This is a genomic window from Marvinbryantia sp. (assembly GCF_047017445.1).
GTDB lineage: Bacteria > Bacillota > Clostridia > Lachnospirales > Lachnospiraceae > Marvinbryantia.
Map to the genome: position 1 here is coordinate 273749 of NZ_JBKXTT010000001.1, position 57671 is coordinate 331419.

Genomic DNA, 57671 nt, shown 5'->3' on the forward strand with positions numbered 1-57671 from the left:
CAAGGGCCGGCTTTTTATTGATAATATCAGGCGCCTCAAATTTCTGGTCTGCCGGATTTTCGCAGTATCCAAGCAAAAAGATACAGGATGCCGTCTCTTCCGGTTTCAGCACAAGCTTTAGATGATGTGCTCCCACCGGCTGCCATCCGTGGACAATACTGTTGCTGCACTTGCCCGAAAGAACGGCGCGGGGATTGGAAAATCCATTATAAAGTCCGATGAAAGCATCTCTGGATGTGTCAAACCCCTCTGTTTTCCGGTTAACGGAATAGACTGCATAATGATTTCTTCGTTCCCTGTATTCTGTTTTGTGGTAGATGGTACTTCCCACCACCTCCACTTCTCCCGTAGAATAATTGCGCTGGAAATTGGATGAATCATCCTGCGCATTCCAAAGACAAAATTCCACAAAGCCAAACAGGTCGATCTCTTTTGTGCAGTTTCCCGTATTTTTCAATATAATACGGTTAATCTCGCAGGCATCGTTTACCGGCACAAAAGCTTCCAGTGTTGCCTCAAGTTGATTTTTAATGCTGCGGATAATGGTATATCCCAATCCATGCCGGCAGGAATAAAAATCAAGCTCTGTCTGGGTCGGCTGCCAACCCGGATTCCATACCGTGTCCTGATCCTTAATATAGTAATAGCGCCCGCCCTGATCCAGCGGGCAGTTATTATAGCGGTAGCGGGTCAGCCGAAGCAGTTTTGCATCCTTATAGAAGGAATATCCGCCTGCCGTATTGGAAATCAGACTAAAAAAATCTTTGCTCCCAAGATAGTTAATCCACGGAAGCGGTGTTCTTGGTTCTGTAATCACATACTCTTTTGCCGAATCATCAAAATAACCGAATTTCATATATGTTTCTCCCTCCAGATGTCTTAATTGCGGGCAGGCACAAGCTCTATCGTAATCTTATGAATGCCCTCTCTCATGCATTTCACTGTTTGTGCCGGTATAACCGCCTGCACCCCGCCAAAAATCTGCAATTGCAAGCCTTCGCATTCTGCCCGGCCAATTTCATACTCGCCAAATTCCAGTTTCTCTGCATTAGAAATGACAACCTCGAACGCTTTACCTGCAAAACAGCACCAGATCTTTGCAATGCCGTTTTCATCAAACTGCTCCTTTACCAACCCCGGACGAATCGCAAGATCGCCCGCCACACCGCGGACACCAAACATTTCCGTAATAACCGTCATCATATACCAGCTCGCGGCACCCGTCAGATAATGGTACATTCCACGGCCTTCACCGTTAAAGTACTCAGGAATTCCCGGATATATTTTGCTTGTTTCAAAATCAAGCGCCGTATTGGCCAGGGTTTTCAGCGCTTTAAAGCCTTCTCTGACAAATCCCCTTTTATAAAGGGCGTTTGCATACATGACAGTCATATGGGAAAATACCGCCCCATTTTCCTTTTCTCCATAGGCGAAGCCAAACATTCTCCCCAGATCAAATTTAAGCTCTTTAAAGTCTGTATTCAGACGGTAGCCGCCGATCGATTCATCATACAGATAATGGTCCGCGCTTCTGCATATCTGACTTACCTGCTGGTCTGTCGCCGTGCGGCTCATTATGGCAAATACCTGCCCCGTCAGCATCATACGGACGTTATGATCTGAAATTCCCTCCACCGGATTCTGGTGATTGTCATAATAGCTGTTAAACCAGCCCTCACCCTTTTCTCCCGCAATCCATTCCGTATTGCGGATATGCTTCATCATCCACTCTGCCTTTTGCTCCAGATTTTCAATCAGATTATCGACAGGCATATGTATGGTCTTTCCGCTTATCTCGTGTCTGCATAAATCCATATACTTCTTCAGGATTTTCTGTTTTTCCTCTACACTCCCGTAAACTCTCACGTCAGCGTCCAGCAAAGTGCTGATCTCTTCCAGGATTTCTACTTTTGTATAGCCCAGTCTGTCTCTTATAAGACGCAGGCAGTCAGCGAGCTGCGTCAGATTGCCCGCGTAGGCACAGGTAAATGCAACACTTTCTCCATTTTCCTCTGCCATATCCAGCGCATCATTCCAGTCTGCTCCCCGGAGACGGATTTCATTGTGTACTCCGACTTCGTAAAAAGCACTCAGATGCTCAATCAGAAGATGTTCCAGAATCGTTCCCTCGTATACCTCTCCTCCGGAGGTCTTCTGCCGCATACCATATTCTTCATTCCACTGCCGATCTGTGCCTGTTCCGCGCGCAGACTGCAAATCTTTAAAATACGATGCCTTCTCCAATAAAATTTCAAGGTCGCCGGTCTGGTCAATGTAAAGCTTTGTGGTCATAAACGGCCAGACACCGTGATCCATCCAGACACGGCTGATGCCATTTCTGTCTGCAATGAATTCTCCCTGCTTATGACCGATAATAGTTGCATTCGTCCCATCAATCCGGACGCCGCCGAAATTATCGAGAATCATCCGGCGCACATCCCCCGGGTCCATCAGGAGAAGCGAAAGGCAATCCTGCCACAGATCACGCCAGCCTCTGCCGCCTCTCCCATAATCATGATGCGGCAGGAAGGAACAGCCATAGAGCCTTCTTAAAAACGGCTGAAAGCTTACCCACCGCATAAAAGAATCAAATTCCCGGTTTCCCGTGTAGTACCTGACATTTACTTTCTTCTGCCAATACTCCCTGACAGTTTCCAAAGCCTGAACCACCGCGTCGCCGGAATGATATTTACAGGTAATTCTATCTGCCTCCGTTTCATTCTCTGTGATTCCCATAAGAATACTATACTCTGCCGTATCATCAGGTCCTAACTCTGCAGTTTTAAAGCGTATACCGCCCATCGCTTCTTTGCCGTCAATCTTTATATCACAGGGCATCCCCGGTCTCTTCTCATATACGGCTTTCGGATGGGTAAAAGTGCCGCCTTCTCCGATAAAGGAATCTACTGTGGGATAAAAAGAAACCGGACTTTCCCCATTTCCCTGCACGCCCATTACAAAATATATCAGGTCATTTTTCCGGTGTCCTCTTTCATCAAAAGACATTGTGGGCTTTACCGTCACACCGTATTCTTTTGTCCGGATTCTGTGCAGCATGGAAGTAACATTTCTGTGATCTCTGATATTATCTGCGCTTCTTCCATATATGGGTATTGCGGCAATCGGGGTAACCCTTTGTCTTTTCCCGGATGTATTGCGTATTCTCACATGCATAATTTCTACATTTTCATCCACCGGGACAAAGGATGTAATCTCTGCCTGAAGCTGATACTTTGCAGAAGTCCTTTTCATCCTGTGCCACATAAATCCTGCCGTCAGTTCACTTGCATCCTGCTCTCCGGTAAATTTTTTGCTCTCTTCCTCCGCTGACGCTCCTGTGGCAGACCAGCATCCGGCTCCCTCTGCCACACACCAGAAATTACGTGTTGACCGGTTATTATGCAGATTTTCTGAACTTACCGGTTCCAGTAAGAATGACTCCTGAGAAATTTTACTGTCGCCGCCCAAATTAGGGGTCAGCGAACTTTTTAAGCCCTTTTCCCCTGCAACCGGAAAATAAAGATAGCTATAGTTTTCCGGATTTTCCATAAAAAACGTGCCATCATTATCCACAAAAGATACATTTCCCATCCGACTTTCCTCCTTCAAAATAAAAAGCTACAGTGCAAAGCACTGTAGCTTAAATTTTACTTGAATCACAAGTAAAGGAAAATCATATTCATTCTAAAAATATCATATTCATGACATAATCTGTAAGCCTACTCTTCTGTTACGGCATCAGACTCTTCATCTGCATCGGCATCCGGTTCCTCTTCCGGTTCGCCGCACTCCTCCACGCGAATTTTCTTCAGCATCTGGCGCACAATAACTTCGATATGCTTATCGTTGATTTCCACACCCTGCAGGCGGTATACACGCTGTACCTCGTGCAGCATGTAATCCTGTACGGCGCGCACACCCTTAATCTTCAGGATATCGTGCGGGTTGACGCTTCCTTCGGTCAGCACGTCGCCTGCCTCCAGAACAGCGCCTCCTGCACCTTGATGCGGGAACACCATACGGAATCAGATATTAGCGGCGACCTTCAGATTCTGCGGATACTTACCGGGCTTATCGCACAAAAACGACGCCGCATTTTAAACGGCGTCACAACTCTGATATTTGATTGTTACATTATAAGGCTCCGGTGCCTCCTGATCCAACATTTCATAAGCAGGCCGGAGGATCAGATCAAGCCTTGCTGCGATATAACTCTTATAAAATTGCCTCTGCAAATCCGTCAGATACGGGACTTCGTCAATAAATGCTCCGATCTGTTCCATGTCCACTCTCTCATAAATGCGTTTAACAGCCTGACTGCAATCCTCGTCCTCTGCCTGGAGCAGGAAGTCATAATAATTGATTTTTCTTCCCCTCTGCTTGAGTGCGGAGGTGGGAAAACGGAAGATCCTCATATCCCGCTCTGCAGGATCAGTCAATACCTTACGCATCACTTCCTCATTTGCCTGGGGCAGCAGACAGCTTCCGCAGTCAAAGACCGGAGCTATACTACTCTTTTTCTCTGCCGGGTCATAAAGGAATCCCCAATTTCCATTATGGCGGTCAAAATTGCCAAGCAGTGCATCTGCCGCAAACATATCCCAAAAATGATCCTTTAGTCGGACAGGATCAACGAATTGCTGCTTGTCGATGGTTTCCAGAACATCCTCCAGTTCTGTCCCACTTCCATTGGAGTCAGAATCGAGAATGGTATTCTTAATTGAACAGAAATCAAAAAGCTGCTTTCCTTCTGCCGTAAAGTCCAGGCAGGCACACACCACCTTCGTCTTTCCGGCGATGGTAAATGTGCCCAGCATCGTTTTCTGGGCCTCTATACCGAGAAGATTAAAAATACTGCTGGCAATGTGTTCGCTGAAGCAACTGTTTGTATAGGATAACTCTGTAGGCTTTCCTTCTCCAGAAGGAGGGAATTTCAGCATATACTGCTCTCCCTCAAATTCCACTGCGATCTTTTTGCCATTTGCTCCGTTATAAGCACGCCCAGGCAGCCGCCTGCAATTTGTGAAATCAATGGTTTTATTCATATCTTCGTTCCCTCCACAAATATTTCTGACGCAAATATTCTGCGTGTTCCGGCGTGATTACACCATCATTGATCTGCGCAATATTGATGCTGCCATACAGCTCTCCCCACAGACAGTCCAGGTAGGATACGCCTTTTTTCAGACCGTCCTTGTACGCATCCAGATCATGCTGCAGGTATTCCGGCAATCCCTGCTCATAGGTTTGTTCTCTTTCTGTCGCCCGGATTCCGTCCTCTGTCAGAAGCTCCATGGAAACGCCAAGCGCTCTTGCAATCTTATAGATGGTTTCCGCCGAACACTTTTCCAACCGGGTCTTGCCGCTGCAGATATCGCTCAGCGTTGCATGTGGAATGCCTGCCTCCACTGCAAGACGGTATTTTGTCATGTTTTGCTTTTTCAACAGTGTATCCAGGATCATCGTCCTCACTCCTCTCAATACCATTATATCGGCATACCGAAATAATAGCAAGAGGGAGCGGGCGATTTGCAGAAAAATTTTTGCATAGGATCAGTGCCTGGATACCCTCGCCACCGAACGTGCAGAAGAAAGAAAATTGACCTTTCATCATTATTGTAGTAACAAAAAAACAGCGCCGGATAACTTTAAACGTTATCCGGGCGCCGTTTTTCTTATCGTTTTTGTATAATGACGCTGAGCAAAAGCTACTCTTCCGGTTTCTCTTCCATTTCTTCTTCCGGTTCGCCGTCCTCGTCCTCAGCCTCTTCGAGACCGTCAATTTCTTCCAGATCCTCGTCCATGGTATCCTCTTCCAGATCCAGAAGCTCGTCATCATCTTCCTCTTCGGTCAGATCCAGCTCTTCTTCGTCCTGCTGGAATTCCGTATCAAGATGGACATTGCGGTAACGCTTCATGCCGGTACCTGCCGGGATCAGCTTACCGATGATAACATTTTCCTTCAGGCCGACAAGCGGATCGATCTTGCCCTTGATCGCCGCCTCCGTGAGTACCTTGGTGGTCTCCTGGAAGGACGCAGCTGACAGGAAGGAATTGGTGGCGAGGGCCGCCTTGGTGATGCCGAGCATAATCTCCTTACCCACTGCCGGCTCAAGACCTTCCTCCACTGCTTTTTCGTTTGCCTCCTCGAATTCAAGAATATCAACTGTTGTTCCCGGAAGAAGCTCGGTGCCGCCGCACTCCTCCACGCGGATTTTCTTCAGCATCTGGCGCACAATAACTTCGATATGCTTATCGTTGATTTCCACACCCTGCAGACGGTATACACGCTGTACCTCGTGCAGCATGTAATCCTGTACGGCGCGCACGCCCTTGATCTTTAAAATATCGTGCGGGTTGACGCTTCCTTCGGTCAGCACATCGCCCGCCTCCAGAACAGCGCCGTCCTGCACCTTGATGCGGGAACCATACGGGATCAGATAGGTCTTCGCCTCACCTGTCTCCTCATTTGTCACCACAATTTCACGTTTCTTCTTCGTATCGCGGATCTCCACCTTGCCGGCGATCTCCGTGATGATCGCAAGACCCTTCGGCTTTCTCGCCTCAAAAAGCTCCTCGACACGCGGAAGACCCTGTGTGATGTCGCCGCCGGCAACGCCGCCGGTATGGAAGGTACGCATCGTAAGCTGTGTACCCGGCTCACCGATGGACTGTGCCGCGATGATTCCTACGGCTTCTCCCACCTGCACCGCTTCGCCGGTCGCCATGTTCGCACCATAGCACTTTGCGCAGATGCCGACATGAGACTTACAGGTAAGAATGGTGCGGATCTTCACCTGCTCATACGGCTTGCCGTCCGGTGTCACGCCCTCATTGATGATACGCGCCGCGCGCTTCGGCGTAATCATATGATTTGCCTTTACGATCACTTCGCCGTTCTTGTCGCAGATCGTCTCACAGGAAACACGTCCTGTAATACGGTCCTGCAGACCCTCGATCTCTTCCTTGCCGTCCATGAATGCGCTCACATACATGCCCGGGATCTCGTCTTTACCCTCGCAGCAGTCCACCTCACGGATGATCAGCTCCTGGGAAACGTCAACAAGACGTCTCGTCAGATAACCGGAGTCCGCGGTACGCAGCGCCGTATCGGACAGACCCTTACGCGCGCCGTGCGCCGACATGAAGTATTCCAGTACGTCCAGACCTTCACGGAAGTTCGACTTAATCGGAAGCTCGATGGTGTGTCCGGTCGTATCCGCCATCAGACCGCGCATACCGGCAAGCTGTTTGATCTGCTTGTCAGAACCACGCGCACCGGAGTCCGCCATCATGTAAATATTGTTGTATTTGTCCAGACCATCCAGCAGCGCTTTTGTGAGGATATCGTCGGTCGTCTTCCAGGTTTCCACAACCTCTTTATAACGCTCCTCCTCTGTGATCAGACCACGCTTATAGTTGCGTGTAATCTTATCCACCGTATCCTGCGCCTTCGCGATCAGCTCCGGCTTCTCCGGCGGCACTGTCATATCGGAAATGGATACCGTCATAGCAGCCTTCGTCGAATATTTGTAGCCCATGGACTTGATATCATCCAGCGCTTCCGCCGTCTTTGTCGCTCCGTGAGTGTTGATGATCTTTTCCAGAATCTGTTTCAGTCCTTTTTTGCCGACGTGGAAATCCACCTCCAGCTTCAGCTCGTTCTCCGGAATACTGCGGTCTACAAAGCCCAGATCCTGCGGCAGGATCTCGTTGAAAATAAATCTTCCCAGCGTCGACTCAATCACGCCCGTCTTATCCGTGCCGTTCACATTCTTCGTCACACGGACCTTAATCTTGCTCTGCAGCGTGATAACGCCGTTTTCATAAGCAAGGATCGCCTCATTTACGCTCTTGAAGAACTTGCCCTCCCCCTTCGCGCCCGGTCTCTCCTGCGTGAGGTAGTAGATACCAAGGACCATATCCTGTGACGGCACCGCCACCGGACCGCCATCGGACGGCTTCAGCAGGTTATTCGGGGAAAGCAGAAGGAATCTGCACTCCGCCTGCGCTTCCACGGAAAGCGGCACATGGACAGCCATCTGGTCGCCGTCGAAGTCGGCGTTGAACGCCGTACAAACAAGCGGATGCAGCTTGATCGCCTTACCCTGTACCAGAATCGGCTCAAACGCCTGAATACCAAGTCTGTGCAATGTGGGGGCGCGGTTTAACATAACCGGATGCTCCTTGATAACCTTTTCGAGAACATCCCACACCTGCGGCTCCAGACGCTCTACCATCTTCTTCGCGTTTTTGATATTGTGCGACGTGCCGTTTGCCACCAGCTCCTTCATGACGAACGGCTTGAACAGCTCGATCGCCATCTCCTGAGGCAGACCGCACTGATAAATCTTCAGCTCCGGTCCTACTACGATAACGGAACGTCCCGAATAGTCGACACGTTTTCCGAGCAGGTTCTGACGGAAACGTCCGGATTTACCCTTCAGCATATCGGAAAGAGATTTAAGCGGACGGTTGCCCGGTCCGGTAACAGGGCGTCCGCGGCGTCCGTTGTCGATGAGGGCGTCCACAGACTCCTGCAGCATTCTCTTTTCGTTTCTTACAATGATATCCGGAGCGCCGAGCTCCAGCAGTCTTTTCAGACGGTTGTTGCGGTTGATGATGCGGCGGTACTGGTCATTTAAGTCAGACGTCGCAAAACGTCCGCCGTCGAGCTGTACCATCGGGCGGATATCCGGCGGGATGACCGGGATAACCGTGAGGATCATCCACTCCGGGCGGTTGCCGGACTCCCGGAACGCCTCCATAACCTCCAGACGCTTGATGATGCGGGCGCGCTTCTGTCCGGTAGAATCCTTCAGAGCCGCCTGCAGCTCCATTGCCTCTTTCTCCACATCGATCTCTTCCAGAAGCTCCTTGATCGCCTCCGCGCCCATGCCGACGCGGAAACCATCTCCATAGGTCTCTCTCGCTTCCTGGTATTCCTTCTCGGTGAGCACCTGCTTCTTCAGCAGATTGGTGTTTCCCGAATCCAGAACGATATAGTTTGCAAAATACAGCACCTTCTCCAGCGTGCGCGGGGAAAGGTCGAGCACCAGTCCCATGCGGGACGGAATGCCCTTGAAGTACCAGATATGGGATACCGGAGCCGCCAGCTCAATGTGTCCCATACGCTCTCTGCGGACGCTGGATTTTGTAACTTCCACACCGCAGCGGTCGCAGACTACGCCTTTATAGCGGATTTTTTTATACTTACCGCAGTGGCACTCCCAGTCCTTGCTCGGGCCAAAAATGCGTTCACAGAACAGACCGTCTTTCTCCGGCTTTAAGGTTCTGTAGTTAATGGTTTCCGGCTTTTTTACTTCGCCGTGGGACCATTCTCTGATTTTATCAGGAGATGCCAGTCCGATCTTGATCGCATCGAACGTCATCGGCTGATATACTTCATTGTTTGTTGTTTCCGGCATAAAACGGTTCCCTCCTTACTCGTTCTCGTCTACATAACTGTCGTCGAAATCTCCGTAGAACTCATCGTCGTCCGGCTCTTCCTCCACGTCTACCAGCTCGTCGCCGTCCAATTCCTGCTCACTGTAGCCGTAGTCTCCAAGCGGAGCGTCTTCTTCACGCCGATAGCCTCTGTCTCCTTCTATCACAGAACGGATGTCTGTTTCCCCGTATTCCACGGTTTCCTTTATCTCTACTTCCTTCTGGTTCTCGCCGAGCACACGCACGTCCAGACCGAGGGACTGCAGCTCCTTTAAAAGCACCTTGAAGGATTCCGGAATACCGGATTCCGGGATATTCTCGCCTTTGATGATCGCCTCATAGGTCTTTACACGTCCGATGATATCGTCGGATTTCACCGTCAGGATCTCCTGCAGCGTGTAGGACGCGCCGTACGCCTCAAGAGCCCATACCTCCATCTCACCGAAACGCTGTCCGCCGAACTGTGCTTTACCGCCCAGCGGCTGCTGCGTGATCAGAGAGTACGGACCAGTAGAACGCGCATGGATCTTATCGTCTACCAGATGATGCAGCTTCAGATAATGCATATGACCGATCGTAACCGGACTGTCAAAATACTCGCCGGTTCTTCCGTCGCGCAGTCTTACCTTACCATCACGGGAGATCGGAACACCCTTCCAGAGCTTGCGGTGATCTCTGTTTTCGTAGAGATAATCCAGTACCTCCGGCAGAAGCTCATCGCCGTGCTTCTCCTTAAATTCTTCCCATTCCAGATTGACATAATCATTTGCCAGATCCAGAGTGTCCATAATATCATTCTCGTTCGCACCGTCGAAAATCGGGGTGGAAACGTTAAAGCCAAGTGCCTTTGCAGCAAGGCTCAGGTGAATCTCAAGTACCTGTCCAATATTCATACGGGACGGCACGCCCAGCGGGTTCAGCACGATATCCAGCGGACGTCCGTTCGGAAGAAACGGCATATCCTCCACCGGAAGCACGCGGGAAACAACACCCTTGTTTCCGTGACGGCCTGCCATCTTGTCGCCGACGGAGATCTTTCTCTTCTGCGCAATATAGATGCGCACTGCCTGGTTTACACCCGGAGCCAGCTCATCGCCGGCTTCTCTCGTAAATACCTTCGCATCCACGACAATACCGTACTCGCCGTGCGGTACTTTCAGAGAAGTATCACGCACCTCGCGCGCCTTTTCGCCGAAGATCGCACGCAGCAGACGCTCCTCAGCCGTCAGCTCAGTCTCGCCCTTCGGCGTTACCTTACCGACCAGGATATCGCCCGCACGCACCTCTGCACCGACACGGATAATACCCCGCTCGTCGAGATCCTTCAGCGCATCGTCGCCGACGCCCGGAACGTCTCTGGTGATCTCCTCCGGACCAAGCTTTGTATCTCTTGCCTCCGCCTCATATTCTTCAATATGAACGGAAGTATAAACATCATCCATAACCAGACGCTCGCTTAAAAGTACGGCATCCTCGTAGTTGTAGCCCTCCCAGGTCATAAAACCGATCAGCGGGTTTTTGCCGAGCGCGATCTCTCCGTTTGAGGTGGACGGACCATCTGCGATAACCTGCCCTTCCTGCACACGGTTGCCCTTGAAGACGATCGGCTTCTGGTTGTAGCAGTTGCTCTGGTTGCTTCGCAGGAACTTGGTGAGATGGTACTCATCGCGCTTTCCGTCGTCCGTCTTAATGACGATTTCTTTGGAAGTAACGCGTTCTACCGTTCCGGCATGCTTTGCAACAACACACACACCGGAGTCCACCGCAGTCTTTGTCTCCATACCGGTACCAACTACCGGAGCCTCGGTCGTCAGAAGCGGCACGGCCTGACGCTGCATGTTCGATCCCATCAGCGCGCGGTTTGCGTCGTCATTCTGCAGGAACGGAATCAGCGCCGTAGCGACGGAGAACACCATCTTCGGAGATACGTCCATGTAGTCGAACATTGCACGGTCGTACTCCTGCGTCTCCTCACGGTAACGGCCGGATACGGTCTTGCGGACAAAATGCCCTTCTTCGTCCAGGGCCTCGTTCGCCTGCGCTACATGGTAATTATCCTCTTCATCCGCTGTCATGTATACAACCTCATCGGTAACACGCGGATTCTTCGGATCGGATTTATCGATCACACGGTACGGTGCTTCGATGAAGCCGTACTGGTTGATTCTTGCATAGGATGCCAGCGAGTTGATCAGACCGATGTTCGGACCCTCAGGGGTCTCGATCGGGCACATTCTTCCGTAATGGGAGTAATGTACGTCACGCACCTCAAATCCGGCTCTGTCACGGGACAGACCGCCCGGACCGAGCGCGGACAGACGTCTCTTGTGCGTCAGCTCGCCCAGCGGGTTGTTCTGGTCCATGAACTGCGACAGCTGGGAGGAACCGAAGAACTCCTTCACCGCTGCCGTCACCGGTTTGATGTTGATCAGCGACTGCGGAGAGATTCCCTCAAGATCCTGCGTGGTCATACGCTCACGGACAACTCGCTCCAGTCTGGAAAGACCGATGCGGTACTGGTTCTGCAGAAGCTCGCCGACCGAACGGATACGACGGTTTCCGAGATGGTCGATATCGTCGTCAGTACCGATCCCATATTCCAGATGGATATTATAGTTAATGGAAGCAAGAATATCTTCCTTTGTAATATGCTTCGGGATCAGATCGTGGATATCGCGGCGGATCGCCTCTTTGATATCCTCGAGGTCACTATTTTCTTCCAGTATAGATTGCAGCGCCGGATAATATACTAATTCCGTAACGCCGACCTCCTGCGGATCAATGTCCACATAGCTTGTGAGATCCACCATCATACTGGAGAGCACCTTTACATTGCGCTCCTCCGTCTGGATCCACACAAACGGAACGGCTGCATTCTGGATCGTATCCGCCAGCTCGCGCGTCACCTTCGTGCCTGCCTCCACCAGAATTTCACCAGTGGACGGATCCATTACATCCTCCGCCAGCACATGCCCGGCAATGCGGTTGCGAAGCAGCAGCTTTTTGTTGAATTTGTAGCGTCCGACCTTTGCCAGATCGTATCTGCGCGGGTCGAAGAACATCGCCATGATAAGGCTCTCCGCGCTCTCCACGGCAAGCGGTTCGCCCGGACGGATCTTTTTATACAGCTCCAGCAGACCTTCCTGATAATTGGTCGACGTATCCTTGGCAAGCGTCGCCACGATCTTCGGCTCCTCGCCGAACAGCTCCAGGATCTCCGCATTGGTGCTGATGCCAAGCGCGCGCACCAATACAGTAATGGGAACCTTTCGCGTTCTGTCCACACGCACGTAGAAAATGTCATTGGAGTCTGTCTCGTATTCCAGCCATGCACCGCGGTTCGGAATCACTGTACAGGAAAACAGTCTTTTTCCGATCTTATCATGAGCGATTCCATAGTAGATACCTGGTGAACGAACGAGCTGGCTGACGATAACACGCTCTGCACCGTTGATGACAAAGGTGCCTGTCGCCGTCATCAAGGGCAGATCCCCCATAAAGATCTCATGCTCGTTAATCTCATCTGTCTCTTTGTTGTGAAGCCGTACCTTTACCTTCAGCGGCGCAGCGTAGGTTGCGTCTCTTTCCTTGCACTCTTCGATCGAATACTTCACGTCATCTTCACAAAGCTTGAAATCCACAAACTCCAGACTCAGCTTTTCACCGTAGTCGCGGATCGGCGAGATGTCATCGAAAACTTCCTTCAGCCCCTCGTCCAGAAACCACTGATAGGAGTCCTTCTGAACCTCGATGAGGTTCGGCATCTCCAATACCTCTTTCTGCCTGGAGTAGCTCATCCGGAAACTGTTGCCGTTTTTGATAGGACGTATCCTGTTTTTCTCCATTGACGTTTCACCCCTGTCTTTTTATATAAAAGCGTACACATTTTTCCCGGTTTTCTGCCAGAAATCACCAATTTAATTTTGGGCATAAATGCCCCTTGGGGTACACTCCTGCACAATAATGCAACCTATACTATAACACAAGCCAGAAAGGGTGTCAACAAAAAAATCCGGGAGATTTTAAAAAAAAATCCGGGAGATTTTAAAAAAAAATCCGGGAGATTTTAAAAAAAATCTGGGGATTTTAAAGCGCATAAAACGGCTGCATTTTTCTGCAGCCGCTCTTGCAAAGCACTTATATTATTTACAGATCCAGTTTCATATCGCCCGGTTTGATCCAGCCCCATTTGCGCATCGCTTCGGAAATAGCAAGCGTTACCAGCGCCGGAAGGATGATCTGGATCGCCAGAATCTTAATCAGAACGATTTCCGGCGCTTCCGTCGCCGTCATCACCTGCCAGGTCATGATCTGACCGACAAGACCGGCCGTTCCCATGCCGGAACCGGTTGCATTGCTCGTCATTTTCAGAAGCATTGTGCCGACCGGACCGAGAATCGCGCTCGATAAGATCGCCGGCAGCCAGATAATCGGCTTCCGTACAATGTTCGGCACCTGGAGCATGGAGGTACCAATGCCCTGCGCCAGCAGACCGCCTACTTTATTTTCGCGGTAGCTCGCCACGGCAAAGCCGACCATGTTGCAGCAGCAGCCGATGGTCGCCGCGCCTGCCGCCAGCCCGGAAAGGTTTAAGATAACGCCAAGCGCCGCCGAGCTGATTGGAAGCGTCAGGATCATGCCCATCAGAACAGATACCACAATGCCCATCAGAAACGGCTGCTGCTCGGTTCCCCAGTTGATCAGCGCGCCAAGGCTTGTCATGATCTGCGAGATGGTCGGTCCCACCAGCAGCCCGACCGCCGAGCCTGCTCCGATGCTGACAAGCGGCGTCACCAGAATGTCCACCTTTGTTTTTCCGGATACCAGATGCCCGGCCTCAATTGCTATGTACGCCCCGATAAAAGCGCCGAGCGGTTCGCCCGGACCCGAAAACTGCATCACGCCGTCCACAAGCACCTGCCCTGCCATCAGCTTTCCGGCAAATGCTCCTACCATTCCCGCCGTCGCCGCCGACAGGATTACCAGCGGGCTTTCCTTATATTTGCTCGCCACGCCAACACCGATGCCTGCGCCGGTAAGTGCCGCGGCAACCTTGCCGATCAGGAAAATCGTGTTTCCGATATCGCCGCCCACCAGCGTGCCGATCTGCTGAATGATCGTGCCGACGATCAGTGTCGCAAAAAGACCGTGTGCCATGCCGCTTAACCCATCAATGAACACACGGTTTAACCATTTTGTAAATACCTTCATAACTGCCTCCTCGTTGTATTGTCAAGTGTCTTGTCACCTGTATGTCACCTGGCAATCATACTACAACTCTCAGGCAAAATCAAGTAAATATCCTTTTTCTTTTAATCTTTTTTCCGCTTCGTCAAGAATCGCCTCATTTTCCGCCTCCAGTGTGTGAAAATGCGCGTCGTGCGTCAGCTCCTTCAGGGGCTTTGCCTCATTTGCAAAAATCTTCGTGATAAACTCATCCACGTCTCTGCGCGATGCGATCATCAGATCCGCAGTTATCTGCCCGTAGACATCATGCTCCACCACCACATCCAGCACGCGCGCTCCCGCGTCCACCATCGTATACAGCTCATCCCGCATCTGCGCGTCCGTATGCTTTACCGCCACGATCCGCTTGCATTTGCTTTTATGCTGCTGTCCGTAAATCAGATAGCCCTTGTTGGTGGATAAAATATTTTTGTCCGTTGCGCGCAGAAGCGCGATATCCTGCACGATCACCTGGCGGCTGACTCCGAACTGTTTCGCCAGTGAAGCACCGGAGACGGGTTCGATCCCCGTCTCCAGAAGCTTTATGATTTCTTTTCGTCTCTGTTCTCCGTCCATAATAAGCTAAATCCTTACCGCCGTCTCCAAAGCCACCTGCATCATATTGGTGAAGCCGTTCTGACGAGCCTCTGCATCCAGCTCCTCGCCGTTTACGATAGAATCAGAAACCGTGAAGATGCCGAGCGCTTTCACCCCCGCGCGCGCCGCGTTGCAGTACAGTGCAAAGCTCTCCATTTCGATGGAAAGGACGCCCATCTTTGCCCATTGCTTCCACTCCGGTGTCTCCGTGTAGAAATTATCCGAGGAAAGAATGTTGCCGACACGGTACGGATAGCCGAACTCCGCCGCCGCTTCCTGCGCTGTTTTTAAAAGCTCGTAATCCGCAATCGCGCACATGGTTCCCGGAAGCTGGTACTGATGCGCATAGTTGCTGTCCGTACATGCGCCCTGCGCCATGATGATCTCGCCAAGCTGAATGTCCTTTCCGATAGAGCCGCAGGAACCTACACGGATCAGGTTCTTCACCCCGTAAAAATGGATCAGCTCGTGGCTGTAGATGCCGATGGAGGCGCAGCCCATGCCTGTGCCCATCACAGACACCTTCTTTCCCTTATAGGTTCCTGTGTATCCAAACATATTTCGCACACTGTTAAACTGTACGATGTCCTCCAGGAACGTCTCCGCGATCACTTTCGCGCGCAGCGGATCGCCCGGAAGCAGGATCGTCTCGGCGATATCGCCCGGATTTGCAGCATTATGTGGTGTAGCCATTTTCAAATTCCCCCTTTTTCTTGTCTTATGATTACAGTTTAGCATAAAAAAAGAGCCGATGCAATGCACCGGCCCTTATCTTTTTTATACCTGTTTCTCTTATTTCAGAGTAACCTTTGCGCCTTCTGCTTCGAGCTTTGTCTTCAGCTCTTCTGCTTCTGCCTTGGAAGCTGCTTCCTTTACAACCTTCGGAGCGCCGTCTACAACTTCTTTTGCTTCCTTCAGACCAAGACCTGTTGCTTCACGAACAACCTTGATAACCTTAACCTTGTTCGGGCCAACCTCTGTCAGCTCTACGTCGAATTCTGTCTTTTCTTCCTCAGCTTCTGCCGGGCCTGCTGCTGCTACAACAACGCCTGCTGCTGCAGATACGCCAAACTCTTCCTCACAAGCTTTTACCAGTTCGTTCAGCTCTAATACGCTTAACTCTTTAATTGCCTCAATAAATTCAGCAGTTGTTAATTTTGCCATTTTTATTTTCCTCCATTTTTTATTTTAAATTGGTTTTACAGATAAGCCTCTCCGGACTTATGCTTCTGCTTCTTTTTCTGCAATCTGCTTAATAACACGAGCAAAGTTTGCAATCGGCGACTGCATACTGCCAAGCAGTCTTCCAAGCAGTACTTCTCTTGACGGAACGTCTGCCAGCGCCTGGATGCCCTTCTCGTCATAGTATCCGCCCTCAACAACACCTGCGATCAGCTTCAGAGACGGAACGGTCTTTGCATATTTTGCAACGATCCTGATCGGAGCGGTTGCGTCTGTCTTACAGATAGCAACAGCATTTGGTCCTTCCAGATGATTGGTAAGCGGTTCGCAATCTGTGCCCTTGAACGCAAAATTCATCATTGTGTTCTTGTACACTTTGTAAACAACGCCAGCTTCTCTCATCTCTTTACGAAGAGCGGTGTCCTGCTCTACATTGATTCCGCTGTAAGTAACCAGAACCACTGACTGCGCATCTTTGATGTGTTCACTGATCTCGGCTACGATCGGCTTCTTCTGTTCCACTTTTGCCATGAATGGTGCACCTCCTTATTCGTTTGTGTACCGCCAAAAAACCTCCCTGCATGACAGAGAGGTTCATAAATCATTTCTATCGAAATTCTTTACTCCTCGGCAGGCGTTTTAACCCTTATGCCTCACGGCACCTGCTGTCTTCGGCAGTCTTAGAGAGAATATCATAGATTTCCGGAAAAGTCAAGCACTTTTAAATATACATTACATACACACACAGAGAATGTCACAGAGGACTCAGTTTCTTCTGTATCCCGCCTCGTCCCGATATTCCGGATGTTCTTTAGCATACGGCTCTTTGTCCCCGCAGATGGCGTAGTCGCATTTGAAGCCGTTTGCACAGGTCGTCTTGCGCACCAGCCTTGCGTGGATCAGTTCCATGGCCGCATAATCCGGGTTGCAGAGTGCAGGCATGACCTCCAGCAGGCCGTGCTGTTTAGCGAACTCTGCCACAGGGCAGGAGGTAAATTCATAATAGATGGGTCTGTTCCCATCGTAAGGAGCAACGGACATCTGATAGTCGCCCCACTGGTCACACTTGCATTTTGAGCTTGCAAAAGCCTTATACATCAGCTTTTTAAACAGCGGCTTATTACAGTCCACGAACCTGGAGAGGATACGGAACGATGGTAAAAACAGTTCACCCTCCATCTTTTCTATTTCAGCAAGACTTGTCACATCTTTGCAGATCGTATAGTAGGCCATCAGCGCAATGCAGTCATAGGTACCGCCCACACCGTTATGAAAGTTTTTCCTGCCGCCGAGATCGGTACGCCAGTCGGAAAGGAAACTCACATATTGCCGCTGCACCTGTTCCCAGACAGATTCCCGCGCCTCTTCCGGATAGTGCAGGGCAATTTGGGATTGTATTTGCTTTTTACACGGTTTGGAATAGAGCACATGGCAAGTGCGGTCAAATTTCAATTCGTTGTCTTTCATAGCTTCTCCTTTTCCAGTGACCTCTGGTGCGCCGCCTATGAAAACTGTTCCGGATACTCTCCCGCCAGCGTACCCCGGCAATGGCAGCCGCAATTATGGGATTGCCGACAATGGTAATTCCCCGCTTCACAACCAAAGTAACGTTTACGCCTCTTTTCGCATACTCCCGGAAATCGCAGTTCAACCGCTCCATCAGCTCCACAGCACAGAGGTTCCAAAACAGATTGGGAGTTTCTACCAAATCAAGATCATGAGCAGCGAGCTGAACGCTCCTCCCGCCGCGAAAACCGGAATCATTGGGATGCACACCTTCACATGGAACCATTTCTGATGGTATTCCTTTTCCATGTGCTCTGTGCCGGGGAGACGGATCCGCTTCATATTGGCAAACAGCACCCAGTCCAGAAAAAAGGTGTCCCAGGCGAACAGGCAAAGGATATACACATAGGATAGCAGCAGCCCCTCCACAAAGTTTTTCGCTCCTGCCAGATGCAGCATCCACGCAAAGAGAAACATAAATGCGATCAGAGCGACAAGCTTCTTGATCTTCATCGCCCAGGTAAGCTTTTTCTTTGTCACTTCTTTATGCTGCGTCCGGTAATATACCTCCTGGATCTCCGGCGGATAGTCGCTGATAAAGGTCAGCGGACTAATACAGAGCAATCCAAACACGAAAAACCCGAACACCAGAAGCATTATGATAATTTCAATAAAAATAATGGCAGGATTCATGGGTAACCTTCCTTCTTTACTTTGAGCAGATTTCTCTGCACTTATATAGCAAAAATATGCCAGAGGTTAGTTGTAACTAATCCAAAATTATTATAGCACCAAAATTTAGCAATATCAATTTCTTTTTAAGTTTTGCGTGAAAATCAAACAAGACCGCTATCGCACCTGATAACGGTCTTGCTATTTTCCATATTTTATTTTTTCATCGTCGTCTATATTGTATTTAACCGAAGCTTTTTTCATCCTGCTATCTATGTATGATCGTTTTACGTGGCTGCCTTTATTTCTTTCACTTTTTATTTACCAGCGGCTGTTCTTCTTCCGATTTTTTCTGTTTTCTGATATTGTATAATCTTCTGCTTTATCTATCTTCTGTTTCAAACGCTGATAAATTTTTTCGGTTTCCGAATCTGTATTCAATATGAAAAACAGGTGCTTTATGATCTGTAATCCGTTTTTGTTCTTCGGTCAAGCTCGATATATTCGATTCTAATCGGTTCAGATATAAAGGTCGTTTCCGCAGGATACATCTGCTTTGCCACTATCATATTGAATATTAAATGAGACTGCTGTGTCCATTGGACTGACCTCCTTTCGCTTATTTAACAACTTTCAAATATTTTATTAAGCTTTCTCGTCACTTAACAGGTATTTGTTGTTGTTGAAGTTATAATACCACAGCCTCTTCTATTTGTCAACACTATTTTTGAATATTTTCGAAATAAATTTTTATTAGCTATTAAATTGTATAAATTTCTGTTAATTATTTTAATTTTTGTGTTTTAATCAACAATTAAAAAAGAGGCTGCCGCAGCAGCCCCCTTTTCATCATGATTCTCTTATTATTTTATTTGCGATAGCTATCTCTGCTCAGTACCAGATGCTTCGGAACACCGTTTACCATCAGCGGAGTAAGCTCGCCGAGGATCAGCGGACGCGCATACTCAACGTAGCCTTCCAGAACGTCGGTGCCGTCCTCAGAAATCCACTCATCCGGAACCGGACGCTCTACGTTTGCGATCTGATGGATGTCGTAGATGCCGTATCCTACCTGGTACGGGCTTCTCTCTTTCACATCAATGGTGATCATCATACCTGTCTGACCTTCGTCAGCCGCCTTGCATGCCAGATAACCAACGTTGAATGCCTCGTTGATATCGTTCAGGGAAGCAACGTGTGTTGCCGCTCTCTGCAGAGTGGAGAATTCAATCGCACGGGTCTTCAGACCGGTATCTGCCGCAACCTTGTTTGCCAGTGTTACCGCACAGCCGGAAAGCTGCTTGTGTCCGAATGCGTCTACAAAATCAGAGCCGCCGCCCAGCTCGCATACGAAACGTCCGTCAGCCAGCTTCACGCCCTCAGAAACAGCTACCACTACAGAGCTCTTCTTCACGGAGAGATCCTTGATTCTTGCAAGGAAATCGTCGTAGTCAAAGGTTCTTTCCGGCAGGTAGATCATATCCGGACCTTCGCAGTCCTCGTCTCTGGACAGCGCTGCCGCTGCTGTCAGCCAGCCTGCATGACGTCCCATGATCTCGCAGATCAGAACGGTCGGTTTTTCGATACCAAAGCTTGCGTTGTCGCGGATAACTTCCTTCAGAGAAGTTGCGATATATTTTGCTGCGGAGCCGTAGCCCGGGCAGTGATCCGTGATCGGAAGGTCGTTGTCGATGGTCTTCGGAACGCCCATGAATCTCTGTGTTTTGCCCTTCAGAGCTGCGTAATCAGACAGCATTTTGATGGTGTCCATAGAATCGTTTCCGCCAATGTAGAACAGGCACTCGATGTCATATTTTTCCAGGATCGCAAAAATCTTGTCATAGACTTCCTCGTTGCCCTCGATCTTCGGCAGCTTGTAACGGCAGGAGCCAAGGAATGCGGACGGCGTTCTCTTTAACAGCTCGATGTCCTTGTCCTCTTTAATGTACTCGCCCATGTCTACCAGATCTTCATTGAGGAAGCCCTGGATGCCGTGATGCATACCGTAAATCTTCTTTACGCCAAGCTCTCTTGCTTTGCTGACAACACCAGCGAGACTGGAGTTAATGACCGCTGTCGGTCCGCCGGACTGTCCTACTACAATATTACCTTTCATGAATGTTTCCTCCTAAAATGTTTTTATATTGAGCGCGCAGGCTGCTTAGGGCAGACTGGCGCACGCTACCATAAATTTTTCATCATTAAAACGTAAATTTATCCGCGAAGTATGCTTCCAGCTCGTCGATCTTCACGCGAACCTGCTCCATGGTGTCGCGGTCGCGGACGGTAACTGCCCCGTCTGTCTCGGATTCGAAATCGTAGGTCACGCAGAACGGCGTGCCGATTTCATCCTGGCGGCGGTAACGCTTTCCGATGTTTCCGCGGTCGTCAAACTCGCAGTTGTATTTCTTCGAGAGCTGCGCAAAAATCTTCTCCGCGCCCTCATTGAGCTTCTTGGAGAGCGGCAGCACGCCGATCTTCACCGGAGCGAGCACCGGATGGAAATGCAGCACGGTGCGCATATCCGGCTTTTCCTCCGTTCCGATGTTTTCCTCGTCATATGCGCTGCAAAGGAACGCAAGCACCATACGGTCCGCGCCCAGCGACGGCTCGATAACGTACGGCACATATTTCCAGTTTTTCTGATCGTCAAAGTACGTAAGATCCTGTCCGGATACATTCTGGTGCTGGGTAAGGTCGTAATCCGTGCGGTCTGCAATGCCCCAGAGCTCGCCCCAGCCGAACGGGAACAGGAATTCCACGTCGGTGGTCGCCTTGCTGTAGAAGCTCAGCTCCTCCTTCTCGTGATCACGGTAACGCACCTCGTCATCCTTCAGGCCGAGGTTGTGCAGCCAGTCGAGGCAGAACTGCTTCCAGTACGCAAACCACTCCAGGTCGGTATCCGGCTCGCAGAAAAACTCCAGCTCCATCTGCTCAAACTCTCTGGTACGGAAGGTAAAATTGCCCGGCGTGATCTCGTTGCGGAAGGATTTTCCGATCTGACCGATGCCGAACGGGATCTTCTTGCGGGAGGTACGCTGCACGTTCTTGAAGTTTACAAAAATACCCTGCGCCGTCTCCGGTCTTAAATAAACCGTATTTTTCGCATCCTCCGTTACGCCCTGGAAGGTCTTGAACATCAGATTAAACTGACGGATATCGGTAAAATTGTGCTTTCCGCAGGTCGGGCACGGAACATTGTGCTCATCAATGAAATTCTTCATCTGCTCCTGCGTCCAGGCATCCACGCTGCCCTCCAGCGCAATGCCTTTCTCTGCACAGAAATCTTCTATGATCTTATCAGCACGGAAACGCTCGTGGCACTCCTTGCAGTCCATCAGCGGATCAGAAAAACCGCCGAGATGTCCGGAAGCCACCCAGGTCTGCGGGTTCATCAGGATCGCGCAGTCCACACCGACATTGTACGGATTTTCCTGGATGAATTTCTGCCACCATGCGCGCTTTACGTTATTTTTCAGCTCCACGCCAAGGTTGCCGTAATCCCAGGTGTTCGCCAGACCGCCGTAGATCTCGCTGCCCGGATAGACAAAGCCTCTTGACTTTGCAAGCGCTACGATTTTTTCCATTGTCTTTTCCATAAATCATTCTCCTCATTCATATAAAATGTACGCCGTTTCGTTTTCCTCAATGACCGCCGTGGATTTGTCCGTCACCTTTACATTTTCACTGACGTATCTGATCGTCCCCGGCACCTCGACCAGCATTGCCTGCCGCAGCGCGACCGTCTGATAATTTTGGCCGGTCATGATAGCGGACCCCCACACCAGCGCCTCCTGCGCCTTCACTCCGTCGGTCACCTCCGCAAACTTTCCCTCAAAGGCATAGCCGGCCTGCACTGCTCCCTGGATGTCTCCGGCGTAAAAATCCAGATGATTGAATTCTGCGTAGTCCTTTGTGCTCGCGTATGTCATGCGAAGCTGCGCAATGCCTTCCTTTACACTGAGACTCTGTTTCTTTACCGCCTTCGTTCCGACAGCTTCGTTGTAGCTTTTGATCTCAGCGCCAAGCTCCTCCTCCATCTCCCCTTTGTCGTAGTAGCTCTGGCTGAAATCCTCGCGGACATACTCTGTAACGGCGCCCTTTTTGTCTATAGAAATGCCGCTGACTGCCGGTGAAAAGCTGCTGCAGCCCGTCAGGAACAGCCCCAGACACAGCACAAGACCTGTAACGCACCCCTTTTTCATTCATTTATCCTCCCAAAGTCATTCATAAATGATTATACTAACATTATCCCTCATTTTCAACTCTAAATCTGCAAACTTTCCAAAATCTCCAGCGTTTTGAATTTCCTGTCAACGTATGTTTTCCGAAAACGCTCCTGGATGCGCGAAAATTCATCGAGGACCCCGTCGGAAACCGTGAAGGTATACAGTTTTTCCACCGGCGTCGCGACGACATACTGCATCGTAAATATGGTGGATTCCAGCAGTTTTTCCGCGCGCGCCTCGCGCATACAGTCTGCGCAGACCACACCGTTTCCCGCATGACTGTATCCCGTCAGATGCTCCGTGCTCCCGCAGACCGTGCAGCAGAAAACCTCCGGGTATTCGCCGTTTATCACCATCGCCTTCAGCTCAAAGACGTACCGCACCAGCTTTTTCGGAAGATGCGGATTTTCCAGTGCGCGCAGGGAAGCGTACAGAAGCTTTAAAAGCTCCTTCTCATCATTGTTTTCCCGCGCATAATAATCCGCAAACTCCAGGAAATACATCCCGTAGTACGCCCCCTCGAAATCCATGGAAAGCTTCTCAAAATAATTACTGATCTGCGCCTGGTAGATGTTGTAGGAGCTGCGCCCCTCGTAGCACTCGAAAGTCCCGAAGGAAAACGGCTTTGCCGCCGCAAGCAGCGGGCTGTTCTGCCGCCGCGCCCCCTTGGCAAATCCGCTGATCTTTCCGCGCTCCTTCGTCAGAAGCACGATCCGCTTGTCATATTCCCCGATGGGAACGGCGGAGAGCACCATCCCTGTCAGTTCCAGTTTCTCACTCATCTTACGCCCGCTTTCAGATTTCCTTTTTATCGTAGCCGAAATTCTTGATCAGAAAATCGCTGTCCCGCCAGTCCTTTTTCACCTTCACCCAGAGCTTCAGGTTTACCTTCGTCTCCAGCATATTCTCAATGTCCACGCGGGCGGCGGAACCGATTTTTTTCAGCATTGCCCCGCCCTTTCCGATAATGATGCCCTTGTGTGAATCGCGCTCGCAGATGATCGTCGCGTCAATGTCAAACAGACCGCCATCCCCGCGCTCCGTCATGCGGTCGATCGCCACCGCAATGCCGTGTGGAATCTCCTCGTCTAGGCAGCGCAGCGCTTTCTCGCGTATCATTTCCGCGACGATCTGGCGCTGCGGCTGGTCAGTGATCGTGTCCTCGTCGTAAAACATCGGTCCATAGGGCAGGTACCGGAAGATCGCGTTGATAACCTCGTCCAGATTCTGTGCGCGCAGCGCGGACACCGCGATGATATCCGCAAAGTCATAGATTTTCCGGTAGGCGTCGATAAACTTCGCCACCTCTGTTTTCTGTACCGTATCTATTTTATTAATGATCAGCACCACCGGCGTCTTCGTCTTTTTAAGCTGCTGCACAATATGCTGCTCGCCCGCGCCGATAAAGGTAGACGGCTCCACCAGCCAGAGGATCACATCGACCTCGCTTAATGTGCGCTCAGCAACGTTCACCATATACTCGCCGAGCTTGTTTTTTGCCTTGTGGATGCCCGGCGTATCCAGAAACACGATCTGTCCCCGCTCGCAGGTGTAGACCGTCTGGATGCGGTTTCTCGTCGTCTGCGGCTTGCGCGAGGTGATCGCGATCTTCTGCCCGATCAGATGATTCATCAGCGTGGATTTGCCGACGTTCGGACGCCCGATGAGCGTCACGAACCCCGATTTTGTGCTTCCGGTATTTTTCAATTCGTTTAAATCAAGCTTCATTCACATTCTCCCTGTCCGATCAGCGGTTTTATCTCGCAGAACAGTTCTTTTTCTTCTTTGATCTTCTCTCCGTTTCCGATAACGCAGATATATTTTTCCTGCAGCGCCGCCTCAACAAGCGGAGCGAGCGCCCGGATACTGCCCGGCGTCGCGCTTAAAATCTCGTCGCGCTCACGCTGCAGATCCTGCTGCGTGACATTTCCAAGATATGCCGCCAGGGAGCGCGCCCCCTTTGCCTGCGGATTCAGCGGCGTGTCCACCTCGCTCATCGTTCCGATAATATATTTCGTCATATCGCGGTCGCTGACGCTGAAATTCTTTAAATAATCTGTGATGCCCTCGTATACCTGCAGCGTTCTGCCAAGGTTCGGATCGCGGTAGGACACGAAATACGTGTCTCCTGTGCGCCCGTAGCCGCTCATGCAGCCGTAAGCCCCGCCCTGCACGCGGATATTCACCCACAGATATTCATATGCCATGATCGTCTTTAAAATGCGCAGCGCGCCCGTGTAGGTATAGCCGGCTCTGCAGAAATTGCCTGCCGCCGCCACATACTGTATCTGCGACGAGGTCGCAAAGCCCTCGTTCTTCCTTCCAAGCGGCGCCGCCAGTCCGTGCGATCCTGCCGCGTCTCTGCTTCCCGGCACTGTATCCGTTTCCATTCCTGCATTTCCGGCTTCCTTAAGCTTCTTCTGCAGCAGACGGATGCGCTCCCGCACCTTATCCATAACCTCGGGTTCGGCAGTCACGCTCACCAGCAGGTTTTCTTTCCGGAACAGCTCCCGGATCAGATTCGTGAGGATGCACACCAGCCCGTCCTTCTTTTCGGCAAACTGCTCCTCCAGAAGCTCCACCGTTTTGTATAATGTGATGCCCGCCACGCGGTCATTGAACGCCGCCGTACCGGAGAAATAGGACATCGCGCGGTTTGCCGCCGTCTGGTGTCCGGCGGAGGTCAGGCGCATCTGCAGACGCGATTTCATGCGTGCGATGATCTCATAGAGGCGCTTCTCATCCGTCAGCTTCGATGTCAGCAGGATCTCTTCCATCATATCAAAGGCAAAATCCAGCTCAGAGTAGAGCACCTTCGCCTTTATCCCGAATTTCGCACAGTAGTTTCCCGGATGCGCCGCGTCAGCGAAGGCGTCCACCGACGGATAGATCCCGCCGGAATGAATGTCGATCTCGTTGCTGAGCTCGCGGTAGCTGTAATGCTCCGTGTCCACCATGCCAAGGATGCCCTTCAGAACGCCAAGGTATTCCACCTGTTCCTCCGGCACCTTTGCCGTATCAAACAAAAGATCAATGTAGGCGATGCCGTTGGTGTCGATCTCATGATGCACCAGCGGCGTACCATTCACCACTTCTTCCTTATTATAGATCGGCGCCGCCTTTTTTCCGATGTCCGAAAGCTTCAGCAGCGGAATTTTCTCCAGTTCCTCCTGCGTGGACGGCGTCTCCTGGAATGCGCGCAGCTTCTTTGTGCGCTCTACCAGCTCCGCGATCTGCTCTTCAGACAGGGAAGCCTTGTACTGCGCCAGTTTTTGGCGCACACGCTCATCCTCCTTCGCGGTAAGTCCCCGCTCCGGCACCATCACCAGGATGGATGCGTGCGTGTTATCGATGAGGAAGGTCTGTATCAGCTCCTCAAAATAGCGTCCCTCTGTCTGTTCCTTTAAGAAGCGGCAGACCTCAAGCTGCTTCAGATAATCAAACGGCGCATTGTCATCGTAGAGCCAGCTGTCGAAGGTGTCAAGACCGTACATCAGACCGCGCGGGAAATTGCCGTAATCCGCCTCGCGGAATTTAAATTCCAGATTGTTGATCGCCGCAAGCAGCGCTTTCTTCTCCAGTCCCTCCGCAGCCAGCTTCTGCAGCGTCTCACGGATGACCGTAAGAAATTTTTCCTTATCCTCTGCATTTGCAAACTTTGCCACTACGGAAAACACCGGCTGCAGGATGCCGCCGTCGTAGCCGCCTTCAATATCCTTGCCGATGCCCGCGTCGAGAAGCGCCTGCTTCAGCGGTGCGCCCGGCGCGGAGAGCAGCACGTATTCCAGCACTGCCATCGCATAGGAAAGGTTCACGTCGGAAGCCTCGCCCGCCACCACATTCCATGCCAGGTACGTATTGTCTGTTTCTTCCTCGGCACTGGAAACCGGGTATGCAAAGGTGTGCTCCGCCATTTTTTCAAACGGCTTCTGCAGCGGGATCGCCGAGTCGATCTCCATCGCATCGTATCTGCTCAGATATTCGCTGTCGAGCCAGGCAAGCCGCTCCTCCATATCCAGATCGCCGTAGAGATAGATATAGCAGTTCGACGGGTGATAGTACCGGCTGTGGAAGGAGAGAAAATCGGAGTATTTCAGCTCCGGAATCACCTTCGGATCGCCGCCCGACTCCACGCCGTAGGGCGTGTCCGGAAACAGCGAGTTCATGATCTCGCGATCCAGCATATCGTCCGGCGAGGAAAACGCGCCCTTCATCTCATTGTATACCACGCCGTTGTACGTCAGCTCGTCCTCCGGATTTTCCAGGATATAGCTCCAGCCCTCCTGGCGGAAGATTTCTTCCTTCTGATAAATGTTCGGGAACAACACCGCGTCCATATATACCTGCATCAGATTGCAAAAATCCTGCAGATTGCAGCTCGCAATCGGGTACACCGTCTTGTCCGAAAACGTCATTGCGTTTAAAAAGGTGTTCAGCGAACCCTTTGCCAGCTCCACGAACGGATCCTTTGACGGGAATTTCTCACTTCCGCAAAGCACGCTGTGCTCCAGAATATGCGCCACGCCCGTGCTGTCCGCGGGCGGCGTGCGGAAACCGATCCCAAATACTTTATTTTCATCATTATTTTCCAGAAGAAGAATGCGCGCGCCGCTCTTGCGGTGGCGCAGCAGCGTGCCGGTGGATTTCACATCGGCGATCTCTTCCGTTTTCACTACATCATATTGCGGTAAACTGCGAAACATCTGCAAACCTCCAAATTCCTTTTCTCTGTATCCTTCATGATGCCACGGATTTCTTCGTATCTCACACCTCCGAAATCCCGGCACCATCATTATATAATCATTGCCATTTTTTTGCAAGGGCGGCAAAATGCCCGGCGGAAATTTTCCGCCGGGCATAGATGATATCGTTTTATTCGATACCTGCTGTCTCAATGATAAATTTAACGCTGCCGTTTTCCGCCTCGCCGCCGAAGCTCTTGTAGCTTTCCCCGGCGTCCTTCATCTCTTCGAGACGGTCTAAGAACTCCTGCAGGTCGTCCTCCAGGGCTTCGGTGATCTTGTCAATGCCCTCTTCTTTAAATTCCTGCATACCATCCGCAAGCTCCTCCGCTCCGTCAAGCAGTTCTCCGGTACCCTCATCAAGCTGAACCCCCGCCTCGGCAAGCTTCGCCGTTCCGTCTTTCAGCTGCGTGCTGCCGTCTGCAAGCTGCACAATACCGTCTGCAAACTGTGCCGCTCCGGAGGTGAGCTGTGCGCCGCCGTCCGCAAGCTGTCCGATGCCGCTTCCAAGCGCTGCCGCCCCGGAGGAAAGCTGATGTCCGCCGTCTGCCAGCTGTCCGATGCCGCTGCTAAGCGTACCTGCCCCGGAAGAAAGCTGTGCGCTGCCATCTGCGAGCTGCGCGGCTCCCGCACTTACCTGCGCGGCTCCGCTCTTTAATTCCCTGCTCTTTCCGGTAAGCTGCGCCGCTCCTGCCTTCAGCTCGGCGCCTTTGTCTGTAATCTGTGTCGCTCCCGCTTTCAGCTCGGCGCCCTTTTTCGTAAGCTGCGCCGCTCCTGCTTTCAGCTCGGCGCCCTTTTTTGTAAGCTGCGTCGCTCCTGCTTTCAGTTCCGTTCCTTTGTCTGTAAGCTGCTCCGCTCCTGCGGTCAGAAGTACACTGCTCTGCGCAAGCTGCTGTCCGCCCGCAAGCAATGTGTTCGCATTTTCCGTAAGCTTCCTGCTTCCCTCCTGCAAAGCCTCATCGTTTGCCGTGAGCGCTGCTGCTCCATCTGCGAGCTGCTGCGTGGCTGCTGTAAGCTGCGCAATTGCTCCGCTGATATCGATTCCTTCCGCTCCCGAAACGTTGGAAAGCGCTGTTTTAATCTGCGCCAGCGCCTCCCTTGCCTGGCTCTGGTAAGCAATGTCTGTCTGAAGTTCTGCAATGCTGTCATTCAACTGTCCCACATAAGCATTGTAGGTATCCGCATAACCGCCAAGTGCCGGCGGCAGGCTGCCCGGCAGATTTCCCTGCACTCCCTGCAGCGTTCCCAGCACTGACTGATTGCCTGCGATAGACGCATCCAGAGCTGCGATACAGGTATCGATCGCCCCTGCTGCCGCCTGGAGATCTTCGCCCGGATTCTGCAGCGCTCCGCCAAGCTGCTCTGCGAGCGCCTGCACCTGCTCATTTAATGCGGCCGCTCCGCCTGCAAGCTGGTCCGCTCCGGCAATATAAGCGTCCGTTCCCTGTGCAAATTCCTTCGCGCCGTCCACATAGGTCTTTGTACCCGCGATCAATGTATTCGTTCCGTTCACATAACTGTTCATGCCCGAAATAAGTGTCGCTGTTCCATCCACGTAAGCTGACGCCCCGGAGGCAAGTGTTCCCGCTCCATCCACGTAAGCGGACACCCCGGAGGCAAGTGTGCCCGCGCCGTCCGCATAAGCGCCCGCACCGTCCGCCAGCGTCGCCGCGCCGTCCACGTAGGCGTCCGTGCCGCTCTTTAAGGAAGCCGCCCCGTCAGTATACTGTTTGATCCCCTGCTGCAGCGACCTGCTGCCCCCTGCAAGCTGACTGCTCCCGCTCTGCAGCGCATACACGCCGGAAACCAGCGCGCCCTTATTCGCGTCCATCTGGTCGATGCCGGCAACCAGGCTGTCAACGCCGGAAATCAGATCGCCCTTCTTACTGTTTAAGGTATCAATTCCGGCAACCAGTGTATTGATGCCGTCCACCAGGTCACCCTTTTTGTCGTTCAGCGTATGAATCCCATCCGCCAGCGTTCCCATATTCTCATCAATTTCATTCATGCCGTCGATCAGCTCCACGCAGGAATCCCGCAGCTCCTTCACGCCGTCCGCCAGCTCGCCGCTGCCGTCAGTAAGCTGATTCGCTGCGTCCTCCAGCTCTTTTACAGCATCCTCCAGATCGTCCAGATTTTTAATATCGTCCAGACCAAACTTTGCGAGATCCAGATTGGTCGCCGCCGTCATTGTCATAGACAGTTCGAAATCTGTAACGTCCGCTTCCATCTCAAAATAATCAGGGATCTCAATTTCCTCCAGATTCTCTTTCCCCTCCAGGTTCAGACTGTCGGCAACGCCCGGAAAGCCCATGCCGATGACCATTTCCTTTTCGCCGTCGGATACCAGGCGTCCATGCTCCACCGTCACATTCGAGAAATGTTCGGACGGAAGCACCATACCCGTCACCATCGCAAACGGTGTGTAAACCTCCCCGCTCTTTTCACGATTTACATAAGTAAAACGGATGCGCACATGACCGTCCTTTCCGGCAAGCTCCTCCGGTGAGATCTCCTTTCCATCCAGATAATAGGAAATCTGCACCTCCACCGGCAGCTCACGGTCGGTCGTTCCCTGGTAATAAATGTCCTTGCCGTCCGCATTCCAGACCACCTCGGAGCCGTTCTGCGAGAAGGTTTCCTCGCCTTTTACGTTCTCGATATCCTGCAGGTCGGTCACGTCGGTCAGCGTATCGGCGGCGTCCGTATTTTTCAGCCAGGCGCTGACGATCACCTCGTCCGGCGCGCCGGTCGCCGATGATTTCACGTAGACCGTTTCCTCTTTTTCCGCCGATGTACCCGCTGCATTTTCCGTTGCGGTTATGTTCACCTTTTCCGTCGTCTCTGTTTCCGCACTCTCCGCCGCATATACTCCGGCGGCGGTCTGTCCCGCCAGCATCATGCCCGCCATCGCAGCAGCGATCGATTTTGTCAGTTTACGGTTTCTGTTCATATTATTTTGCCCCCTTAAAGCCCTTGCTTGTTTTGCAGATTACTTTGTCGAATATCATAAACATCGCCGGCAGCATGCAAAGCACGACCACCATGCTGATCAGTGCGCCGCGCGCCATCAGCGAACAGAGCGAACTGATCATGTCGATGTTGGAGTACATGCCAACGCCGAACGTCGCCGCAAAGAAGCTGATCGCGCTGACGATAATGGATTTCATGCTGGACCGGTGTGCGATCCGGATCGCCTCTTTTTTGCCAAGCCCGCCGCTGCGCTCCTTCTCATAACGGCTCGTCATCAGGATCGCGTAGTCGACGGTCGCACCCAGCTGGATGGTTCCGATCACGATGGACGCGATAAACGGAAGCTGTGTCCCCGTCAGATACGGGATACCAAGGTTGATGAATATCGCAAATTCGATCACCGCCACCAGCAGGACCGGCAGAAACAGCGACCGGAACACCACGCAGATGATCACAAACACCGCCAGTATGGATATTGCGCTGACAACCTTGAAATCCTGATCGGTAATGGTGATCAGATCCTTCGTGCAGGGCGCCTCCCCGACCAGCATCCCGTTCGGATCGTACTTTTTCAGGATCGTGTTCAGCTCCTCGATCTGCGCGTTCACCTCATCCGTGGCAACCTTATATTCGTTGTTTACCAGCATCAGCTCGTAATTTTCATTCTCCAGGATTTCCTTAATAGAATCCGGGATCATGCTTTCTGGGATACGGCTGCCGACCAGCGTTTCCAGACCGAGCACGCCCTTTACGCCGTCCACCTGCTCCATCTCCTCCATCATCTCATGCACCTGCTTCGACGGCAGGCTGCTGTCAATAAGGAGCATGTGCAGTGCACCCATCTCAAATTTCTCCTGCAGCTTATTGTTCGCCTGGATGCTCGGAAGCTCCTCCGGCAGCGAGGCATCCAGATTGTAATATACCGGCGTGTGGTTCTGGCAGTATGCCGCCGGAAGGATCAGCACGGCGAGCAGCACTGCAAAAACGCGGTAATACCGGATAATAAAATCCGAGAGCTTCGGCAGCTCGGGCAGAAATGCGCGATGCTTTGTTTTTTCCAGCACTTTGTCAAAAATCATGATCATGGACGGAAGCACCGTGACGCAGCAAAGCACGCCGATCACAACGCCCTTTGCCATGACGATTCCCAGATCAAGACCGAGCGTAAAGCTCATAAAGCACAGTGCGATAAAACCTGCCACCGTCGTCAGCGAGCTGCCCGCCACCGATTTGAAGGTCTTTTCGATCGCGTGCGCCATCGCCTCTTTGCGGTCCTCAAACACGCCGAGCTGCTCCTGGTAGCTGTGCCAGAGGAAGATGGAATAATCCATCGTCACGCCGAGCTGCAGCACCGCTGTCAGCGCTTTGGTGATATAGGAGATCTCTCCCAGGAAAATGTTGCTGCCAAGGTTGTATACGATCGCCATTCCGATCCCAAGCAGGAAAACCACCGGAATGAAAAAGGAGTCCATCGTTACCGCCAGCACGATCGCCGAGAGCAGCACGGCAATGACAACATAGATCACAACCTCGCTGTCCGACAGATCCTTGGTATCCGTGACGATCGCCGACATTCCGCTTAAAAAGCACTGCTTTCCGGCAATGCTGCGGATCTCGCGGATCGCCTCCATGGTCTCGTCCGCCGAAGTCGTCGTATCAAAAATAAGAAACATCATGGTGGTGTCGTCTTTGTTAAAAATCTCCAGCACCTTATCCGGCAGCATTTCCATCGGAATGCTCAGATCGAGGATGCTGTCATACCATACCACCTTCTCTACGTGGTCTACCTGCTCCAGCTTCTTTTTCAGCTCCGCGACGTCCTTATTTTCCATGCCCTCGCACAGAAACATGGAGTAAGCGCCCGTCCCGAACTGCTCCGCCAGAATATCCTGTCCCTGCATGGTTTCGATACTGTCCGGCAGATAATATAGGATATCGTAATTAATCCTGGTATTGATATAACCGATCGCCGAAGGTATCAAAAGCAGCAGGCTGAGAACGAAAATCGGAACACGATACTTCACGATCTTCTCTCCCATCTTCAACATACTATCTACTTCCTTCCCTCTTTGCTGTAAAAGTCCGGTCACCAGGCAAGAGCACGCCATGAGACCGTTCCCACATGATCGCGGACTTTCTGTTCGTTAATATGCCAGACACCCGGCGTTTTTTCTATGGGCAGAAAAAAATCCATGCACAGTTTTTGTGCATGGACAAAGATTTGTCTAAAGGACCTACGCTTCCTGCGCCGCCCTCGCGAGCATCCGGGCGATGCTGCCCTCCTGCAGATACCCGATGCGCCTGATAAATTCCTCCGGCTCCAGCTTCATACCATCGTCAAGCCATTCCAGCACGATGCCGACCAGCGCGCATTTGTAGAAATCCGCGATCATCACGATATCATCCGCAGGCGCCTTTATGCGCTCCGCCTGTGCGCGCACATAGGACAGCATAATATCGCCCGCCACCTGGTACAAAAAATGCTCAAGCTGGCGGCGGTCGATGGAATTATAAATGTGGTAGATCTCCTTGCGGTTTTCCAGCGCATACAGTGTGCAGCGCAGAAAGCTCTCCTGCCAGTCATTTTGGGCGATGCCCTCCGCGAGCACCTCCGCCGCCCGCTTCTCAAACACCCTGTGGAGCAGGTCAAAAATATCCTCATAGTGATAGTAGAAGGTGTTGCGGTTGATCCCGCAGTCCTCCACAATATCCTTTACCGTAATTTTATCGAAAGGAACTTCCTTCAAAAGTTTAACGAACGATTTTTCTATCGCTTTTTCCGTAAGCTGTGACATCCTTACCTCCCATACCTCGCTTTTTCTGTCGTTATTCTATCACAGCCTGCGCCGCTCCGCCAGATATTTTTGCCCCTTACTTTTTCCACAGCTCCTCTGCCTTCGGCGTCCAGTTTTCGGCATATTCCCGGCATTTTTCACAGAGATGCGAAGCGCTCTCCGGGGACATCATATCCGTGGAATGTGCGCCTGTCCGTTCCACCATCTCCTGCAGGATCTGCGGGTTTTCCAGCATCGGACACGGACGCAGATGATTTTCGTTAAAGGGCTGCCCTTCGTGATAAGCCATGAAGATCGGCGACTGCAGGATCTCCAGCAGCGTCTGCTGACGGACATTTGCGTTGGAATAATGGATAAATACGCACGGATCGGCGTCACCGTTGGCATTAATGTGGAAGTAACGGCGTCCGCCGGCGATGCATCCGCCCACGTACTCCCCGTCATTCTGGAAATCCATCGCAAAAATCGGCTTCGTAGAGCGCACCTCGCGGATTTTATGATACATATATTCCCGCTGCTCCGGCGTTGGCAGCAGCTCCTTTACCGCATCATTTCCAACCGGCATATAATGAAAATACCACACAAACTTTGCGCCCCAGGCGATCATCTGATCTATGTAGCTGTCGCTGCTGATGGAATCCAGATTCTGGCTGGTGTAACAGCAGCTGATACCGAACGGAAGCTTTTTCCGTTTCAGAATTTCCATCGCCCGCACGACCCTGCCGAAGGTTCCGTTTCCGCGGCGCCCGTCGGTCGCCTCCTCAAAGCCCTCCACACTGATCGCCGGAATGAGATTCTTCACCTCCAGCATCTTGTCCGCAAACTCCTCGTCGATCAGCGTCGCATTCGTGAACGCCAGGAACTGGCAATCATGATGCTTCCGACAGAGTGCGATCAGATCGTACTTTCGCATCAGCGGCTCTCCGCCGGTGTAAATATACATATAAATGCCCAGCTCCTTGCCCTGGCAGATAATGGAGTCGATCTCATCAAAGCTTAAATTCAGCCGGTTGCCATACTCCGCTGCCCAGCAGCCGGTGCAGTGCAGATTACACGCCGAGGTCGGATCAAGCAGGATCGCCCACGGAATATTGCAGTTGTAGCGTCTGCGCAGACGCTCCTGCTGCGGCCAGCCGATCAGATTTGCATTCAGAATAAAATTTTCAAAGGTTGCTTTCAGGACCTCCTCGTCGATGTCCGTCCAGAGACTTTTCAGAAGCTGATACATGTTATTTTCAGGATCCTCGATCACCTGGCGGAACGCCCTTCGCTGCGGCTCATAGCTGTCTGGTCCCTCCCCGGCGAATCGGTCCACCCAATCCATCAGCTTTGTGAAATTCGTATCCGGATCTTTTCCGATATAATCAAATGCCTTCTTCAGTCCAAAACGCACAGCTTTGTTTGATGCATCCATGATAATTCCCTCCTGTGTAAGACAGTATTTTTGCCCTCCCGCCCCAAGAATAGCGGAGAAGCATTCTGTCTTTATCTTAGAGAGAACATTTTTTTACATCAATAGACAAACTCCGCACAGTGTACGATTTTTGTACATCCATGCGGAGTCTGTCTGACGACCAAAACGCCTGCAAAGCAACAAAACCGCATATTTTTTCATCCGCGGCCTTCTGCGGTTCTGTCGTTAAAGTATTTTTACAATTTTGCTGCGAAATCCGCCAGCGCCTCGGAAATTTTGATCTGCTGCGGACAGACTGCCTCGCAGCTTCTGCATCCAAGACACGCATCCGGCTGCTTTTCCTTCGGAACCGCCATCAGCGCCATCGGCGCAAGAAATCCGCCTCCCGTGAAGGAATGCTCGTTGTAAAGCTTCAGCAGCATTGGAATATCCAGCCCCTGCGGACAGTGCGATGTGCAATAATGACATGCCGTACACGGCACGCCGCCTGTCATCTGTCCGGCAATCTCCATGAGCGTTTTCATTTTCTTCTCTGTAAGGGGCTTGTCGGCGCCAAAGGTTCGGATGTTATCCTTTAACTGCTCCGCGTTTGACATTCCGGAAAGCACCATCGTCACCTCCGGCAGTGTCTGCAGGAAGCGGAACGCCCACGCCGGGATCCCCTCCTCCGGGCGAAGTGCATGCAGCTTTGCTTCGTTTTCATCCGAAAGCTTTGCCAGCTTTCCGCCGCGAAGCGGCTCCATCACCCACACCGGCAGATGATATTCCTTCAGAAGCTCTACCTTTTCTTTCGCGTTCTGGAATGACCAGTCGATATAGTTTAACTGAATCTGACAAAATTCCATGTGCTCTCCATAAGCTTCCAGGAAGCGCTTCATCACATCGCAGGAGCCATGCGCGGAAAAGCCCAAGTGCTTAATGCGCCCGTTTCCCTTCTGCTTCAGCAGATATTCAAAAATACCGTATTTCGGATCAAGGTAAGCGTCGATATTCATCTCGCACACGTTATGGAAGAGATAGAAATCAAAATACTCCACACCGCATTTTTCGAGCTGTTTTTCAAAGATCTCTTCTACCTTATCCATGTTTGACAGGTCGTAGCCCGGAAACTTTGTGGCAAGGTAAAAGCTCTCACGCGGATACCTGCCAAGCGCTCTTCCCATAACAAGCTCGGAATTTCCGTTGTGGTATCCCCACGCGGTGTCGTAATAATTTACGCCATGCTCCATAGCATGCGCGACCATCTCATTTACCGCCGCCTCGTCGATCACGCTGTCGTTGCCATCGACCACCGGGAGACGCATCGCTCCCATACCAAGCGCTGATAATTTTAAATCCTGAAACTCTCTGTAAATCATCACAAATCCTCCTTTTTATTTGCCGTCGGACATCCTCCCGTCCGTTCCATACGCCGCTGCTTCTTCACCGGCCTGCATAACCGACATTTTCGCAGTTCTCTCCAGATATGTCTGCCAGCGTTTAGTCCCAATGCAGCACACCGGTTTTCACAGCCTCCTCGTAGCGCGAGATCTTGTAATCCAGGCGCTCCATCGCCGCCTCTATCGACTGCAGCTGCCCTGCAAGCTGCACGCGCTGTTCCTTTAAAAGCTGACAGCGATCTGCCAGGGTTTTATCTCCCTGCTGCGCCAACCGCACATACTCCGCGATCGCCTCTACCTGCACACCCGCACTGCGCATACATTTGGCAAGCTCCACCCAACCGCAGTCCTCATCTGTATAGTCCCGCAGCCCGCCCAAAGTGCGGTGAACCGGCGGGATCATGCCCGCCTTTTCATAATAGCGCAGCGTATCCTGCGACAGCCCGTATTTCTGGCTTACCTCTGAAATCGTCATGTGTCCACCTGCTTTCCACAGGCAGCAGCTTTGCTTTCTGCCTGTTTATACTGGGTTTTCTGCAGTATAGCATCTGGAGTTTGCTCCAGGTCAAGAAGTTTTTGTAATTTAGCAGATAAATTGTTACGATAAACTTACTGCCAATACTTTGCCATATACCTTTCCGCCGATTCCTCCGGAATCTGAAACTGGCTGATGATGCTGTTCCGCGTATCGTTTCGGGATATGCTGAATTTACGGCAGGTTTCTATCAATGCACGGATGCCCTCTGTAATTCCCAGCTTCCTTCCCTGCTCCATTCCAAGCTGTTTGCCTTGCTCTATTCCTTGCTCTATTCCCAATTGTTTTCCTTCTTCCACGCCCGATTTGTAATGGTCCTCAAATGCTTTACACACCTTCGCTTTCTCTCCCTTCTTTTTTAATTCGTCGTAATATTCCAGATGATCCGTCAGGTCAAAGATTACCCGGTTGGTATCCCCCATCATCTATGTTTTTTGTTGCACATAAATTATAATATGAGATCGTTTATTGTGCAAGTTGATTTTGTAGGAATTTTACGATTACCGGACTGATACCGCCTTTTTGCAGGCCAGCTTCCGGAAATTACCAACCCGGCAGCAACAAAAACAGGGAGGGAAATCCATTCTTCGGATCTCTCTCCCTGCACAATTATCGTTACTGTTCACTCCGTTCACAGTAACCAATTATCTTCTGTATACCAGCCGCATCGGATGGTCTTGCCTTATGCCAGCCACATCAGACAGCCTTTCCTCATGCCAGCTGCATCTGATAATCTTTCCCTTACTCTGCTTTTTCGAAAATGTAAGCGTACTCCCACTCTGCGTCAGCATCCTTCTCGATGTGATCCTCAGAGTAGCCAACGATGAGCTGTCCGTCTGCGTTCAGGCCGATTACATCGAAAAGCTCCATGTCGTCGATTTCAACGCCTGTGATTACGTCGAAGAAAACGCCCTCGTCGTCGTCACGGATTTTGAATTTATCTGCACCACTGAAATTGCACTCGCCTTCGCCGACAACATCTACGGTTGTCCAGTTCTCCCAGCTTCCGGAGCACTTGTAATCGTCTACATCGATGTCGTCATGAGAGAAGGACATGGTTCCCTTGAGGTTGATCGCGTCTGCATGGATGTAAGCAGCCTCGTCTACCAGCTTGTTTGCATCAATGCTCAGCTCAAGCTCCAGTGTGCAGGCATCCTCAGCCACATCAATAACGCCGTCGTCTGCGGTGTACGCATTTACCAGCGTCCAGGTACCCTCGTAATCCTCCGGAGCTGCTTCATAATTCAGCTCCATATTTACGTCTGCTGCAGATACGGTTGCCGGAACCATCATCATTGCCATCAGCGCTACAACAAATCTCTTTTTCATGATAAATCATTCTCCTTTCACCGAAGGGGAAAGCCCCGACAGGACACCCCTTAATATTGTTATTTTATATAGAATAGAATACCACACTTTTGCACAAAAAAGAAGCACCCAAAAAAACAGATATCCGCCTTTTTCTGTCGTGAATGTGTATTTGTGTCGTGAATAAGCATATTTCGTCGTAATTTATCTTCGTTTTTGTGTAATCTGTCTTTTCCGGCGCAAAATCACCCGCCCGTTCAGCTGCAATCCAGCAGAACATTTGCATACGTTTTATTGCAATGCAGACGAGCCTTTGGATCAGAAGCCGCACAAGCAGATAATTTTAAAATACAGCGGAGGTATCCGCAAGATACGGATACCTCCATTTTGAATTGCAAAGCTGCTGAATGTGACGTTACGCCGCCTCTGTTTCTGTTTCAGCCGCCTCGGTTACTGCTTCTGTCTCTGCAGCTTCTTCTGCTGCATCCTCTGCAGCCGCTTCTGCGGAATCATAGCTCAGACCATACCATGCGCTGTACAGGTTGCCGTCTGCATCCTGGTATGCAAAGCTGCCGGACGGAGACTGTGCAAGCACATCCTCTGCGATATACTGGTCTTTGTCATAACCCGGAACATCGTTCGGGGATACACAGATTTCATAGGTCTCGCCGTTTTCTGCGGTCACTTCGTTTACTGCGATCACTTCGTTGCAGGAAACCATCGTTACCGGAAGCTTACCGGTCGGGTTGTAAGCGCCTGTGAGCACATCCATACGTGCGGAAACCGGAGTCTTGAAGGAACCGATCAGACCGTCGCAGTACGGCTCAAGGTTTGTAAGGATCCACTGGCTGCTGATGTCGATGGAAGCGATTACGATACCGCCGTTTGCATGTACCGCGTCTGCAATTCCCGGAATATCCTCTACATCCATCAGAGTGGTAGCTTCTACTGTCTCGCCTGTCTTGGACGCATCTGTCGGATGATTTACTTCGTCAACCTCCAGCTCGTCCACAAGGTCGATAACGTTCATGAAGGTGTTGCTGTTGGAAACGCCGCCCGGAACTACATCCAGGAATGCGATGTCCGCTTCCTCTGCGCTGCCTGCGATGGTGTAACCAGCCTCTTCAAATGCTGCCGTCCAGCTTTCCAGAGCTGCTTCATCCTCGCCTGCGTTGGTGAAGGATGCAACGTAAACGCTCTTGGAGGTATCTGCCAGCGGAAGTACGTTCTCATGGTTCTTCATCAGAACAACGGATTTCTGGCTCAGCTCGGTACCGATTGCTTCAATATCTGCTGCCAGACCATCCAGGGTTGCCTTGCTCTCTTCCACATCCTTATACGGATTCTCAAACTGTCCCATTTCGAAAACAGTTGCCAGCGTATTGCCGTTTGCACGGTCAAGCGCTTCCTGCTCGATGAGCCCCTGGTCATATGCTTCGTAGAAAGCATCCCAGTTAATGCCGCTGAACCAGTCGCCGATTACATCAGAACCTGCGTTGATGATTGCCGCGATACGCTCCGGAACGGTCAGATCCTCCGCACCGAACTGCATACCCATCTCCACGATACCGGAATCGGTATTGATAAAGCCGTCAAAGCCCATCGTATCCTTCAGCAATGTGCCAAGGATGGTGGTGTTGTACGCATTTGCAAGCTGTTCCGGGTCAAGCTCCACGCCCTGGTAGCTCTGAGCCACGCTGCCGTAGGTGCCTTCGTCCGCCGGACGGCTGTAACCCGGCATAATGCCTGCAACGCCTGCGTCGATTGCTGCTGCAAAGCCCGGAAGCTGATATTTCTCCAGAGAACCCTCAGTCTGGTATACACGCCACTCACCGATCTTATTGTGGGACTCGTAGCCGTTGTAAGCTGCGCCGTCACCCGGGAAGTGCTTCATGATCAGAGCGACATCGCCGTCCTGCGCGCCGTCTGTTCCCGTCTGATAACCGGATACCAGTGCGGAAGCGATGCCCGCCGTTACTTCCGGAACCTCAGAATAAGTACCGTTGTTGCGGTTCCAGCGCGGGTCTGTGATAAGGTCGATCTGCGGACCGTACATACGGCTGATGCCCTTTGCATCCCATACCTGTCTGTCGATATCTGCCCAGCGCTCGATCAGGCTGTAGTCTCCGCCTGCTGCAACATCGCCCATAACAGCGGCTGCATAGCCCTGGGTACCCGGAGCCTCATAAATTGCCTGCGGGTTGGAAATGATGGTAAACGGCACAGTCGGCTCGCTCTTGGCAACTGCCGCATACTCTGCCGTCATGTTTACTGCGTTTGTCCACAGTGCGCCGGTCTCTGCATCCGTTGTCACACGAAGTACGCCGGAACGGCTCTCAAAGGTAAGCATCTCGCCGGTGCTGTTCGGACGTGCTTCCGCACCCATGCCTGCCGCTGCTCCTGCAGCTTTCGAAGCAAAATCTCCTTCTTCGCCCTCTTCCTCTTCTTCTGCAAGTACCATATGCAGCGCATCCGGAGTTACCGTCATAAGCTGGCTGAAAATCACATTGCCTTCCTCATCGTAAACTTCTTCCGCTGATTTTGCGGTCGGGCTGCACATAAGCTGATTTACCAGCAATCCTACGCGCTGCTCTCTGTTCAGCTTTGTGAGAAGGTCCGCCACACGCTCGTCTGTGGAAAGACGCCAGTCCTCAAATGCATCCAGCTCCTGGTCGTTGTCGCTGTCTTTGAAGTAAAGACCGTCCTGCTGGATCACGCCAACAAGCGTAACGCCGATGGTCGGTCCGTCCGCGTTCTCATAGAACACCGGGGCAAGATACTCCGTCGGTCCCTGCTGCTCTGCGTCGATGCTGTACGGCGCTGCAATGTACTCTGCTCCGCCTTCTTCTGCAAAAGCAGTTGCCGTCAGAGACGCTGCCATCGCGGTAGCGGTCATCACGCTGACAGCCTTTTTCATAGTTTTCTTCATACAATTATCCTCCTTTTGATATGAAGTTTTGTAAAATTAAACCAATACGCACGGTCATTGGTTCATTTTCCCTAGCATATCACACTTTTGCACAAAAAAGAAGTGCCCGCAAAATACGGACACCCCCATTTTTCCGACGCAAGCGCTATTTTTTGCCGCAAATAGCACTGTTTTTACCGCGAGTCGGATTCATTTTTGTGTAATATGTCTTTTTCAGCGCAGACTCCCGCCCTGTCATTTTGGTCAGTTTTTACTCTGCCGCATCGTAGCTCAGACCATAGTTCAGAGCATATACGTTGCCGTCCGCATCCTGGTAAGCATAGCTGCCGGACGGGGACTGTGCAAGCACGTCCTCTGCGATGTACTGGTCCTTGTCGTAACCCGGAACATCGTTCGGGGATACGCAAACCGGATAAGTCGTGCCGTCGATATCCGTATCGTTTACTGCGATCACCGCATCACAGGATACCATCGTTACCGGAAGCTTACCGGTCGGATTGTAAGCGCCGGTCAGAACATCCATGCGTCCCTCTACCGATGTGGAGAAGGAACCGAGCAGAGCGTCACAGTACGGCTCCAGATTCGTCAGAATCCACGGATTAGAGATGTTTACAGATGCCGCCACGATACCGCCGTTTGCATGTACCGCATCTGCGATTTCCGCAATATCATCCACGTCAGACAGCGTTGTAACATCAACTGTCTCGCCGGTCTTTTCTGTCTGGTCTTCCGTGCTCACCTGGTCAACCTCCAGACCGTCTGCCAGGTCCAGAACTGCCATGTACTCCGCGCTCATGGAAACGCCGCCCGGAACCACATCCAGGAATGCGATGTCCGCTTCTTCTGCACTTTCAACAAGCGTGTAGCCGGCGCCTTCAAAGGCAGCCGTCCAGTTTTCCAGAGCCGTCTCATCCTCTCCGTTTGCCGTAAAGGATGCAACATAAACCTTCTTGGAGGTATCGGAAAGCGGCAGTGCGTTCTCATGGTTCTTCATCAGAACAACCGATTTCTGGTTTATTTCTGTCTTCATAGCGGAAATTTCGTCCGCCTTCTCTTCACCGAGCGCCTTGCTCTCTGCCGCATCGCGGTACGGGTTGTCAAACATACCCATATCGAAATAGGATACCATACGGTTTGTGGTTGCGCGTGTAAATGCTTCCTCTGTCACCAGACCGGATGTCACCGCTTCCGTAACAGACGTCAGATCCATCGTTGCGCTGAAGCCGTCGCCGACAACGTCGCAGCCCGCGTTGATAACAGCCGCATAGCGCTCCGCCTCAGTCATATCCTCTGCGCCCCAGAACTGGTTTGTAATAATGTTGGAATCGGAGTTAATAAAGCCGTCAAAGCCCATCGTATCCTTCAGCAGCGTCTGAAGCATCGTGGTATTGTATGCACTTCCGATTTCCTCCGGAGTGATCTCAACGCCCTTATAGCTCTGTGCTGCGCTGCGTCCGTCAGTAGCCGGACGGCTGTAGCTCGGCATGATACCTGCAACACCTGCGTCTACTGCAGCCTGGAAGCCAACGAGCTGATATTTCTCCAGGGAGCCCTCGGTAGCGTAAATGCGCCACTGTCCCATGCCATAGTGCGATTCAAATCCATTTTCCGCAGCGCCATCGCCCGGAAAATGCTTCATGATCAGACCAACATCGCCGTCCTGCGCGCCGTCTGTACCGTGCTGATAGCCGACAACCAACGCATTTGCGATACCGGACATTACTTCCGGATCCTCGGTATAGGTCGTCTCGTTACGGCTCCAGCGCGGATCCGTAATCAGGTCGATCTGCGGACCATACATCTGACGGATACCCTTTGCATCCCAGATTTCTGCATCCAGCTCCGCAAACTTCTGAATCAGATCATAATTTCCATCGCCGATCGCAGCCGCCGCAAAGCCCTGTGTTGCCGGATATCCGGTGAGCATCGGATTGGAGATCAGCATAAACGGAATATTTACTTCGCCCTTTGATACCGCCGTAAATTCGGCCAGCTGGTTCAGCGCGTTGTTAAAGAGTGCGCCTGTCTCCGTATCGTTATCCTTACGGAGAACACCGGAGCGTACCTCTGCCACCGTCACATTTGAATAATCAAAGGCGGAGCCGAGCGCCGCCATCGGGTCTGCTTCGCCCTCTTCCTCTGCGTTTTCATCCTCCTCCACCGGAAGCATCACGAGCTGGCTGAGGATAACATTCCCCTCCTCGTCATACACCTCGTCCGCCGTTGTCGCAGACGGGCTGGTTACCAGCGCATTTTTCAGAAGCGCGATACGCTGCTCCTGCGTCATCTTTCCAATCAGGTCCGCCGCACGCTCCTCCGAGCCAAGACGCCAGTCCTCAAATACATCCAGCTCCTGATCGTTATCGCTGTCTTTAAAATACAGACCGTCCTGCTGGATCACGCCAACAAGCGTCACGCCGATGGTCGGGCCGTCTGCATTCTCGTAGAATACCGGCGCCAAGTACTCAGTCGGGCACTCGACGCCCTCCTCCACCGTGTACGGCGCTGCAATGTACTCTGATGCGCTCTCTTCCGCGAAAGCCGTCGCCGTCAGAGATGCAGCCATCGCTGTTGCGGTCATCACGCTGACAGCTTTTTTCATGGTTCTCTTCATACACTTATCCTCCTTTTACCAATACTCACACGATTGGTTTATTTTTTCAATCATAGCATAATTTTGCACAAAAAAGAAGAGCACCCATTTTTCGGCACTCTTCTGATTTTCGACGCAAACCGATTTTATTTTCGCAAATTCACGATTTTCATCCGCAAATATTTTTTATTTTTGTGTACTATGCAATATCCGACGCAGACGCCTGCCCCGGTCTTTTTCATTTCCCGTTTTCCATTGACGAAACTATATTTTGTATTTATACTATAAGGTATACCATTATGGGAAGGTCAAGTATAAAATGGAAAAAACAGATAATTTATTTACGATCGGTGAATTCTCCCAGTTGACGGGCGTCAATGCCAAATCGCTGCGCTACTATGAGAAGATCGGCGTCCTGTCCCCTGTCTGGATCGATCCGGATAATTCCTACCGCTATTACACGCTCGCACAGGGCAGTCTGGTCCGCTCTATCCAACATTATGTGGAGGCTGGTGTTCCGCTTGAGCTTCTGCACAACTATATCGATCCGGCCACCCAGAGGATCCAGTTCCGTGAACAGATTGCCTACGGCATAGAGGCGGTGAAACAGAAAATAGAAAAGCTGGAACAGTTTCTTGAAAAATCAGAAATGCTCCAGCAAAAAATGTCCCGCTGCGAACGGCTCAGAAAAAGCAGCCTCCCCGTCTCTGAAGTTCTGCCCGAAAAGCACTATCTGCTGACACCGGCAGGCGACCGCATAACATATCGAAAATATGGAACGCTTTCAAAACGTTTCCTGCTGGATATCAAGCGTGAAGGACTAACAGCAGGCACTGAGATCGGTATCCTTTCCCGTCGTTCGGGCAACAGCTACCAAAATTATATTTTCGCAGATATTCAGCCGGAGGAGCGGGATATCAGAAACGATCGCCGCTATCTTCATCTGCCTAGGCAGCACTATCTTTCCACAGTGATCCCTTTCCCCGAAAATGGATCTGTGGAAAAATACTTCCCGGAAGAAAAACCGGATATCATTCTGCTGACATATCTTTTTACAGAGGATTTTGATTTTCGTAATCCGGAATACGAGCTTCGCTGGAGTGCTGATCCTCCGGAAGCAGCATATCACGATGCCCTTTAGGATACATTAACTTTCTCCAGACTATACCGTTGCTTCACCTTACTCCTCCGGCTCGATCCGCATGGATACCGTCAGCCGGAAGGTATTTCCCTCCGCCTCCACGGAAGCGTTTCCGCCGTGCTGCTGCGCGATCGCAATGATCGAGCGCAGCCCGAAGCCGTGGTGATGTTCTTCCTCCTTGGTGGTGATCGGAAGACCGTTTTCAAATTTCAGCTCATGCTCGAAATAATTTTCCACCACCAGGATCACCATATCGTCGCGTCTTGCCGCCCGCAGGGAGATAAACTTCTTCTCCGGATGCTCAACATGCTCCATTCCCTCCAGCGCATTGTCCATCGCATTTCCAAAGAGCGCATAGATTTCCATGTCCGTCAGGCAGTAAAAGAGCTTTCCATCCACAATGTAGGTAAAGCGCACGCCGTTCATGGAGCAGATGATATTTTTCTCCGTGAGCACCACGTCCAGGCTCTTGTTGCCGGAATCCACCACCGTATTAAATTCGTCGATGGAATCCCGCAGGCTGTCCAGGTACTTCTGGAACTGCCGCTGCCCCTCTGTCGATCGCAGCAGGTTGACGTAATGCTTCAGATCGTGACATTTAATCTGCAGCGACAGGATTCCCTCACGGCTGATCTCATAATAACGCTGCTTGCTGCTGATAAAATTCTGCATACTTAAGTTTTCGTGCTGCAGAAGCGACAGATACGCCATCAACATCAGCAAAATAAAGTTTACGACGCTGTACAGAAGCGCCGTGAGGAAAAACAACATTCCGGAATCTGTCAGCTTTTTCGGAAACAAAAGCTGATACATAAACTCCAGCAGCATCTGGCTGAGAAGAATGACAACAAATATGCACCTGATCGCTTTCAGAGGGAAGGAAACCTCGCGATGTACAAAATACTGATATACCTTCAGGCAGCACACCTCAATAAGCACATACAGCATATAGGACATGATCGACTGAAAGGGGCTTCCGCCTGTCCAGGTAGCGTCCGGACTGACCGGGATCGCCGAGATCAGCTTTACCGCATCCCACGATATCCGGTAGATCGTGAGCGCTATGATACTGTTAAAAATCGCCGCGTCGTTGGAAATATGATAGCAAAACCGGGCACAGAGAACAAACAGAAGGCTCAGCACCATAATATAAAAGCTGTAGCCGATGGCAACCAGCACTTTTGGGGACAGGACGACCTCCAGCGTGTAGCGCATACACCAGCTTGCCGCGCACAAAAGGGCGAAGCTCAGAAAGATGCGCGCACCAAAGGAACGCTTCTTTTCCGCCTTGTTCCACACGACCAGATGAATGAAAAAGATGATCCCGGAGGATATGCGCCAGTCTATCTCCCGGATCCACCAGACCGGCGTCATCATACGCTTTTCCCCAGGAAGTTAATGAAGCGCTGCTCTATCTCCTTCTGATGCGACTTTGAAATCTGCACACGCTCGTTGTTTACTTCCACAAAATCGCTTCCTACCCGTTTAATGTGGCGCATATTTACCAGATAGGAGCGGTTGCACTGGATAAAATTGCGGTCGTCCAGCTTTTTGCGCACTTCGCCCAGCCTGCCGCGCACCTTGTAATCACCCTGCTCGGTGTGGTAGATGAGGTCATGATCGTACACCTCCACAAAATAGATGCTGTTCGAGGGAATGCTCACGATGCCGTCCGAAGTTTTTAAGGCAAGCGTAACATTGGTGCTGTCGCTGATGCGCTTGATCGCCTTCTCCAGCACGCGGTCGATGGAAAACTGATCGATCGGCTTAATGATAAAGTCCATCGCGTCCACCTCGTAGCCGCGTATAGCAAACTGCGCCATATGCGTCACGAAAATAAGCTGCGCCTCCTTGTTGACAATGCGCAGAAATCTCGCCGCATCCAGCCCGTCCATCTCGCCCAGACGGATATCCAGGAATACGATATTATAAAGCTCCCGGCTGCGGATAAACTCCACACCGTCATAATACCGGTGGATCACGTGCTCCTCTCCCTTTGCATTAAAATAATGTTCCACACAGTCAACCAGTTCCTGCATTTCTTTCGTGTCATCGTCCACGACTGCAATCAGAAGCATCGCTCTTCCTCCCCCATTAATATCATAAAAACGACCGCCGAAGCGTATATCCGTCAGGATATCGCATTCAGCGGTCATTCCGCCACTTCTATACCCTATTATAATATAGAAGTGTCAATTTTACAAATGAGAAATCATACAAAATTGTACAAAATTATTGTTAAAAACTACTATTCGCGGCAGCTTTCCGTTAAGATTTAAATTCCGCCGGAACCTGATCGATGGTCTGATACATCTTCATCGCCTGCTCCATCGTCTTGCCGTCAGCGATCGCCGCTTTTCTTGCCGCGTTCACCGCCTGGATTTCCTTCATCTTCGGTCCGGTCAGCGTGTAGCCCTTCATCGCGATCAGCGTCGCGATCCATGCCAGCATCGGAATGATGCAGAACAGCACGATCACCACCCAGTTCATGCCGGGCGCATACGGCGTCTCTGCTGCCGGAAGGTCAGAAAGACCGATAAACGATACCGCAATCGCAACAACCGTGGTAGCGAGCGAAGAAACCAGCTTATCTACCAGACTGAACAGCGTACCCATGATACCCGGAATATATTTGCCGGAGCGGTACGTCTCGTAGTCCGAGCAGTCCGCAACCATCGGGATCGGCATATCTGCAGTAGAATAGTACGCTCCATAGCCGATGCCAAAGAATACGATAAACAGGATCGTGTACAGATTAATGGAAAGCCCATTCTCTCCCATAAGGGAAAGGTTGAATGCCGGGTCGCCCTGCCTCCAGAAGAGCAGCAGTACAAGCACGCCTACGTACATGATCAGCGCCAGGCGCACATATTTCTCCAGAGATGCCTTCTGCCCCTCCTTCTGAGAAGTACGGATCGTCAGCAGGAAGAACGGCGCCGAGCATGCATAGCCGAGCACCATCATCGGCAGATACAGTCCGTCGTAATCTCCCATCATACAGCCGTACAGCATACACAGTACGGACACGTTTGTGGCGATAGCGAGTGCCAGCTTACAGCCCGCACCGGCAACCATCAGACGCTGCATCGGCTTGTTGCCCTTGATAATTGCAATGTACTCGGAAACCTTTACCTTCTCGGCGTTTGCTCCGCCGATGCCGTAATACTTCGGCTGGTCCTTCTCCCAGATACCGATCACTGCCAGGATCGTCAGCACGATCGAGATCACGATGCCAAGCGGGGCGAGCACACGGTAAAATTCCGCCGTGTTGTAGTCGCCAACGTTGGAACGGATGATCGGTGCCAAGAACTGCATCGCGCCCATACCGATAAGGCTTCCAACCGTGTTAAACAGCGTAAACATCGGGCGCTGCTTCGGATCATTTGTCAGAACCGTCTGCCCGGAACGGGTGCAGGAGGTCTGGAAGGTATAACCGATCACCCAGATAAAATACAGCAGCACAAACAGCACATAGCGCAGCCACATCATAGATTCCGGGATCAGCGGGGTAAACAGATACAGCACCAGCACACTCGCCGCCATGACAAGGTTGCCGATGATCATAAACGGACGGAATTTGCCAAATTTGCCGCTGGTGCGGTCAATCAGCGCGCCAATGATCGGATCGGTGATTGCATCGCAGAGACGCATCGCCGTCACCATGATAGTCGCAAACGCCATCAACAGGCCGAGCACGCCGTTGCCGAACATCGCGATGTAGGAAAGCACTAACACAAAGTATACATTTGTCGCGCCGTTATTCAGCGGGAAAAGCACAAGCTGATACGCTTTCGCGCGGTTCATGCCGTCCTGCCCGGTCGTCTTTGCAGAATTATTACTCATTTCCACAGACTCCTTTCTTTTTTCTACAGCAGGATAAGCGCCTTATACCCAGTTGCTCTTCTGCCTGTTTTTATCCTTTTTCAGTTTATAGGACGGATTCGGGCTGCTCACCTTTCTGAGCACCGCCGTGTCGCGCAACTTGCCCGCGCGCACCTCCAGCTTGTTCACATCGGAAAGCGGAACCGTAAAGGTAACTACCTTATCCACATCCGCCTCACCCATTACCTTGCCGTTGTTGTACAGCTTCACATGCGGCTGGTTCGTGTAGATCTTCACCTTCGTCTCTGCACCCGTGCGGTCAGCCATGCGCTTCCCGGCGATATGCACGAACGGCTCGTCACTCCAGAACGCCTTGTATAAATAGAAGCTGTCCTTCTTCGTCTTGCGGTCGAAGGTCACAAGCCCTTTGTGGTTCATGCCCGGCTCGCCGCCCTGATCTCTCGCGTCGGCTGCGAAGTCAAACATATTCCACACGTAATTTGCCCACATATACGGATGCCGCTCAAAGCAGCGCAGCATAAATTCGTGATACTTCGCCTGATATTCCTCCGTGTGGTCACCGCGGCGCGGATGCTCCGAGTGAAGATTCGGCATACCCTCACAGCCGTACTCCGAGAAGCACAGGGAGCGCTTCGGGTACACCAGATGGAAGAAACTGATCCAGAGGTCGTTTAAAAACAGCCCCGGCACATACCAGCCAAGGTACAGATTCCAGCCCACGATATCCGTGATATGCGCCACCTTGTTGAACGGTCCGCACATCGCGTAGCAGGCAAGCGTCGTCAGACGCGTAGAATCCATCTCATGACAGAGATCATTCAGCACATGATGGTTGTCCAGCATGTCCTTCTTGTCCTTCGTTGAGATCGTGATCTCATTCGACACGCCCCAGCACACGATACAGGCATGGTGATAATTCTGAGTGATCAGCTCCTTCATCTGCGAGATCGTGTTTTCGCGTCCCTTCGGCAGATGCTCGGAAATATAGGGGATCTCCGCCCACACCACAAAGCCCATCTCATCACAGCGGTCGTAGAAATACTGGCTGTGCTGATAATGCGCAAGGCGGATGGAGGTGGCGCCCATCTCGCGGATCAGCTCCAGGTCCTCATCATGCTCAGCTTCTGTAATTGCATTGCCCAGACCTTTTCTGTCCTGGTGGCGCGATACGCCGCGCAGCGGATAGCAGCGGCCATTTAAGAAAAAGCCTTTGTCCTTATCCACATGGAATGCACGCACGCCGAAACGCAGGCGCACCTCATCGAGCACGATGCCGTCTTCCTTCAGCTCGACCACCGCCGTGTACAGGTACGGGTCCTTCACACCGTCCCAGCGGTGCGGCTTCTTCATCACGATCATCGCATTGCTTCCCGCGCCAGCCGCAGCCGGTTTCCCGGCAGCGTCCAGAATGGTGATCACCGTCTCCGCCTCCGGCGCGTTGTTCCAGCTCTCCACGGTTACCTTTGCGTCCTCTCCGTCCACAACCGGCGTGATCTTCACGCCCGGTCCGCCGAAGTGATCCATATCAAAATGCTTTTTATGAACCACGATGGTCTTTACATCGCGGTAAATGCCGCCGTAGAAGGTAAAGTCCGCCTTCTGCGGATACACGTGGTCATTCACACTGTTGTCCACCGCCACCTGCAGATCGTTTTCCGTCTGCAGAAGGTCTGTCACCTCCACGCGGAAGGTAGAATAGCCGCCGTCGTGATGACAGCAGGCGCGTCCGTTTAAGGTGACGTCCGCCGTCGCGTTCACGCCGTCAAATTCCAGATACACGCACTCCGTCTCCGGATCGAAGGAAGGCGCCGCAAAGGTGGTGGTGTAGGTGCAGGTACCGCGGTAATAATCGTTGCCGCCGTCCTGTCCGTCGATATTATTCCAGGTATGGGGAAGGCGGACGGTTGTAATTTTTTTGTCGGGGCCGGCAAACTGCCATTCCCGGTTCAGCAGACTCTCACGTCTTCTCATAGTCTCTTTCCTTTCTTTTCAGGGTCCGGGCAGAAACTGCCCGGACCTGTGCCGGATTACGCCTTCTTTTTCTTTTTGAAGCTAAAGCCTGCAATATCAAGGATCAGCCAGAGCGCGCTTAGCAGCGACAGCACTGCAAACACGTATGTCAGTGTCGTCAGCAGCGTGGACCACCACGGCGTCACATGCACGATCATCGTATCCGCGCTGATACCGTCCATACCGCGGGAGTGTACTACCGTGTACAGAATGCGGTGCGCAGATTCTCTCATCGCCTGTGCGATCTGTGCGTTCTCCTTGGAAGCTCCCGGAGCATAGTCTGCAAATTCAAAGCCAAGGTCGCTCGCCGCGCCCTCCACATTCGTTCCGCTCACGCCCGGATAGTTATCCGGGATATCGTTTCCTGCCAGAACCTCATGCGGCTTGGACATGTAGCTGCCGTCGTACATATCGGTTACTGCGAAGCCAGTCATACCGGCCTCACCGCGCAGCCATGCCGTCTGCAGGTTGTACATTGCGCCGGACCACATTGCGCCGAGACGGTTGAACGCCGTCATCACACACTTCGCATCCGAATTTACGATCGGAAGCTCGAATGCTCTTAAGTAAAGCTCACGCAGCGCCTGCTCATTGCACCAGGTACCGATACCCTGCCTCTGTTCCTCCTGATCATTCAGAACGAAATGCTTGTTGTAAACATATACGCCCTTTTCCTGGATCGCCGCCGTCTCAACACCTGCGATCAGACCGGTGAGGATACCGTCCTCAGAATAATACTCAAATACACGTCCTGCGTACGGTGTGCGGTGGATATTAAGGCCAGTGCCGTAGAAACCTGCATAGCCTGCCCACATAGCGTCCTCGCCGATCAGCGTGCCGACTTCCTCTACAAGCTGGTCGTTGAAGGTTGCCGCGATGATACCATTGCACGGATAGCAGGTACCCGTCTGATCCTTATCCGGGTCATTCGTCTGCGTTGCATAACCGTTCGGTCCGATGCTGTATGCCTGTGTCACACCGCTCGGTCCGTTGTGGTCGAGCGTTTCCGGTTTGCCGATTTCCTGTACCGCAACCGTCATACGAAGGCCAACCGCGCACAGCTTGCTGAGCTGGCTGTAGGTGAGCTGGTCGAGGAATTCCTCCCACTTCGCATCGCTGTACGGGATCGGATTGCCCGCATCGTCCTGCAGCATGTCGATTAACTGGTACTCTGTCTCCGTGGAACCCATCGTCGGCCAGTTTCCGTCGTTCTCCGGGATATCCGCATCGTCGAGCACAACGTCCGCTGCGATCTGATCCGTCATCGTCAGTTTCACATAATTCGTATTCCATCCCTCGTCATCGTCCGGGGTGAACATCATGGTCGTGCCCTCCCAGTCGCTGCGGGTGATATAGGTAACGGAGTTGTCGCCTCTGCCCTCGTAGCGGTTGATATCCGCGTCCGCAAACAGGCTGGTCACTTCGTTGCCGGTGCCGTATGCCGTCGCATAGGTCTCGCTGTCGAAATCATAGTCTACATCGTAAACCATGTCCGCATTGCCATCCTCTGTCATGCCGTCGGATACCTTTTTGCCCTTTGCAGCAAGAATGTTGTTTGCCGCAGCATGGGAGTTGTCCGCCGCCGTGAAGTAATACTTCCCTTCATCCAGAATGTAAACGCCGGTGCCGTATGCGTCATAAGAGGTAAGGAAGTACTCCGGTACCTCTACGGTAACGGTCTCGCTTGCGCCCGGTTCGAGCATCTGCGTCTTGCCGTAGCCAACCAGCTCTACCGCCGCCTTTTCAATCTGGTTTTCTTTGTCATAATCGGTGTACGGCTTCTGCGCATAAATCTGCACTGCCTTCTTACCAGCCACGTCGCCGGTGTTCGTCACGTTGACATTGATCGTGTAGGTCGTCTCCTGACCTTCGCCGCTCTTCGTCACTTCCATATCAGACATTTCAAATTCGGTGTAGCTTAAACCGTAGCCGAACGGATATGCCACAACCTCGTCATACTCGTAGTCGCCAACATTCTCCGTGCCGAGCACTACGTCCTCATAACGCGTCTCGGTGTAGCGATAACCGACATAAATGCCCTCCTGATATACAACATACATATTGTATACACGTCCGTGGGAACCAAAATCGTAACCGTCAGAGCCTTCATAGGTGTAGCTTCCAAAGTTTGCCATCGCCGGGTCAAGCAGGTTATCCACCCACCAGGTATCCGGGAGCGAACCGGACGGATTCACCGAACCGGAGAGGATATCAGCCACCGCATAAAGACCGGTCTGTCCGACAGAACCGATCCACAGCGCCGCGTCAACGCCGTAATCCTCTTCGTTGATGAACTCCGCGGAAATCGGGTTTGCGCTGTTGATCAGCACAACAATAGAGGAAATATCGCCTGCATCCTTCAGCTCCTTCAGCCCTTCCAGAATGGAGCGCTCGTTTTTGTTTAAAGTCAGATAATCGCCGTTTTTGCCGTCGTCGTGGTTTACGCTCTTGAGGTCGTTTGCCTCGCCGCCCACACGGCCAACCACAAAGATCGCGGTCTCGCCGTTGCCGAAGCTGCTTGCAGCGTCAGACTTATTGATGCTTTTCCAGGAAGCCTCGTTGATGTTTCCATCATCAAAATCGCGTCCGTATTCCTCCTCCAGGTACCAGTCGAGCAGGTCGCTGTTCACGACCGTAAAGCCGCCCTCTTCCATGACGTCCTTATAGGAAGGAGCGTCCGCGGAGGATACCGCGCCGGAGCCGGTACCGCCGTATACCGGGGAGATTGCCGTTGCACCAAAGAGGGATACGTCTGTTCCCTGCAGCGGCAGTGTGTTATTATCGTTTTTCAGCAGAACGGCGCCCTCGCCTTCCACCTCACGTACCTTTGCAAGTCCGGCAGCCTTTAAGTCGGCAACCGATGTAAATTCGCTGTCATAGTATCTTGCATAATCATTTTCGTCAACAGGACTTCCATCCTTTTTGACCATTTTGGATGTAGAAATACCCAGGAAAGAATTGATCTGTCCGGTAAACTCGCTTGCGACCGAGCTGCCGAAATACACGAGCACCAGCAAAACAACAAAGATGTTCGTTAAAACCTTCTTGAGCGTTCTTTTCTTTGAGGACCTCATATGCAGTCTCCTCTCTTTCTTGAAAATTGTGTGTGACTTAACCTTAACTCCGTATCTGCACGGCCTCCATGCGGGGAAGCTGCGCGCTGTTTTGCATAACCTTCGTCTTTTTTGCACCACACCGGATTCAGATGCGCGATTGACGCAGGGTATTTTTATACAAAACAAATACATATAGTTGTCCTTATTATAGGCATTTTTTCTGTTTTTGGGAAGTCTTATCTCCTGTCGTGTACGATTCCCGACGCGCCGCAATGTGACATCCTATTCATTCGCGTTCTTTTTCCTCGCACGAACCATTATTTTTGTCGTGGATTCTTTTTATCGAGTCGTAAAATGCCAAAAATGTATTTTCCGAAACCGTTTATTCATTTTCCGGCAATTTGACAGAAATCCTATTCCATGTCATAATTGTTTTTGACGATATGCGTGAGTTTTCTGCGGATTTTTCTGCACGGTATCCGGAAAATGCGGTTTTCGGACGGCTGCGGACAAATTCTGAGACGCGCATGAAAAATTTAAAAGAAGCACGTTCGCCTGTCCGTACACCGGCGCGCAGCGCGCCCGCTGCTCTCTTTTAAGCTGTATTCCTAATCTAAGAATCGAGAGGGAAAGGAGTTTTCTTATGACAAACACACAAAAAGCCCCCGTAAAAAAAGCGCTCGGCTTTTATGTCGGCATTATCGCCGCGGTTCTTTGCGCTGTATCCGCTTTTATGTACGGGACAAAATTCAGTTCTATCACATATAAGGAAAAAATTTATGATTCAAACATCTGCCTTCTTCTTGGTATCACCGCAGGCGTCGCTATCGTGATGCTGCTGATCAATAAGATCGCGGCATACGCTCCGGTAGTGCTCTGCGCAGGCAGCGGCATCGCATTTCTGATGTTCATCCGCATGATGATCTGGCCGATCTCCGATACCATTTACGGAATCGAGCCGTTCCAGCACATGAACGAGATTTACATCTGTGCGGCGCTCCTGGTACTCAGCTTCCTGTTTTCAGAGATCTCTCTGTATATGAAGAAGACAAAAGAAGCGAAGCCGAAGGCAGCTTAACAAACGCCAAATAACATCCTAAAAATATGCAGAAAAAGCTGACGCCTGTTGTCAGCTTTTTTTGTTGCTATGCATCCAAAGAACTCTGCCAGTGGCAACTCCTGCAGGTATGCATTCGGGGACTGCGCCGGGCGTTCTCCGGAATCCGCTCCGAAGTGCGGCAACCCGGCTTCCATGTATGCAGACATTCTTTATTACCGTAGTTACTGCTTCCCCGATAGATAAGAAAAAGCATACCATATACGGGCAGTGATTTTTTAGCTTTATCAGATTTTTTCTATATTTTAGAATATGCCATTAAGTGACAAAATCAGCAATATGCAAGTTATAATTATGAGGAAAGCAACTAATATCACACCAATATTTATGCGAGCTTTTTCCGTTGCCTTATTTTGTTCTACCAGACCGGAATATCTCAGTGCCGTAATAACAGGTTTGTAAAGAAGCATCGTAATAGCCGCATTTAGTCCTCCTTTGATGAAATTGAAAGGAAGAAATGCCGGAAGCAACAGTCTGACAACTTCTTCCCTTGGATAACCCATATAAATCGGAGTAATCAGATAATTCCAAAGCAGCATTACGCAGACCATACAGCCCCAACCGCAAAGAATTCCGATAATTGCGCCAGATAGTCTGTGTTTTCTTTTATAGATAAATGCTGCTGTACATGCAAAAGAACAGCTTGAAATAATATTCATTATAAATCCCAGAACACCGTTTTCACTAATTGTAAACATTTCTATTAATGACACGATAAACGCAATAACAAATGAAGTAAACGGACCAAAAATCAATCCGCTTATCGCTATAACAATATCTTTCGGGTCGTATTTCAGAAAAAGAATAAGTGGAATACGACCGGCAACTACTGCCACATATGCAATGGCACATAACATACCTACGGTTGAAATTTCTTTTGTTTTACGCTTCATTTTAATACCTCCTAAAAAATAACACCTAAAAGCAATAAAATGCCTTTAGGTGTTAATTTTTTCGGTGTATTGAGAACGTCATCAGAGCAAACCATAAATCAATCGACAGAAAAAGAGTGCATAAAAATAGGATTACCCTATCGTTTTCAACACACCTTCTTCAAATCCAGACTATACTGTCGGTTTTGGACTTTCACCAAATCAGCATTTTTTACGCTCGCGGACTTTACCGCCGATCGGGAATTTCACCCTGCCCTGAAGACATTATTACTATTCAGTTATTGTAGCTGATAATTGATTTATCAACTTTTACTAAGTATAGAACGCTTTTTCTCCATTGTCAATAATAATCTTTGACCTTTCCAAAGGAAAAAGGCAGAACGGCACAGCCTTTCGGCCATGCCGCCCTGCGGAATTAAAACTGCATTCTTATGGGTGTATGCGCATATGCGCCGGTCCCCATAAATTATCTGAATTTACTCTTTGTCTGCTGCATGCAGTCCAACCAGTTTGTTCAGATATGCATATCTTTCTTCGTTGCACTTCTGGTTCTTTGCGAAGAGTCTTGCAGCTCTTTCCGGATTAGCACGCTTCAGAGAATTGTAACGTACCTCGCCGTTGAGGAATTCTTCGTATCCGGTGTAATCCGGAGCCTTGGAATCCAGGGTGAACTTGTTCTCTGCCTGCGGATTGAAGCGGAACAGATGCCAGTAACCAGTCTTTACAGCCAGCTCTTCCTCGGTCTGAGCCTTGCTCATGCCCTTCTTGATACCATGGTTGATACACGGAGCGTAAGCGATGATCAGTGACGGTCCCGGATAAGCCTCTGCCTCTGCAAGAGCCTTAACGGTCTGGTTGTAATCAGCACCCATAGCGATCTGTGCTACGTATACATAGCCGTAGGACATAGCGATGGAAGCCATATCTTTCTTCTTCACTTCTTTACCTGCAGCAGCGAACTGTGCGATAGCACCCGGCTGTGTAGCCTTGGAAGCCTGTCCGCCTGTGTTGGAGTAAACCTCGGTATCGAATACCATTACGTTGATGTCCATGCCGCTTGCAAGAACGTGGTCAACGCCGCCGAATCCGATATCGTATGCCCATCCGTCGCCGCCGAAGATCCACTGAGATTTCTTAGCGAGGAAGTCTTTGTTCTTCAGAACCTCCTGGCAGTCGTCGCATCCGCATGCCTCGCATGCTGCAACAAGCTTGTCAGTAGCTACGCTGTTTGCGCCGCCTACGCTGAAGGTATCCAGCCATTCCTGTGCAGCAGCCTTTACGTCTTCGCCGCAGCAGTCGCAGTCAAGCAGAGCCTGTACCTTTACTTTCAGGCCGTCACGGAGCGCTTTCTGAGCCAGCAGCATACCATAACCGAATTCTGCGTTATCCTCGAACAGAGAGTTGGACCATGCCGGACCCTGTCCCTTAGCGTTTACAGTGTACGGTGTGGACGGTGAAGAGTTACCCCAGATAGAGGAGCATCCTGTTGCGTTTGCAACATACATTCTGTCACCGAACAGCTGGGTGATCAGTTTTGCATACGGTGTCTCGCCACAGCCTGCGCATGCGCCAGAGAATTCAAGCAGCGGCTGTTTAAACTGAGAACCTTTTACGGTATTTTCTTTGAATTTCTCTACAACATCTGTCTTGATCGGCAGCTCTACGCCGTAGTCGAAGTACTTCTGGCTTGCTGCGTTTGCTTCCATGTTTTCCATGGTGAGCGCCTTTGCACCCTTCTTGCCCGGGCAGACATTTGCGCAGGAGCCGCATCCGGTACAGTCATAAGCGGATACTACCATAGCGAACTTGTAGCCAGCCATACCAGTCATCGGCAGAGTCTTCATGCCTTCCGGAGCTGCAGCCGCTTCCTCTTCTGTCAGAGCGATCGGACGGATAACAGCGTGCGGGCAGACATAAGAACATCTGTTACACTGGATACAGTTTTCCGGATTCCAAACCGGGATATCTACTGCGATGCCGCGCTTCTCGAATGCAGCAGCGCCGGACGGTGTGGAACCATCCACGTAATCCTTGAATGCAGATACCGGCAGGTTGTTTCCTTCCTGTGCGTTTACAGCGTGCTG

The 57671-nt window shown here is 51.3% G+C and carries 39 protein-coding genes, 1 pseudogene, 1 riboswitch and 1 other annotated feature (2 of these 42 running past the window's edge); of the genes and pseudogenes, 2 read left to right on the forward strand and 38 right to left on the reverse strand.

From position 1 onward, the window contains the following. The 31 genes and pseudogenes from ACLU9Q_RS01245 to ACLU9Q_RS01395 all read right to left on the reverse strand — a co-directional run. Positions 1-856: the 5' portion of a GH36-type glycosyl hydrolase domain-containing protein gene (locus tag ACLU9Q_RS01245; RefSeq protein ID WP_412624564.1), read on the reverse strand. The gene continues 1601 nt to the left of window position 1, outside the view; only the first 856 of its 2457 coding nucleotides appear in the window; the start codon lies at positions 854-856; its stop codon lies beyond the left edge, outside the window. Positions 857-879: 23 nt separating this feature from the next. Continuing rightward, a complete protein-coding gene (locus tag ACLU9Q_RS01250) occupies positions 880-3591 on the reverse strand; it encodes a GH36-type glycosyl hydrolase domain-containing protein (RefSeq protein WP_296836230.1) in 2712 nt (903 codons plus the stop codon). A gap of 158 nt (positions 3592-3749) precedes the next feature. Beyond that, positions 3750-4032 (reverse strand): annotated as a pseudogene (locus tag ACLU9Q_RS01255) (hypothetical protein); the annotation flags it as partial. Positions 4033-4097: 65 nt separating this feature from the next. Next, positions 4098-5045, reverse strand: a complete 948-nt coding sequence (locus ACLU9Q_RS01260) for a HipA domain-containing protein (RefSeq protein WP_296908498.1) — start codon at positions 5043-5045, stop codon at positions 4098-4100. Beyond that, the gene (locus tag ACLU9Q_RS01265; RefSeq protein WP_296836069.1) at positions 5038-5463 is read right to left on the reverse strand and encodes a helix-turn-helix transcriptional regulator; all 426 of its coding nucleotides are present in this window, start codon (positions 5461-5463) and stop codon (positions 5038-5040) included. Before ACLU9Q_RS01265 ends, ACLU9Q_RS01260 begins: the two co-directional genes overlap by 8 nt. A gap of 245 nt (positions 5464-5708) precedes the next feature. Further along, entirely contained in the window at positions 5709-9428 is a 3720-nt protein-coding gene (gene rpoC / locus ACLU9Q_RS01270; RefSeq protein ID WP_296836072.1) for a DNA-directed RNA polymerase subunit beta', read from the reverse strand. Positions 9429-9443: 15 nt separating this feature from the next. After that, positions 9444-13292, reverse strand: coding sequence for a DNA-directed RNA polymerase subunit beta (locus ACLU9Q_RS01275; protein ID WP_296836075.1), 3849 nt, complete (start codon positions 13290-13292; stop codon positions 9444-9446). Between the two features lie 301 nt (positions 13293-13593). Beyond that, a complete protein-coding gene (locus ACLU9Q_RS01280) occupies positions 13594-14658 on the reverse strand; it encodes a PTS transporter subunit IIC (protein WP_296836078.1) in 1065 nt (354 codons plus the stop codon). 69 nt (positions 14659-14727) lie between these two features. After that, positions 14728-15249: a transcription repressor NadR gene (locus tag ACLU9Q_RS01285; protein WP_296836081.1), complete on the reverse strand. Its 522-nt coding sequence runs from the start codon at positions 15247-15249 to the stop codon at positions 14728-14730. 6 nt (positions 15250-15255) lie between these two features. After that, positions 15256-15963 (reverse strand): purine-nucleoside phosphorylase, encoded by a 708-nt coding sequence (deoD, locus tag ACLU9Q_RS01290; protein WP_296836085.1) that lies wholly within the window; start codon positions 15961-15963, stop codon positions 15256-15258. A 99-nt stretch (positions 15964-16062) separates the two neighbouring features. Next, on the reverse strand, positions 16063-16434 hold the full coding sequence (gene rplL / locus ACLU9Q_RS01295) for a 50S ribosomal protein L7/L12 (protein WP_296836088.1): 372 nt from the start codon (positions 16432-16434) through the stop codon (positions 16063-16065). 57 nt (positions 16435-16491) lie between these two features. After that, positions 16492-16983, reverse strand: coding sequence for a 50S ribosomal protein L10 (gene rplJ / locus ACLU9Q_RS01300; RefSeq protein WP_296836090.1), 492 nt, complete (start codon positions 16981-16983; stop codon positions 16492-16494). Between the two features lie 26 nt (positions 16984-17009). Next, positions 17010-17145 (reverse strand) — a sequence feature (ribosomal protein L10 leader region). Between the two features lie 72 nt (positions 17146-17217). After that, positions 17218-17919 carry an L-2-amino-thiazoline-4-carboxylic acid hydrolase gene (locus tag ACLU9Q_RS01305; RefSeq protein WP_296836093.1) on the reverse strand — a complete coding sequence of 234 codons (702 nt, stop codon included), beginning with the start codon at positions 17917-17919 and terminating at the stop codon, positions 17218-17220. After that, positions 17894-18112, reverse strand: coding sequence for a hypothetical protein (locus tag ACLU9Q_RS01310; protein ID WP_296928054.1), 219 nt, complete (start codon positions 18110-18112; stop codon positions 17894-17896). The genes ACLU9Q_RS01305 and ACLU9Q_RS01310 overlap by 26 nt, the downstream gene beginning before the upstream one ends. Before the next feature lie 41 nt (positions 18113-18153). After that, complete coding sequence (locus ACLU9Q_RS01315) at positions 18154-18651, reverse strand: hypothetical protein (protein ID WP_296836096.1); 498 nt, start codon at positions 18649-18651, stop codon at positions 18154-18156. Between the two features lie 847 nt (positions 18652-19498). Continuing rightward, complete coding sequence (locus tag ACLU9Q_RS01320; RefSeq protein WP_006862652.1) at positions 19499-20746, reverse strand: 6-phosphofructokinase; 1248 nt, start codon at positions 20744-20746, stop codon at positions 19499-19501. 85 nt (positions 20747-20831) lie between these two features. After that, positions 20832-22229, reverse strand: a complete 1398-nt coding sequence (locus ACLU9Q_RS01325) for a glycine--tRNA ligase (RefSeq protein ID WP_296836100.1) — start codon at positions 22227-22229, stop codon at positions 20832-20834. A gap of 12 nt (positions 22230-22241) precedes the next feature. Next, the gene (locus ACLU9Q_RS01330) at positions 22242-22835 is read right to left on the reverse strand and encodes a hypothetical protein (RefSeq protein ID WP_296836103.1); all 594 of its coding nucleotides are present in this window, start codon (positions 22833-22835) and stop codon (positions 22242-22244) included. Positions 22836-22897: 62 nt separating this feature from the next. Continuing rightward, on the reverse strand, positions 22898-23641 hold the full coding sequence (recO, locus tag ACLU9Q_RS01335) for a DNA repair protein RecO (protein WP_296908501.1): 744 nt from the start codon (positions 23639-23641) through the stop codon (positions 22898-22900). Between the two features lie 13 nt (positions 23642-23654). After that, positions 23655-24587, reverse strand: a complete 933-nt coding sequence (gene era / locus ACLU9Q_RS01340) for a GTPase Era (RefSeq protein ID WP_296840799.1) — start codon at positions 24585-24587, stop codon at positions 23655-23657. Further along, entirely contained in the window at positions 24584-27562 is a 2979-nt protein-coding gene (locus tag ACLU9Q_RS01345) for an insulinase family protein (protein WP_296840789.1), read from the reverse strand. Before ACLU9Q_RS01345 ends, era begins: the two co-directional genes overlap by 4 nt. Positions 27563-27731: 169 nt before the next feature. Then, positions 27732-30554, reverse strand: coding sequence for a hypothetical protein (locus tag ACLU9Q_RS01350; RefSeq protein ID WP_296908503.1), 2823 nt, complete (start codon positions 30552-30554; stop codon positions 27732-27734). Position 30555: 1 nt separating this feature from the next. Continuing rightward, entirely contained in the window at positions 30556-32622 is a 2067-nt protein-coding gene (locus tag ACLU9Q_RS01355) for an efflux RND transporter permease subunit (RefSeq protein WP_296841055.1), read from the reverse strand. 186 nt (positions 32623-32808) lie between these two features. After that, entirely contained in the window at positions 32809-33369 is a 561-nt protein-coding gene (locus ACLU9Q_RS01360; protein ID WP_296841058.1) for a TetR-like C-terminal domain-containing protein, read from the reverse strand. A 76-nt stretch (positions 33370-33445) separates the two neighbouring features. Then, entirely contained in the window at positions 33446-34783 is a 1338-nt protein-coding gene (locus ACLU9Q_RS01365; protein ID WP_296839495.1) for a radical SAM protein, read from the reverse strand. Between the two features lie 236 nt (positions 34784-35019). Further along, entirely contained in the window at positions 35020-36141 is a 1122-nt protein-coding gene (locus tag ACLU9Q_RS01370; protein WP_412624565.1) for an aldo/keto reductase, read from the reverse strand. A 121-nt stretch (positions 36142-36262) separates the two neighbouring features. Beyond that, the gene (locus tag ACLU9Q_RS01375; RefSeq protein ID WP_296839501.1) at positions 36263-36637 is read right to left on the reverse strand and encodes a MerR family transcriptional regulator; all 375 of its coding nucleotides are present in this window, start codon (positions 36635-36637) and stop codon (positions 36263-36265) included. 134 nt (positions 36638-36771) lie between these two features. Beyond that, positions 36772-37122 carry a hypothetical protein gene (locus ACLU9Q_RS01380; RefSeq protein ID WP_296908505.1) on the reverse strand — a complete coding sequence of 117 codons (351 nt, stop codon included), beginning with the start codon at positions 37120-37122 and terminating at the stop codon, positions 36772-36774. Between the two features lie 316 nt (positions 37123-37438). Then, entirely contained in the window at positions 37439-38026 is a 588-nt protein-coding gene (locus ACLU9Q_RS01385) for a hypothetical protein (protein WP_296839504.1), read from the reverse strand. Positions 38027-38420: 394 nt separating this feature from the next. Then, positions 38421-40934 carry a glycoside hydrolase family 3 N-terminal domain-containing protein gene (locus tag ACLU9Q_RS01390; RefSeq protein WP_412624566.1) on the reverse strand — a complete coding sequence of 838 codons (2514 nt, stop codon included), beginning with the start codon at positions 40932-40934 and terminating at the stop codon, positions 38421-38423. A 250-nt stretch (positions 40935-41184) separates the two neighbouring features. Next, a complete protein-coding gene (locus ACLU9Q_RS01395; RefSeq protein WP_412624567.1) occupies positions 41185-43548 on the reverse strand; it encodes a glycoside hydrolase family 3 protein in 2364 nt (787 codons plus the stop codon). A gap of 298 nt (positions 43549-43846) precedes the next feature. On the opposite strand from ACLU9Q_RS01395, the gene ACLU9Q_RS01400 reads away from it, so the two are divergent. Next, complete coding sequence (locus tag ACLU9Q_RS01400; protein WP_296907865.1) at positions 43847-44668, forward strand: MerR family transcriptional regulator; 822 nt, start codon at positions 43847-43849, stop codon at positions 44666-44668. A 39-nt stretch (positions 44669-44707) separates the two neighbouring features. Here ACLU9Q_RS01400 and ACLU9Q_RS01405 read toward each other — a convergent pair whose 3' ends face one another. The 5 genes from ACLU9Q_RS01405 to ACLU9Q_RS01425 form a co-directional block, all read right to left on the reverse strand. Continuing rightward, the gene (locus ACLU9Q_RS01405; RefSeq protein WP_412624568.1) at positions 44708-46045 is read right to left on the reverse strand and encodes an ATP-binding protein; all 1338 of its coding nucleotides are present in this window, start codon (positions 46043-46045) and stop codon (positions 44708-44710) included. Then, on the reverse strand, positions 46042-46824 hold the full coding sequence (locus ACLU9Q_RS01410) for a LytR/AlgR family response regulator transcription factor (protein WP_412624569.1): 783 nt from the start codon (positions 46822-46824) through the stop codon (positions 46042-46044). The genes ACLU9Q_RS01405 and ACLU9Q_RS01410 overlap by 4 nt, the downstream gene beginning before the upstream one ends. A gap of 112 nt (positions 46825-46936) precedes the next feature. Next, the gene (locus ACLU9Q_RS01415; protein WP_412624570.1) at positions 46937-48511 is read right to left on the reverse strand and encodes an MFS transporter; all 1575 of its coding nucleotides are present in this window, start codon (positions 48509-48511) and stop codon (positions 46937-46939) included. A 42-nt stretch (positions 48512-48553) separates the two neighbouring features. Continuing rightward, a complete protein-coding gene (locus ACLU9Q_RS01420) occupies positions 48554-50482 on the reverse strand; it encodes a glycoside hydrolase family 2 protein (protein ID WP_412624571.1) in 1929 nt (642 codons plus the stop codon). A 56-nt stretch (positions 50483-50538) separates the two neighbouring features. Beyond that, the gene (locus tag ACLU9Q_RS01425; RefSeq protein ID WP_412624572.1) at positions 50539-53595 is read right to left on the reverse strand and encodes a glycoside hydrolase family 3 C-terminal domain-containing protein; all 3057 of its coding nucleotides are present in this window, start codon (positions 53593-53595) and stop codon (positions 50539-50541) included. A 625-nt stretch (positions 53596-54220) separates the two neighbouring features. Between ACLU9Q_RS01425 and ACLU9Q_RS01430 the strand changes: the two genes are divergently transcribed. Next, positions 54221-54655 carry a hypothetical protein gene (locus ACLU9Q_RS01430; RefSeq protein ID WP_296839088.1) on the forward strand — a complete coding sequence of 145 codons (435 nt, stop codon included), beginning with the start codon at positions 54221-54223 and terminating at the stop codon, positions 54653-54655. Between the two features lie 284 nt (positions 54656-54939). On the opposite strand, the gene ACLU9Q_RS01435 is transcribed toward ACLU9Q_RS01430, so the two are convergent. Together ACLU9Q_RS01435 and nifJ are read right to left on the reverse strand one after the other, a co-directional pair. Beyond that, the gene (locus ACLU9Q_RS01435) at positions 54940-55587 is read right to left on the reverse strand and encodes an ECF transporter S component (protein ID WP_412624573.1); all 648 of its coding nucleotides are present in this window, start codon (positions 55585-55587) and stop codon (positions 54940-54942) included. Between the two features lie 149 nt (positions 55588-55736). Further along, positions 55737-55854: riboswitch (FMN riboswitch) on the reverse strand. 209 nt (positions 55855-56063) lie between these two features. Further along, positions 56064-57671, reverse strand: partial view of a pyruvate:ferredoxin (flavodoxin) oxidoreductase gene (gene nifJ / locus ACLU9Q_RS01440; RefSeq protein WP_296907870.1) — the 3' end only. It continues 1932 nt past the right edge of the window; only the last 1608 of its 3540 coding nucleotides appear in the window; its start codon lies off the right edge, out of view — the gene reads right to left on this strand; the stop codon is at positions 56064-56066.

Excerpts from the sequence above, each read along its gene's own strand:
- ACLU9Q_RS01250 (WP_296836230.1), bottom strand. The coding sequence starts at position 3,591 with ATGGGAAATGTATCTTTTGTGGATAATGATGGCACGTTTTTTATGGAA.
- ACLU9Q_RS01260 (WP_296908498.1), bottom strand. The coding sequence starts at position 5,045 with ATGAATAAAACCATTGATTTCACAAATTGCAGGCGGCTGCCTGGGCGT.
- ACLU9Q_RS01265 (WP_296836069.1), bottom strand. The coding sequence starts at position 5,463 with ATGATCCTGGATACACTGTTGAAAAAGCAAAACATGACAAAATACCGT.
- rpoC (WP_296836072.1), bottom strand. The coding sequence starts at position 9,428 with ATGCCGGAAACAACAAACAATGAAGTATATCAGCCGATGACGTTCGAT.
- ACLU9Q_RS01275 (WP_296836075.1), bottom strand. The coding sequence starts at position 13,292 with ATGGAGAAAAACAGGATACGTCCTATCAAAAACGGCAACAGTTTCCGG.
- ACLU9Q_RS01280 (WP_296836078.1), bottom strand. The coding sequence starts at position 14,658 with ATGAAGGTATTTACAAAATGGTTAAACCGTGTGTTCATTGATGGGTTA.
- ACLU9Q_RS01285 (WP_296836081.1), bottom strand. The coding sequence starts at position 15,249 with ATGGACGGAGAACAGAGACGAAAAGAAATCATAAAGCTTCTGGAGACG.
- deoD (WP_296836085.1), bottom strand. The coding sequence starts at position 15,963 with ATGGCTACACCACATAATGCTGCAAATCCGGGCGATATCGCCGAGACG.
- rplL (WP_296836088.1), bottom strand. The coding sequence starts at position 16,434 with ATGGCAAAATTAACAACTGCTGAATTTATTGAGGCAATTAAAGAGTTA.
- rplJ (WP_296836090.1), bottom strand. The coding sequence starts at position 16,983 with ATGGCAAAAGTGGAACAGAAGAAGCCGATCGTAGCCGAGATCAGTGAA.
- ACLU9Q_RS01305 (WP_296836093.1), bottom strand. The coding sequence starts at position 17,919 with ATGAAAGACAACGAATTGAAATTTGACCGCACTTGCCATGTGCTCTAT.
- ACLU9Q_RS01310 (WP_296928054.1), bottom strand. The coding sequence starts at position 18,112 with ATGGAGCGGTTGAACTGCGATTTCCGGGAGTATGCGAAAAGAGGCGTA.
- ACLU9Q_RS01315 (WP_296836096.1), bottom strand. The coding sequence starts at position 18,651 with ATGAATCCTGCCATTATTTTTATTGAAATTATCATAATGCTTCTGGTG.
- ACLU9Q_RS01320 (WP_006862652.1), bottom strand. The coding sequence starts at position 20,746 with ATGAAAGGTAATATTGTAGTAGGACAGTCCGGCGGACCGACAGCGGTC.
- ACLU9Q_RS01325 (WP_296836100.1), bottom strand. The coding sequence starts at position 22,229 with ATGGAAAAGACAATGGAAAAAATCGTAGCGCTTGCAAAGTCAAGAGGC.
- ACLU9Q_RS01330 (WP_296836103.1), bottom strand. The coding sequence starts at position 22,835 with ATGAAAAAGGGGTGCGTTACAGGTCTTGTGCTGTGTCTGGGGCTGTTC.
- recO (WP_296908501.1), bottom strand. The coding sequence starts at position 23,641 with ATGAGTGAGAAACTGGAACTGACAGGGATGGTGCTCTCCGCCGTTCCC.
- era (WP_296840799.1), bottom strand. The coding sequence starts at position 24,587 with ATGAAGCTTGATTTAAACGAATTGAAAAATACCGGAAGCACAAAATCG.
- ACLU9Q_RS01345 (WP_296840789.1), bottom strand. The coding sequence starts at position 27,562 with ATGTTTCGCAGTTTACCGCAATATGATGTAGTGAAAACGGAAGAGATC.
- ACLU9Q_RS01350 (WP_296908503.1), bottom strand. The coding sequence starts at position 30,554 with ATGAACAGAAACCGTAAACTGACAAAATCGATCGCTGCTGCGATGGCG.
- ACLU9Q_RS01355 (WP_296841055.1), bottom strand. The coding sequence starts at position 32,622 with ATGTTGAAGATGGGAGAGAAGATCGTGAAGTATCGTGTTCCGATTTTC.
- ACLU9Q_RS01360 (WP_296841058.1), bottom strand. The coding sequence starts at position 33,369 with ATGTCACAGCTTACGGAAAAAGCGATAGAAAAATCGTTCGTTAAACTT.
- ACLU9Q_RS01365 (WP_296839495.1), bottom strand. The coding sequence starts at position 34,783 with ATGGATGCATCAAACAAAGCTGTGCGTTTTGGACTGAAGAAGGCATTT.
- ACLU9Q_RS01370 (WP_412624565.1), bottom strand. The coding sequence starts at position 36,141 with ATGATTTACAGAGAGTTTCAGGATTTAAAATTATCAGCGCTTGGTATG.
- ACLU9Q_RS01375 (WP_296839501.1), bottom strand. The coding sequence starts at position 36,637 with ATGACGATTTCAGAGGTAAGCCAGAAATACGGGCTGTCGCAGGATACG.
- ACLU9Q_RS01380 (WP_296908505.1), bottom strand. The coding sequence starts at position 37,122 with ATGATGGGGGATACCAACCGGGTAATCTTTGACCTGACGGATCATCTG.
- ACLU9Q_RS01385 (WP_296839504.1), bottom strand. The coding sequence starts at position 38,026 with ATGAAAAAGAGATTTGTTGTAGCGCTGATGGCAATGATGATGGTTCCG.
- ACLU9Q_RS01390 (WP_412624566.1), bottom strand. The coding sequence starts at position 40,934 with ATGAAGAAAACTATGAAAAAGGCTGTCAGCGTGATGACCGCTACCGCG.
- ACLU9Q_RS01395 (WP_412624567.1), bottom strand. The coding sequence starts at position 43,548 with ATGAAGAGAACCATGAAAAAAGCTGTCAGCGTGATGACCGCAACAGCG.
- ACLU9Q_RS01400 (WP_296907865.1), top strand. The coding sequence starts at position 43,847 with ATGGAAAAAACAGATAATTTATTTACGATCGGTGAATTCTCCCAGTTG.
- ACLU9Q_RS01405 (WP_412624568.1), bottom strand. The coding sequence starts at position 46,045 with ATGATGACGCCGGTCTGGTGGATCCGGGAGATAGACTGGCGCATATCC.
- ACLU9Q_RS01410 (WP_412624569.1), bottom strand. The coding sequence starts at position 46,824 with ATGACCGCTGAATGCGATATCCTGACGGATATACGCTTCGGCGGTCGT.
- ACLU9Q_RS01415 (WP_412624570.1), bottom strand. The coding sequence starts at position 48,511 with ATGAGTAATAATTCTGCAAAGACGACCGGGCAGGACGGCATGAACCGC.
- ACLU9Q_RS01420 (WP_412624571.1), bottom strand. The coding sequence starts at position 50,482 with ATGAGAAGACGTGAGAGTCTGCTGAACCGGGAATGGCAGTTTGCCGGC.
- ACLU9Q_RS01425 (WP_412624572.1), bottom strand. The coding sequence starts at position 53,595 with ATGAGGTCCTCAAAGAAAAGAACGCTCAAGAAGGTTTTAACGAACATC.
- ACLU9Q_RS01430 (WP_296839088.1), top strand. The coding sequence starts at position 54,221 with ATGACAAACACACAAAAAGCCCCCGTAAAAAAAGCGCTCGGCTTTTAT.
- ACLU9Q_RS01435 (WP_412624573.1), bottom strand. The coding sequence starts at position 55,587 with ATGAAGCGTAAAACAAAAGAAATTTCAACCGTAGGTATGTTATGTGCC.